Origin of the sequence: Pontibacter anaerobius, from assembly GCF_026241195.1 — a bacterium.
GTDB lineage: Bacteria > Bacteroidota > Bacteroidia > Cytophagales > Hymenobacteraceae > Pontibacter > Pontibacter anaerobius.
This window is the reverse complement of the sequence record NZ_JAPFQO010000013.1, coordinates 1-57,671: the sequence shown is the minus strand read 5'-3', so window position 1 is coordinate 57,671 and position 57,671 is coordinate 1. Positions and strand designations below refer to the sequence as shown.

Annotated in this window: 51 protein-coding genes (1 of these 51 running past the window's edge); 24 read left to right on the top strand and 27 right to left on the bottom strand. The window is 49.4% G+C overall.

The features are described from left to right. The 3 genes from OO017_RS17890 to coaD form a co-directional block, all read left to right on the top strand. A protein-coding gene (locus OO017_RS17890; RefSeq protein WP_266054068.1) for an NUDIX domain-containing protein crosses the window boundary here: on the top strand, positions 1-426 show its 3' portion. 60 nt of this gene lie to the left of the window's left edge; the window shows 426 of its 486 coding nt (coding positions 61-486); the start codon falls outside the window, past its left edge; its stop codon occupies positions 424-426. Between the two features lie 90 nt (positions 427-516). Then, a complete protein-coding gene (locus OO017_RS17885) occupies positions 517-1,404 on the top strand; it encodes a DUF3822 family protein (protein WP_266054067.1) in 888 nt (295 codons plus the stop codon). Positions 1,405-1,465: 61 nt separating this feature from the next. Further along, entirely contained in the window at positions 1,466-1,942 is a 477-nt protein-coding gene (coaD, locus tag OO017_RS17880) for a pantetheine-phosphate adenylyltransferase (RefSeq protein WP_266054066.1), read from the top strand. Here coaD and OO017_RS17875 read toward each other — a convergent pair. Continuing rightward, on the bottom strand, positions 1,899-2,579 hold the full coding sequence (locus OO017_RS17875; RefSeq protein ID WP_266054065.1) for an NUDIX hydrolase: 681 nt from the start codon (positions 2,577-2,579) through the stop codon (positions 1,899-1,901). The two genes, coaD and OO017_RS17875, sit on opposite strands and share 44 nt — an antisense overlap. A 109-nt stretch (positions 2,580-2,688) precedes the next feature. Between OO017_RS17875 and pyrE the strand changes: the two genes are divergently transcribed. Further along, the gene (gene pyrE / locus OO017_RS17870; RefSeq protein ID WP_266054064.1) at positions 2,689-3,327 is read left to right on the top strand and encodes an orotate phosphoribosyltransferase; all 639 of its coding nucleotides are present in this window, start codon (positions 2,689-2,691) and stop codon (positions 3,325-3,327) included. A gap of 72 nt (positions 3,328-3,399) precedes the next feature. Here the strand turns inward: pyrE and OO017_RS17865 are convergent, their stop codons facing one another. From OO017_RS17865 to lepA, 5 genes are all read right to left on the bottom strand, one after another. After that, entirely contained in the window at positions 3,400-5,331 is a 1,932-nt protein-coding gene (locus tag OO017_RS17865; RefSeq protein ID WP_266054063.1) for an OmpA family protein, read from the bottom strand. A 7-nt stretch (positions 5,332-5,338) separates the two neighbouring features. Continuing rightward, a complete protein-coding gene (locus OO017_RS17860) occupies positions 5,339-5,920 on the bottom strand; it encodes a 7-carboxy-7-deazaguanine synthase QueE (RefSeq protein WP_266054144.1) in 582 nt (193 codons plus the stop codon). A gap of 342 nt (positions 5,921-6,262) precedes the next feature. Then, positions 6,263-7,144 (bottom strand): bifunctional 5,10-methylenetetrahydrofolate dehydrogenase/5,10-methenyltetrahydrofolate cyclohydrolase, encoded by an 882-nt coding sequence (locus OO017_RS17855; protein WP_266054062.1) that lies wholly within the window; start codon positions 7,142-7,144, stop codon positions 6,263-6,265. Positions 7,145-7,181: 37 nt separating this feature from the next. Beyond that, positions 7,182-7,694: a class IV adenylate cyclase gene (locus tag OO017_RS17850; protein WP_266054061.1), complete on the bottom strand. Its 513-nt coding sequence runs from the start codon at positions 7,692-7,694 to the stop codon at positions 7,182-7,184. A gap of 81 nt (positions 7,695-7,775) precedes the next feature. Next, positions 7,776-9,560, bottom strand: a complete 1,785-nt coding sequence (lepA, locus tag OO017_RS17845) for a translation elongation factor 4 (RefSeq protein WP_266054060.1) — start codon at positions 9,558-9,560, stop codon at positions 7,776-7,778. A gap of 265 nt (positions 9,561-9,825) precedes the next feature. Between lepA and OO017_RS17840 the strand changes: the two genes are divergently transcribed. Together OO017_RS17840 and OO017_RS17835 are read left to right on the top strand one after the other, a co-directional pair. After that, positions 9,826-13,212: a methylmalonyl-CoA mutase family protein gene (locus OO017_RS17840; protein WP_266054059.1), complete on the top strand. Its 3,387-nt coding sequence runs from the start codon at positions 9,826-9,828 to the stop codon at positions 13,210-13,212. A gap of 147 nt (positions 13,213-13,359) precedes the next feature. After that, the gene (locus OO017_RS17835; protein WP_266054058.1) at positions 13,360-13,509 is read left to right on the top strand and encodes a hypothetical protein; all 150 of its coding nucleotides are present in this window, start codon (positions 13,360-13,362) and stop codon (positions 13,507-13,509) included. A gap of 110 nt (positions 13,510-13,619) precedes the next feature. Here OO017_RS17835 and OO017_RS17830 read toward each other — a convergent pair whose 3' ends face one another. Then, positions 13,620-15,179, bottom strand: coding sequence for an FMN-binding glutamate synthase family protein (locus tag OO017_RS17830; RefSeq protein WP_266054057.1), 1,560 nt, complete (start codon positions 15,177-15,179; stop codon positions 13,620-13,622). 545 nt (positions 15,180-15,724) lie between these two features. Between OO017_RS17830 and OO017_RS17825 the strand changes: the two genes are divergently transcribed. Continuing rightward, positions 15,725-15,856, top strand: a complete 132-nt coding sequence (locus tag OO017_RS17825; RefSeq protein WP_266054056.1) for a hypothetical protein — start codon at positions 15,725-15,727, stop codon at positions 15,854-15,856. 222 nt (positions 15,857-16,078) lie between these two features. Next, entirely contained in the window at positions 16,079-16,678 is a 600-nt protein-coding gene (bamJ, locus tag OO017_RS17820) for a BamJ family beta-barrel-assembly machinery protein (RefSeq protein ID WP_266054055.1), read from the top strand. Between the two features lie 80 nt (positions 16,679-16,758). On the opposite strand, the gene OO017_RS17815 is transcribed toward bamJ, so the two are convergent. Continuing rightward, positions 16,759-17,241, bottom strand: a complete 483-nt coding sequence (locus OO017_RS17815) for a hypothetical protein (protein WP_266054054.1) — start codon at positions 17,239-17,241, stop codon at positions 16,759-16,761. Positions 17,242-17,555: 314 nt separating this feature from the next. On the opposite strand from OO017_RS17815, the gene OO017_RS17810 reads away from it, so the two are divergent. Next, positions 17,556-18,980, top strand: a complete 1,425-nt coding sequence (locus OO017_RS17810; protein WP_266054053.1) for a Glu/Leu/Phe/Val family dehydrogenase — start codon at positions 17,556-17,558, stop codon at positions 18,978-18,980. Positions 18,981-19,013: 33 nt separating this feature from the next. Here the strand turns inward: OO017_RS17810 and OO017_RS17805 are convergent, their stop codons facing one another. Next, positions 19,014-19,460, bottom strand: coding sequence for a hypothetical protein (locus OO017_RS17805; protein WP_266054052.1), 447 nt, complete (start codon positions 19,458-19,460; stop codon positions 19,014-19,016). Positions 19,461-19,659: 199 nt separating this feature from the next. Here OO017_RS17805 and OO017_RS17800 point away from each other — a divergent pair, with 199 nt between their 5' ends. Further along, on the top strand, positions 19,660-20,388 hold the full coding sequence (locus OO017_RS17800) for an SIMPL domain-containing protein (RefSeq protein ID WP_266054051.1): 729 nt from the start codon (positions 19,660-19,662) through the stop codon (positions 20,386-20,388). Between the two features lie 131 nt (positions 20,389-20,519). Here the strand turns inward: OO017_RS17800 and OO017_RS17795 are convergent, their stop codons facing one another. Together OO017_RS17795 and OO017_RS17790 are read right to left on the bottom strand one after the other, a co-directional pair. Beyond that, entirely contained in the window at positions 20,520-22,328 is a 1,809-nt protein-coding gene (locus OO017_RS17795) for a M61 family metallopeptidase (protein WP_266054050.1), read from the bottom strand. A 99-nt stretch (positions 22,329-22,427) separates the two neighbouring features. Continuing rightward, positions 22,428-22,823: a hypothetical protein gene (locus tag OO017_RS17790; RefSeq protein ID WP_266054049.1), complete on the bottom strand. Its 396-nt coding sequence runs from the start codon at positions 22,821-22,823 to the stop codon at positions 22,428-22,430. A gap of 294 nt (positions 22,824-23,117) precedes the next feature. Here OO017_RS17790 and OO017_RS17785 point away from each other — a divergent pair, with 294 nt between their 5' ends. The 3 genes from OO017_RS17785 (at position 23,118) to OO017_RS17775 (ending at position 25,217) form a co-directional block, all read left to right on the top strand. Further along, complete coding sequence (locus OO017_RS17785) at positions 23,118-23,696, top strand: C40 family peptidase (protein WP_266054048.1); 579 nt, start codon at positions 23,118-23,120, stop codon at positions 23,694-23,696. 82 nt (positions 23,697-23,778) lie between these two features. After that, on the top strand, positions 23,779-24,153 hold the full coding sequence (locus OO017_RS17780) for a hypothetical protein (RefSeq protein ID WP_266054047.1): 375 nt from the start codon (positions 23,779-23,781) through the stop codon (positions 24,151-24,153). Positions 24,154-24,785: 632 nt separating this feature from the next. Beyond that, a complete protein-coding gene (locus OO017_RS17775) occupies positions 24,786-25,217 on the top strand; it encodes a DUF2147 domain-containing protein (protein ID WP_266054046.1) in 432 nt (143 codons plus the stop codon). 127 nt (positions 25,218-25,344) lie between these two features. On the opposite strand, the gene OO017_RS17770 is transcribed toward OO017_RS17775, so the two are convergent. Continuing rightward, positions 25,345-25,812, bottom strand: a complete 468-nt coding sequence (locus OO017_RS17770; RefSeq protein WP_266054045.1) for a hypothetical protein — start codon at positions 25,810-25,812, stop codon at positions 25,345-25,347. Between the two features lie 196 nt (positions 25,813-26,008). Here OO017_RS17770 and OO017_RS17765 point away from each other — a divergent pair, with 196 nt between their 5' ends. Both OO017_RS17765 and OO017_RS17760 read left to right on the top strand, forming a co-directional pair. Next, the gene (locus OO017_RS17765; RefSeq protein ID WP_266054044.1) at positions 26,009-26,599 is read left to right on the top strand and encodes a hypothetical protein; all 591 of its coding nucleotides are present in this window, start codon (positions 26,009-26,011) and stop codon (positions 26,597-26,599) included. A gap of 127 nt (positions 26,600-26,726) precedes the next feature. Next, a complete protein-coding gene (locus OO017_RS17760) occupies positions 26,727-29,279 on the top strand; it encodes a T9SS type B sorting domain-containing protein (protein ID WP_266054043.1) in 2,553 nt (850 codons plus the stop codon). A 111-nt stretch (positions 29,280-29,390) separates the two neighbouring features. On the opposite strand, the gene OO017_RS17755 is transcribed toward OO017_RS17760, so the two are convergent. Continuing rightward, positions 29,391-29,951, bottom strand: coding sequence for a cytochrome c oxidase subunit 3 (locus OO017_RS17755; RefSeq protein ID WP_266054042.1), 561 nt, complete (start codon positions 29,949-29,951; stop codon positions 29,391-29,393). A gap of 336 nt (positions 29,952-30,287) precedes the next feature. Between OO017_RS17755 and OO017_RS17750 the strand changes: the two genes are divergently transcribed. The 4 genes from OO017_RS17750 (at position 30,288) to OO017_RS17735 (ending at position 34,833) form a co-directional block, all read left to right on the top strand. Beyond that, positions 30,288-30,869, top strand: coding sequence for a hypothetical protein (locus OO017_RS17750; protein ID WP_266054041.1), 582 nt, complete (start codon positions 30,288-30,290; stop codon positions 30,867-30,869). A gap of 203 nt (positions 30,870-31,072) precedes the next feature. Continuing rightward, positions 31,073-31,567, top strand: coding sequence for a DUF4920 domain-containing protein (locus OO017_RS17745; RefSeq protein ID WP_266054040.1), 495 nt, complete (start codon positions 31,073-31,075; stop codon positions 31,565-31,567). Positions 31,568-31,766: 199 nt separating this feature from the next. Further along, positions 31,767-33,623, top strand: a complete 1,857-nt coding sequence (locus OO017_RS17740) for a glycoside hydrolase family 13 protein (RefSeq protein WP_266054039.1) — start codon at positions 31,767-31,769, stop codon at positions 33,621-33,623. 124 nt (positions 33,624-33,747) lie between these two features. Next, on the top strand, positions 33,748-34,833 hold the full coding sequence (locus OO017_RS17735) for a mechanosensitive ion channel family protein (protein WP_266054038.1): 1,086 nt from the start codon (positions 33,748-33,750) through the stop codon (positions 34,831-34,833). A gap of 76 nt (positions 34,834-34,909) precedes the next feature. On the opposite strand, the gene OO017_RS17730 is transcribed toward OO017_RS17735, so the two are convergent. After that, the gene (locus OO017_RS17730) at positions 34,910-37,339 is read right to left on the bottom strand and encodes an outer membrane beta-barrel family protein (protein ID WP_266054037.1); all 2,430 of its coding nucleotides are present in this window, start codon (positions 37,337-37,339) and stop codon (positions 34,910-34,912) included. 348 nt (positions 37,340-37,687) lie between these two features. Here OO017_RS17730 and OO017_RS17725 point away from each other — a divergent pair, with 348 nt between their 5' ends. Together OO017_RS17725 and OO017_RS17720 are read left to right on the top strand one after the other, a co-directional pair. Then, complete coding sequence (locus OO017_RS17725; RefSeq protein WP_266054036.1) at positions 37,688-38,743, top strand: sensor histidine kinase; 1,056 nt, start codon at positions 37,688-37,690, stop codon at positions 38,741-38,743. Beyond that, positions 38,724-39,482 (top strand): LytR/AlgR family response regulator transcription factor, encoded by a 759-nt coding sequence (locus OO017_RS17720; RefSeq protein WP_266054035.1) that lies wholly within the window; start codon positions 38,724-38,726, stop codon positions 39,480-39,482. Before OO017_RS17725 ends, OO017_RS17720 begins: the two co-directional genes overlap by 20 nt. A gap of 364 nt (positions 39,483-39,846) precedes the next feature. Here the strand turns inward: OO017_RS17720 and arsB are convergent, their stop codons facing one another. The 6 genes from arsB to OO017_RS17690 form a co-directional block, all read right to left on the bottom strand. Continuing rightward, complete coding sequence (gene arsB, locus OO017_RS17715) at positions 39,847-40,932, bottom strand: ACR3 family arsenite efflux transporter (RefSeq protein ID WP_266054034.1); 1,086 nt, start codon at positions 40,930-40,932, stop codon at positions 39,847-39,849. Positions 40,933-40,986: 54 nt separating this feature from the next. Further along, positions 40,987-41,757: a metallophosphoesterase family protein gene (locus OO017_RS17710; RefSeq protein WP_266054033.1), complete on the bottom strand. Its 771-nt coding sequence runs from the start codon at positions 41,755-41,757 to the stop codon at positions 40,987-40,989. A gap of 88 nt (positions 41,758-41,845) precedes the next feature. Next, a complete protein-coding gene (locus tag OO017_RS17705) occupies positions 41,846-42,379 on the bottom strand; it encodes an ArsI/CadI family heavy metal resistance metalloenzyme (protein WP_266054032.1) in 534 nt (177 codons plus the stop codon). Positions 42,380-42,412: 33 nt separating this feature from the next. Beyond that, the gene (locus OO017_RS17700) at positions 42,413-42,790 is read right to left on the bottom strand and encodes an ArsR/SmtB family transcription factor (protein ID WP_439651326.1); all 378 of its coding nucleotides are present in this window, start codon (positions 42,788-42,790) and stop codon (positions 42,413-42,415) included. 247 nt (positions 42,791-43,037) lie between these two features. Then, a complete protein-coding gene (locus OO017_RS17695) occupies positions 43,038-43,601 on the bottom strand; it encodes a hypothetical protein (RefSeq protein ID WP_266054031.1) in 564 nt (187 codons plus the stop codon). Between the two features lie 76 nt (positions 43,602-43,677). Next, entirely contained in the window at positions 43,678-44,373 is a 696-nt protein-coding gene (locus tag OO017_RS17690; RefSeq protein ID WP_266054030.1) for a hypothetical protein, read from the bottom strand. 135 nt (positions 44,374-44,508) lie between these two features. Between OO017_RS17690 and OO017_RS17685 the strand changes: the two genes are divergently transcribed. Further along, on the top strand, positions 44,509-45,249 hold the full coding sequence (locus OO017_RS17685) for a hypothetical protein (RefSeq protein WP_266054029.1): 741 nt from the start codon (positions 44,509-44,511) through the stop codon (positions 45,247-45,249). A gap of 69 nt (positions 45,250-45,318) precedes the next feature. Next, on the top strand, positions 45,319-45,555 hold the full coding sequence (locus OO017_RS17680; protein WP_266054028.1) for a hypothetical protein: 237 nt from the start codon (positions 45,319-45,321) through the stop codon (positions 45,553-45,555). A gap of 130 nt (positions 45,556-45,685) precedes the next feature. Here the strand turns inward: OO017_RS17680 and OO017_RS17675 are convergent, their stop codons facing one another. Together OO017_RS17675 and OO017_RS17670 are read right to left on the bottom strand one after the other, a co-directional pair. Next, positions 45,686-45,931, bottom strand: a complete 246-nt coding sequence (locus OO017_RS17675) for a hypothetical protein (protein ID WP_266054027.1) — start codon at positions 45,929-45,931, stop codon at positions 45,686-45,688. 348 nt (positions 45,932-46,279) lie between these two features. Then, positions 46,280-52,129 (bottom strand): carboxypeptidase-like regulatory domain-containing protein, encoded by a 5,850-nt coding sequence (locus OO017_RS17670; protein ID WP_266054026.1) that lies wholly within the window; start codon positions 52,127-52,129, stop codon positions 46,280-46,282. A gap of 229 nt (positions 52,130-52,358) precedes the next feature. Here OO017_RS17670 and OO017_RS17665 point away from each other — a divergent pair, with 229 nt between their 5' ends. Next, positions 52,359-52,976 (top strand): TetR/AcrR family transcriptional regulator, encoded by a 618-nt coding sequence (locus OO017_RS17665; protein ID WP_266054025.1) that lies wholly within the window; start codon positions 52,359-52,361, stop codon positions 52,974-52,976. Positions 52,977-53,066: 90 nt separating this feature from the next. Here the strand turns inward: OO017_RS17665 and OO017_RS17660 are convergent, their stop codons facing one another. The 5 genes from OO017_RS17660 to OO017_RS17640 form a co-directional block, all read right to left on the bottom strand. Further along, positions 53,067-54,224, bottom strand: coding sequence for an iron-containing alcohol dehydrogenase (locus tag OO017_RS17660; RefSeq protein ID WP_266054024.1), 1,158 nt, complete (start codon positions 54,222-54,224; stop codon positions 53,067-53,069). A 98-nt stretch (positions 54,225-54,322) separates the two neighbouring features. Beyond that, positions 54,323-55,336 carry an NADP-dependent oxidoreductase gene (locus OO017_RS17655; RefSeq protein WP_266054023.1) on the bottom strand — a complete coding sequence of 338 codons (1,014 nt, stop codon included), beginning with the start codon at positions 55,334-55,336 and terminating at the stop codon, positions 54,323-54,325. A gap of 173 nt (positions 55,337-55,509) precedes the next feature. Beyond that, positions 55,510-56,229, bottom strand: a complete 720-nt coding sequence (bshB1, locus tag OO017_RS17650) for a bacillithiol biosynthesis deacetylase BshB1 (protein WP_266054022.1) — start codon at positions 56,227-56,229, stop codon at positions 55,510-55,512. Between the two features lie 12 nt (positions 56,230-56,241). Next, complete coding sequence (locus OO017_RS17645; protein ID WP_266054021.1) at positions 56,242-57,378, bottom strand: peptidoglycan DD-metalloendopeptidase family protein; 1,137 nt, start codon at positions 57,376-57,378, stop codon at positions 56,242-56,244. A 56-nt stretch (positions 57,379-57,434) separates the two neighbouring features. Then, positions 57,435-57,671, bottom strand: a 237-nt coding sequence (locus OO017_RS17640) for an FAD-dependent oxidoreductase (protein WP_266054020.1), incomplete at its 5' end; no start/stop codon positions are given.

Sequence of the window (57,671 nt, the reverse complement as noted above, 5' to 3'; positions counted from 1 at the left end):
GGCATCTGTATTCAGAATTCTAAATTGCTTTTAGTCCGCCACGGCAAAACCATCGGAAACAGCGCTTTCTGGGCTCCGCCCGGCGGCGGCATACAATACGGCGAAAGTATACAGGACTCTCTGAGGCGCGAGTTTGAAGAAGAAACCGGCCTGCAGGTAGAGGTAACCAGGTTCCTGTTCGTGAATGAGTTTCTGGAGGAGCCGCTTCATGCTGTGGAGTTCTTCTTTGAGGTAAAAGTAGTAGGCGGAAGTATGGCTACTGGGTCAGACTCTGAGGCTGCAGGCGGAAACCAACTGATTGAGCACCTTGAGTGGCTGACCGCAAGAGAGATACAAAGTATACCGTTTGCAGACAAGCACCGCTCGCTACAGCTGCTGCTGTCGCTGGACGACCTGCTAGGGCTGCCGCATAATTTTATACCTTAGCCCCGGCCCCGCTGCCTTTTGCCATAATTTTTTTATACTTGCAGTAGGGCTGCTATGCCCGCTAACGCTTACACCCGACGACAGTATACCTTGAACACCATCAACACACATTACAGGCTATCTCATAAAATACAGGATGAGACTTTTTCGCTTGCGCAGGCGGGGCAGTGCAATTTATACATTGCGCTAAGCCAGAAGGCCATACGCCTGGCAGTGGCAAGCACAGAACGTAATAAGTTTGTGGTGCTCGAGGATTATGAACTGATCACGGTTTTCTCGCCCATGCAGGTGGCCGAGCAGCTTCGCCTGATTGCGCAGGAAAATGAACTGCTGCAGCAGCAACACTGGAATATGGTGCGGGTATCGGTAAGCAACCAGCACTTTACACTGGTGCCTGAAACACTTTACGACCCCGCCCACCGGCAGGATTACCTGCGCCTGCACTCTGACCTGAACCCTACGCAGGACGAGGTGCTGTGCTACCGGCACAGCGGCCTGGAGGCCATGAATATTTTTGCGATGGACGGTGCGCTGTACCAGTCGCTGCAGGAGCTGTTCCCCGAGAGGTCACTACAGGTGGTGCATCTTACCAGTTCACTAATCCGAAGCATATTGCACCAAACGCCACGCACAAACCTGCGCAGTATGTACGCCTTTGTGGAGCGTAACTACGTGACCTTGCTCGTTACAGGGCCGGGCGGGTTGGAGTTCTGCAACATCTTCCATTATGTAAGTGAGGAGGACTTTATCTACTATATCATCTTCATCATGCAGGAGCAGAAAATGAGCCCGGAGCAGGAAACACTTACCGTTTGGGGCGATATCACCCACGACTCCTCCCTGTTCAATATCCTGCAGAAGTACATCCGCCAGATCAGGTTAGGGAAAAAGCCTGCTGATGTGGAGTATAGCTATAAATTCCATGATATGTTTGAGCACCGCTACTTTGAGCTCTACAGCCTGCACCTTTGCGAGTGATAAACGCTGATGCTGCACTAAGTATGATTTTATAACCCAACCACACCTCTAAAGCTAACCCATGAAAAGAATAGCCCTCTTCCCAGGCTCTTTTGACCCTTTTACAAACGGGCATTACGATGTGGTAATGCGCGGCTCCAAGCTGTTTGATGAAGTGATTGTTGGAATTGGCAACAACAGCAGCAAGCAGCGCTATATTCCAGTTGCCCGGATGTTTGAGGTGATGACACGGCTGTTTAAGGATCAGCCAAATATCAAAGTGCAAGTTTTTACCGGGCTTACAGCCGAGTTTGCACGTGAGGTGGGGGCCCAGTTTTTGTTGCGTGGGCTTAGGAACACAACCGATTTCGAATACGAAAACACTATCGCTCAAGCCAACAAGCACGTAAACCACGACTTGGAGAGTGTTTTCCTGATCACGTCACCGCACCTTGCCGCCATCAGCTCCTCCATCATCAGAGAGATTCACCGGTTTGGCGGCAACGTGGATGAGTTTATACCTTTCCAGTTTTCAGAGATTGCAGATAGTGTCGGATAACGAACGCAATAGAAGTATAGGCATTCGGTAGCACCTCCTGCACTTCTTCCGGGGTCATCCAACGCACTTCTTCTATGAATTCCTCCGCTTGCGGCTTCATCAAGCTGTCATCAGTGCAGTTCATGACATACCAGCTGGTTTTCTTCAGTATCTTCTTGCCTTTGAATGCATAGGAGTGCCAGGTTTTGGGAAGCTTCTCCACTACCTCCACCTGGATGTTGCACTCCTCCTCTACCTCGCGCATAGCGCCTTCGCGCACTTTCTCCTTTTTCTCCAGCTTCCCTTTCGGCAGGTCCCATACCCCCAGGCGGTAAATCATCAGTATCTTACCATCCTTCAGCACCAGGCCTCCTGCAGCCCTCACAATTTTGAACTGGTCTTTGAGGTGCTCGATAATTTTTTTCTTTTTATCAGCCACAAGGGTCAGCGACTTCAGCTTCTTCAGCTTTTTCACCTCCATCAGGCGCACCAGCCGGTCAATCAGTGGCGGGTCCGCCTCCTTAATGAGTACATCGCCCACAAGGTCTTTAGAGGTAAAGTGCTCAGAGGCTTTCAGAATGAGGTCATACTCATGCTTATACACCTTGTCGGTGGCTTTCTTAAGGATTAGCGGAATGTCGTTAATAAAAACGTTCATGCGGTTTGGGTGCTCCAGTGGAAGCGTAATTTATACAAAACAAAAAATAAATCGGCTCAATCAAAATACGCAGCCTTAAAAAGGAAGATTATTTATGTAAATTCGGGACATGGATTCTACGACAACAGCACATCAGGTGGCCTCATACCTGCTCGAGACAGAGGCCGTTAAGTTAAGACCGGAGCAGCCATTTAAATGGAGCAGCGGCTGGAACTCCCCTATTTACTGCGATAACCGCGTAACGTTATCTTTTCCGCACATCCGCAGCTATATTAAGCAGCAGCTGGCGGAATTAGTACAGCAGCAATACCCGGAGGTAGAGGCCATTGCTGGCGTAGCTACGGCAGGTATAGCCCAGGGTGCCCTTGTGGCTGACTTACTCGAAATGCCTTTTTTGTACGTTCGCCCCGAGCCAAAGAAACACGGCATGGGTAACCAGATTGAAGGAAGACTGCTGGCGGGCCAGAAAGTGGTGATGATAGAAGACCTGATCTCGACCGGGGGAAGCTCGCTGAAAGCCGCAGAGGCCGTGAAAGCAGCCGGTGCCGAAGTGGTGGGCATGGCCGCCATCTTTACCTATGGCTTTGCCGTGGCAGAGGAGAATTTTCAGCAAGCAGGTATTCCGCTGCACTGCCTGAGCAACTATAACGCATTGGTAGAGGCTGCTGCAAAACAAGGTTACATTCAGGAGTCTGCCATGGATACGCTGGCTGAGTGGCGCCAATCGCCGCAGACCTGGGGCGCTTAGGTAATGAATATTTGGTAATGAGTAATGAGTGAATAATAATTACTCATTACTCATTAAAGCACACGCGACTCATTAAAGCACACGCATCTCAATGCGGCGGTTCAGTTGCCTGTTCTCGTCAGAGGTATTAGGTTTAACCGGCTTTGTTTCGCCGAACCCCTTGTAGCGGATGCGCTCCTTGCCGATACCGTTGCCGGCCAGGTAATCTACCACTGATTTGGCGCGGCGCTCAGACAGTATTTGGTTTGCCTTATCCGAACCCACGTCATCGGTATGGCCGGAAATTTCAATTTTAACCTGCGGGTTTTGCTGGATGAAAGCAATCAGTTTATCCAGTTCCGTCTTCGATTTTTTCTCCAGGTTATACTTGCCCGTATCAAAGAACAAGTTGTTCAGCACCATAGCCGCCCCTGACTTGATCGGGTCGAGGTATACATCAAGTGCCACCGGCGATAGCGCTTTGGACGAAGTGTAATCGAAGCTACGGCTGTTCATCAGGTATTTAGGGGCGGATACGTACAGCGCATACTGCTTCCCCTGGGTCAGCACCACGGTATATTCCCCGGATACTTTATCGGAACTCACCTGCTGCACCAGCGAGTCAGCCTCTACGTCGTAGAGCTGCACCTGTGCGGCCAGTGGCTTTTTAGTATCGGCATCGAACACGCGGCCCTGCGCATAGGTGCTGGTTACGCGGCTTCGCCATTCGGCAGGCACATCAAACTTGAACAGCTGTATACCAGGTGCACCTGCGTCTGTGCTTACCTGCCGGGAGTAATACCCTATTTCACTGTCCGGCGTGATAAAAAGCGATCCTTCGTCGGCATAAGTATTCAGGGGGTAACCCAGGTTCTGCGGTTCGGCCCATTTGCCATTCTCGTTACGGTTCGCCTTAAACACATCCAGGCCGCCCATGCCAATGTGGCCATCGCTCACAAAGTATAATGTAGAGCCACTCATGTGGATGGAGGGTGCCATGTCGCGGCCGGTAGAGTTAATTTCTTTGCCCAGATTTGCCGGTTTAATCCAGGTGCCGTCGTCGTTGCGGTGGGTTACCCAGATATCCTCCTTGCCTACACCGCCCCCGCGTGTGGAGGTAAAGTATAACGTACGGCCATCGGCAGATAGGCTTGGCTGAGAATCCCAGGCTTTGGAATTAACGGTTTTGCCCATGTTCTGGGGTTTGCTCCACTCGCTGCCTGTTTTGAAGGAGATGTAAAGGTCGCAGTCGCCCTGCGTATCGGGGCGGTTGCAGGAGGTAAACACTAGTGTTTTGCCATCCCCTGAGATGGTGGCTGCCCCTTCGTTGGCCGGAGAGTTAATGTTTTCAGAGATAGAGGTAGGCGCTTGCCAGCTGCCATCCCTGAACTGGCTCACATAGATGTTCTCATCATGATCAGGTCGGCCGCTCTCGCGTGCGGTGTAGATAAAATAACGCTGGTCGGCGGTGGTATAAGGGAAATACTGCAGGCCGAAACGATTAAGTGAATGGGGTAGCTGCTCGGGGTTAAACTGAATTGGCTTCTTCATGGCCTCCTGCGCAAATGCAGCGGTCTTGATTTGCTTCCTTGCCCAATCCACCTGTTTGGTATTGTTGGATCCAGTTTTCAGAAACGTTTCGTACCACTCGGTTGCAGCTTGGTAATTGCCTTTATCAAAATACAACTCAGCCAGCTCAAAGTAGTTATTGGCTTGTCCTTTTGAGAATGGCAGGAGTTTAAGTCCCTTTTCTAAATTCTCGAAAGCGGCTGCCTTGTTGCCCATCATCTTGTGCAGATTAGCAGCGCGCAGGTAAGCTTCGGCAAAGTTCGGATCTTTTTCGATTGCCTCTTGTAAGGTCTGCAACGCCCGGTCGAAATCCCTTGCACGCGCGTAGCTATCCGCTTTTTCGTATAAACGCTCTGCCTTTGCCGAGGTAGTGCTGAGCTTATGGTTTTGAGCCAGTGTGGCTGAGGCAGAGCCCAGTATCAAAAGGGAGGCAATTAGCAGCTGTTTATACTTCATGAGGTTTTTATGGAATATCCATGTACTTGTGCGTCTGCAGTGACACACGCCATTTCGGATTGCTTTTCACGTACTCAACGATAAGCGGCGTCATTTCATTGGCTTTGCCCCACTCCGGCTGCAGGTATAATTTGCAGTGTTCCCCTACTCTGGCGGCGTGCTCTTCGGCCCACTTAAAATCGGACTTGTTAAAGATAATCACTTTTAGCTCATGGGCAAAAGGATAGACAGACGGGTCGGGCTGCTTAAACTTTTTAGGAGAAAGGCAAATCCAGTCCCAGCTGCCGCTCACGGGGTAAGCGCCGGAAGTTTCGATATAGGTTTTGATACCTCGCGTCTGCAACTGCTCCGTTAACGGCTGCAGGTTGTAAAGCAGTGGCTCGCCACCGGTAATGACCACAGCCTTGCCCGGGTAGGCAGCGGCAGTCTCTACAATGTCTTCTACAGGCGTGAGCGGGTGCGCCTCTGCGTCCCAACTCTCCTTCACATCACACCAGTGGCACCCTACATCGCAACCGCCCAGGCGGATAAAGTATGCAGCCGTTCCTGTGTTGCCACCCTCACCTTGAATCGTATAAAACGCCTCCATCAGCGGCAGTTTACTGCCATCTTTTGGTACCTGGTGTATGGAGGCAGTCTTTTTAACTTTTAATTCTTCCAATGCTTTCTCTCCTCAGGCTATACTTTATACTTTACGCACAGCCGTTTATACTTACGTTGCTGCCATCCTGAAGTAAAAGTATACTTCTGGCAGAACTCACAAAGTTACTAAAAAAGGAGCAGGATTTACAGGATTAAAAGACATGCAGGATTTTGCACTCTATTGTTTGAAAAGATGCTGGCAGATATATATCGAGTCCATACGTATCAAATCCAGAGATTTCAAATTAAAAAATACCCCCTCCTGTTGTCAGAAGGGGGCAGAGGGAGATTATCCGTATACTTCTTTCTTGGCTGCTTTCAGGGTGTTGGCCATCAGCATAGAGATGGTTAGGGGACCTACGCCACCCGGTACCGGCGTGATGTAGCTGCACTTCTCGGCCACGTTGTCAAAATCCACGTCGCCACGCAACCTGAAACCTGACTTACGGCTTGCGTCGGGTACGCGGGTCGTGCCCACGTCAATTACTACGGCACCTTCTTTCACCATGTCGGCCTTGATAAGACCTGGCTGCCCAACAGCCACAATAATAATATCAGCAAGGCGGGTAAAGTATGGCAGATCTACCGTATTGCGGTGGCAGAGTGTTACTGTCGCGTTACCCGGATAGCCGCTTTTAGCCATCAGAATACTCATCGGTGTGCCTACTATGTTGCTGCGGCCTATCACTACGCAGTGCTTGCCGTTTGTCTCAATCTCGTAGCGCTGAAGCAACTGCAGAATGCCTGCAGGCGTGGCAGGAAGATAAGCTGGCAGACCGGCCACCATGCGCCCCACATTAGTCGGGTGGAAACCGTCCACATCTTTTTTAGGATCAATGGCCTCAATAACTTTCTCGGTATCGATGTGCTTTGGCAGCGGCAACTGCACGATAAACCCGTCGATTTCCTCATCCTCGTTCAGTTCCTTGATCTTTTGCAGTAGCTCCTCTTCTGTAACAGTGTCTTCGTAACGAATGAGGGAAGAGCCGAAGCCAATGCGCTCACAGGCCAGCACTTTGTTGTTCACGTAGGTCACAGAACCGCCATCGTTACCCACCAATATGGCAGCCAGGTGCGGCACCTTTCCTCCTTTAGCTTTAATGTCAGTTACCTCCGCAGCAATTTCGTTCTGGATGGCTTCGGATGTTTTTTTACCGTCGAGCAGGGTCATTTTAAAAAAGTTATGATGGTTGATTGAAGAATTTAGATTAGTTAAACAGGTCGATGTAAGATTCTCGCACTAAATCTTTGTCGGCTATCTGCAGTTGATCTTTAAAGTACTCACATTGCTGCTTAAGGTAATCCACCCCAAAGGAGCCGTCCAGGTCAATCGCCTCAATTTCTATGAGATGGCCTAAACCTTCCACCTTGTCCAGGTGAAATTTCACGTTATCGAGAAAGTATAGCTTACGCAGCTTCCTGATCTCAGCTACTTTCTGCAGGCCAGCACAAACGTCACTCACAGTGGCAACACTGGGATTTTTAAGGTACAGCAGCACCTCGGTCTTAAAACTCTTTTCTGTTGGCAGATACAACCTGTTATAATGTATGAGCCTGTTTTCAATATTGCCTTGCCTATGCTTCAGCCTGCCGTGCTCTGTGTGATAGTAAACATCCGTCTGCACATCTAGGCCATGAAAGTCTGCCTGCAGCTCATGCAGTATACTTTCGGTTTCGGCTGGATTGGCACAAAAGGCTTTTATGGTAATGTCGGCGTACAAAATTCAGAGTGTGCGTTTAGACAAAGTATTAGCAAAGCAAAAGCCCCGACGCGCAGGGGCACGTCGGGGCTTGTTTATAGGTTAGTCGAGCTTAAGCACGGCTAAGAAGGCTTCTTGCGGAATTTCCACATTGCCTACCTGGCGCATGCGTTTCTTACCTTTCTTCTGTTTCTCAAGGAGCTTACGCTTTCGCGATATGTCACCGCCGTAGCATTTGGCTAGTACGTTCTTTCGCATGGCCTTTACCGTTTCGCGGGCGATGATCTTCTGCCCGATGGCAGCCTGAATGGCGATTTCGAACATCTGGCGCGGCAGCAGCTCACGCAATTTTTCGCAGAGGCGCTTGCCCCAGTCGTAAGCCTTATCGCGGTGCACGATGGCACTAAGGGCATCCACTTTCTCACCGTTCAACATGATATCCAGCTTCACCATGTTCGAAGCGCGGAAACCGATCAGCTCATAGTCCAGGGAGGCGTAACCCCGTGAAATGGTCTTCAGCTTGTCAAAGAAGTCAAACACGATCTCAGCCAACGGCATCTCAAAAGTCATCTCTACCCGGTCGCTGGTCAGGTATGTCTGGTTCTTAAGGATACCGCGCTTGTCCATGCACAGGGTAATGATCGGCCCCACGTAATCAGACTTGGAGATGATCTGCGCTTTGATGAACGGCTCTTCAATATGGTCGATATAGTTCGGCTCCGGCATCTCTGACGGCGCATTCACCTTTACCATCTGGTCTTTGGTGGTATAAGCATGGAACTGCACCGACGGCACCGTAGTGATCACCGTCATGTCGAACTCACGCTCCAAACGCTCTTGCACGATCTCCATGTGCAGCATGCCCAAAAAGCCGCAACGGAAACCGAAGCCAAGAGCGGCAGAAGTTTCCGGCTCCCAAACAAGCGAGGCATCGTTCAGCTGCAGCTTCTCCATCGAGGCACGCAGTTCTTCGTACTCGCTGGTCTCCACCGGGTAAATTCCGGCAAATACCATCGGCTTCACATCCTCAAACCCCTGGATACCCTTGGCCGGACGATCTACATGGGTAATAGTATCACCAACCTTTACCTCTTTGGCGTTCTTGATACCCGAGATAAGGTAGCCCACGTTGCCGGCGCCCATTTCCTGGCGTGGCTCCTGGTTCAGTTTCAGCACCCCAATCTCGTCGGCCTCATAGGTTTTTCCGGTGTTGATGAACTTCACCTTCTCCCCTTTTTTGAGTGTGCCGTTAAAGATTCGGAAGTATACTTCGATGCCTCTGTAGGAGTTAAAAACGGAGTCAAAGATTAGGGCTTGTAATGGAGCGGCCGGATCACCCTTCGGAGCAGGGATTCGGTCACAAATAGCGTTCAGGATCTCTTCTATACCGATGCCAGCCTTGCCAGACGCATGAATAATATCCTCTCTATCGCAGCCGATCAGCTCAATGATCTGGTCCGAAACCTCCTCCGGCATGGAGTGCGGCAGGTCGATCTTGTTCAGCACCGGAATGATCTCCAGGTCGTTGCCGATGGCCAGGTATAAGTTGGAGATGGTTTGCGCCTCTATACCCTGGGAGGAGTCCACGATCAACAAAGCGCCCTCGCAGGCGGCGATGGAGCGGGAAACCTCGTAGGAGAAGTCCACGTGGCCTGGCGTATCGATCAGGTTCAGCACATACTCTTCTCCCTTATAATGGTAATTCATCTGGATGGCGTGGCTCTTAATGGTAATGCCGCGCTCGCGCTCCAGGTCCATATTGTCTAGCAGCTGGTTTTGCATTTCTCGCTCTGCCACTGTGGAGGTATACTCCAACAGGCGGTCGGCCAAGGTGCTTTTACCATGGTCGATGTGGGCGATGATGCAGAAATTACGGATGTTCTTCATAAATATCTATACGAAGAACAAAGTTAAGAAGAAAGTGCGTTTGTTGCTGTGTTTGCGCCAAAATCATTTTATTTCTATGGTGTCTTCTGCAATTAGTGGCAATAAGCATCATGAGGAACAGAGCAACATATCAGCATTGCTGGTTGAATAAAAGCCCGCAAATGCTATCGAACAGGTCTCCCCTGTTCATCCACGTATCCTTAAAATATTAGTCCAAAAATGCCTATATTCGCATCAAATCTGGAAAAAACTAGTTTAATCAAGTATGCAACTTACTAAAGTAGAGCCTTATAAGCCTGTCAACCATATCCGTATCGTTACAGCTGCTTCGCTCTTCGACGGCCACGACGCATCGATCAACATCATGCGACGTATTATTCAGGCATCAGGAGCTGAGGTAATTCACCTGGGACACAACCGTTCGGTGCAGGAGATCGTGGATTGCGCCATACAGGAAGACGCACAGGCCATTGCCATTACCTCTTACCAGGGCGGGCACCTGGAGTACTTCAAATACATGTATGACCTGCTGAACGAGCGCGGCTGCGGCCATATCCGCATTTTTGGCGGCGGCGGCGGGGTTATACTTCCAACTGAGATCGAGGAACTGCACGAGTACGGCATTGCCCGCATTTACTCCCCTGACGACGGCCGCGCCATGGGTTTGCAGGGTATGATCAACGACATGCTGGAGAAATGCGATTTCCCGACAGGCAAAGACCTGAATGGCGAAGCAAAGCACCTGCGTGACAAAGACCCGAAAGCAATTGCGCGCTTGATTTCTGCGGCAGAAAACTTCCCGGAAGAAGCGCGTGGTATACTTAACGAAGTAAAAGAGCAGGCGAAAGAAATAAAAACACCTGTTTTAGGTATAACAGGTACAGGTGGTGCCGGTAAATCATCTTTGGTGGATGAACTGGTTCGCCGCTTTCTGCTGGATTTCCCGGAAAAGAAAATAGCTATCATCTCCGTAGACCCATCAAAGCGTAAGACTGGTGGTGCATTGTTAGGTGATAGAATCCGTATGAACTCGATCTCTAACGAAAGAGTATACATGCGCTCGCTGGCAACCCGCCAGAGCAACCTGGCCCTGAGCAAGTATGTGCAGGATGCAGTAGACATTGTAAAGGCTGCCGATTTCGACCTTATTATATTGGAGACTTCTGGTATCGGTCAGTCTGACACAGAGATCATTGAGCATTCAGACATGAGTTTGTACGTGATGACGCCGGAGTACGGTGCCGCCACACAGCTCGAGAAAATCGACATGCTTGATTTTGCTGATGTAATTGCTCTTAACAAGTTTGATAAGCGTGGTGCACTGGATGCCCTGCGCGATGTGAAGAAGCAGTACAAGCGCAACCACCAGCTTTGGGACGTGAACGACGAAGAGATTCCGGTATTCGGAACAATTGCTTCGCAATTCAACGACCCGGGTATGAACCAGTTGTACCGCGCTATTATGGGTAAAATCTCTGAGAAGACAGGTGTGGAGTTCAACTCTAACCTACAGACTTCAAAGGAGATGTCAGAGAAAGTATACATTATCCCTCCTGCACGTACGCGTTACCTTTCCGAGATTTCCGAGACCATCCGCAACTATGACAAATGGACTAAGGACCAGGCTGAAGTAGCGCAGAAACTATACGGCATCAAGAAGTCCATCGAGGCGGTGCAAAGTATAGAAGTGGAAGACAAGGACCGTTTGGTGAAGCAACTGGAGGCAGCTTATGCCGAAGTGGAGCTGAACCTGGACGGCCAGAACAAGAAGATCCTGGAGAACTGGAAAGAGAAAGTACAGGCTTATAAGAATGAGTTCTACGTCTTCAAAGTACGTGACAAGGAAATCAAAATAAAAACACATACCGAATCGCTTTCGCACTTGCAGATACCGAAGGTGGCTACACCAAAGTATGAGGCGTGGGGTGATTTGCTGAAATGGAATTTGCAGGAGAACGTACCGGGTGAGTTTCCTTATACAGCAGGTGTGTTCCCGTTCAAGCGCGAAGGTGAAGACCCAACCCGTATGTTTGCCGGTGAGGGTGGTCCGGAGCGTACTAACCGCCGTTTCCACTACGTAAGCTTAGGAATGCCTGCCAAGCGCTTGTCTACAGCTTTTGATTCGGTTACACTTTACGGCGAAGACCCGGATTACAGACCGGATATTTATGGTAAAATTGGTAACTCCGGTGTGAGTATCTGCTGCCTGGATGATGCCAAGAAACTATACTCCGGTTTTAACCTGGCTGACCCAATGACATCGGTATCGATGACTATAAACGGTCCGGCAGCTATACTTACTGGCTTCTTCATGAACGCCGCCATCGATCAGCAGTGCGAGCTTTATATTAAAGAAAATGGCCTGGAAGATGAAGTAAATGCGAAGATCGAAGCCATCTACAAAGAGAAAGGTGTTGAGCGTCCGAGATACCAGGGTGAGTTGCCAAAAGGTAATGACGGCTTAGGCTTGATGTTGCTGGGCGTTACCGGCGATCAGGTATTGCCTGCAGAAGTATACGAGCCGATTAAAACACGTACGCTGGCAGCAGTTCGCGGCACGGTACAGGCCGATATCCTGAAAGAAGACCAGGCACAGAATACCTGTATCTTCTCTACAGAATTCTCGCTTCGTTTGATGGGTGATGTGCAGGCGTACTTCATCAATAAGAACGTGCGTAACTTCTACTCGGTGTCTATCTCGGGGTATCACATTGCTGAGGCTGGTGCGAACCCGATCTCGCAGCTGGCATTTACCCTGGCAAACGGCTTTACCTTTGTGGAGTATTACGTGAGCCGCGGCATGGACATTAACAAGTTTGCTCCTAACCTGAGCTTCTTCTTCTCCAACGGTATCGATCCGGAGTATGCGGTTATTGGCCGTGTGGCACGTAGAATCTGGGCAAAGGCGATGAAGCACAAGTATGGCGCTGATGCCCGTTCGCAGATGCTGAAATACCACATTCAGACATCAGGTCGTTCGCTGCACGCGCAGGAGATTGACTTCAACGATATCCGTACCACGCTACAGGCACTGTACGCGATCTACGACAACTGTAACTCGCTGCACACAAACGCTTACGACGAGGCCATCACTACGCCTACAGAAGCGTCTGTACGTCGTGCCATGGCAATTCAGCTGATCATCAACCGTGAGCTGGGTCTGGCGAAAAATGAAAACCCGCTACAAGGCTCATTCATCATCGAAGAGCTGACAGACCTGGTTGAGGAAGCTGTCCTGGTAGAGTTTGATAGAATTACAGAGCGTGGCGGTGTATTGGGTGCCATGGAAACCATGTACCAGCGAGGTAAGATCCAAGAGGAAAGTTTATACTACGAAACACTGAAGCATACCGGCGAGTACCCAATTATTGGCGTAAATACTTTCCTATCTTCTCAGGGTTCACCAACGGTTATACCAACAGAGGTTATCCGCGCAACAGAGGAAGAAAAGCAGTATCAGATTAAAATGGTGCATGCCCTGCAGGAACGTAATGCCGATAGATCGGCCGAAATGCTGAAACGCATACAGCAGGTGGCGACTCAAAACGGTAACATCTTTGAAGAAATGATGGAAACCGTGAAGTTCTGCTCGCTGGGCCAGATCACCAACGCCCTGTTCGAGGTTGGCGGACAGTACCGCAGAAACATGTAAATCATACTTCCAAAGTATAAAGTATTAAGCCGGGCCAATTGGTCCGGCTTTTCTTTTTAGTGTAGCCCGCAATATATTTCTCCTGTACCGGCACCCACGCAGTTTATACTTCGTAAACTCAGGTATCACAACTTATGCTTTATACTTATGAAACGAACAAACAAATTACCGCTGTTATACATGTTAGGCACAATGGCATTGGTTGGAGCAGCAACATGCTTGTTTGTATACCACTGCTTCGATGAAGCGGATTTTGAACTTGATACCTATGATGAGCACAGCGAGGATTACCTGTAAGGCTGTTTGTGTACTTCAATAAAATGAAAGAGCCCGCTGCGCAGAATTGCAGCGGGCTCTTTCTTCATAAGGGTTTATGGACTTCTGTCAGGTAAACCAAGTTTTCATTATCAATTAAGCACATAATTTCTGCTGATGTCGCTAGGAACCGTGTTTCTGGTAGAGAAATACAATTCTTTAAAGCTCATATTCCGGCCCTGCTCCACGCGTCTGAAAATTTTGTCTGCCGTTATACTTTGCAGGCTATCAAAACCGCAGGCCTCCATTACCTCGATTGTCGACTTTATGGTGTTACCATGGAAATTAGCCACACGCACGCGCTTATCCGCCACATCCAGGCCTTGGTATAGGTTTTTGTCCTGCGTGGCAATACCTACAGGGCAGCGGCCCGAGTCGCACTGCAGCGCCTGGATACAGCCCAACGCGAACATCATACCGCGCGCACTGTAACAGATGTCGGCACCTAATGATACCGCTTTGATGATATCAACGCCAGTAATGATCTTTCCGGCCGCTATAAGTTTTACCTCATTCCGCAGGCCATACTTACGAAGCGTGTTCTGGGCGAATGCGAGGGCGTCATAAAGCGGCATGCCCAGGCTATCGGTGAATTCGAGCGGGGCTGCACCCGTTCCGCCTTCTGCCCCGTCTATGGTTATAAAATCAGGATAGATCCGGTTATGCATCATTTCCTGACACAGGCGTTCGAACTCCTGCTTGTTACCAATACATAGTTTTATACCTATTGGCTTGCCATCAGAAAGCACCCGCAGCTTCTCGATGAACAGCAGCATGGTAAACTGGTCGTTAAAGGCAGCGTGCGAAGGCGGTGAAGCTACAGTGGTATAAGGCTCCACTTTTCGGATCGCGGCAATCTCCGGCGTGTTTTTGGCAGCCGGAAGGATGCCTCCGTGCCCTGGCTTGGCTCCCTGCGAGAGCTTGATCTCCACCATCTTGATGTGTGGGTGCGCTACCTGCTGCCGAAACAGCTCCTCGGAGAAGTTGCCGTTCTTATCTCGGCACCCGAAGTAGCCCGTACCGATCTGCCAGATCAGGTCTCCGCCGCCCTCAATGTGAAAGGGACTGACGCCACCCTCACCAGTGTTATGAGCAAAGCCACCTAACTTAGCTCCCGCACTTAAGGCGGTTACCGCGGTTTTGCTTAAAGAACCATAGCTCATAGCAGAAATGTTGTAGATGCTGGCGCTGTAAGGCTGCTTGCAACGGCTGCTGCCGACGGTTACGCGCAGGTCTTCCTCTTTCACATGCACTGGGAACATGGTGTGGGCAATCCACTCGTACCCCACCTCCAGGCTGTTGCTGTGCATACCGAAGGGCACCGTCTGACGCACGTTTTTGGCGCGCTGGTACACAATGGAGCGCTGGCGACGGCTGAAAGGTTTGCCGTCGGTGTCAGATTCGAAGAAATACTGCCGGAACTCCGGGCGTATACTCTCGAAGAAGTAACGTAGGTACCCCACCAACGGGTAATTGCGTAGGAGCGTGTGTTTTCCCTGACGGATATTGTAAAGGTATAGCAGGTGCACCGGCACGAGCAGCAACAGCAACCAGAGCATCTGCCTGTCGAAAACGGATAAAAAAAGCGTAACAAGGTAAGCACTTGCAAAGGCGTACGAGAACGTGCGCCTGACGCTGATATTAGTAGCCATAAACAAAAAGATTGTAAAACTGACGTTTTTAAACTTTAGAAACTCGCCGGGGTGTAGGTTCCAGAATTACCAGGCAAAGAGACACCGGCAACCCTGGGCAGATTAGCTAAAGTCCTTAGGGGTGGTGTAGAAATTAAGACAATAACCGTTAAGCTTATCGCACAACGACATATGGTGCGAAGCCGCCACCATACCTGAACGCACCGCGCAAGTATAAAAAGGGCTGATGTGGAGTCTCTGTGGATGCATGATCTGCTTTCTGCCGCAAAGTTATGTGAATATTTTCGATAAAAGCCAGCTAAATCCGAACAGATATTTCCCCTCTGCTTTCTATAGTCCTTTCGAGCACAAATCCATACTTGGGAGAGCAGCTATTTTACTTGAGTAACCGCTCTAAAAATACCTGTAACGAATGCAGTCTGCCTCCATCCGATAGGTATTACAAAAGCATAACAGCTTGGTAACACCCTGGTTAAATTATATGGTAACCTTAGCAGTCGAAACGCGTTTTAAAACCAAGTTTAACCCTTTACCTTCGTAACACTATGAGACAGTTCGCATCTATTTCATCCGTGCTCCTGCTAAGCACTTCTGTGGCGCTTGTTCTAAGAAACTGGCTATCCCCGGAAGATATACACATTGACCTGGAAGATGAGGAGTACCATCTTTACCTATAAGCAAGTTCCACCAATATAAAGGGGGCTATTCCTTGCAAGGAGTAGCCTTATTTATACTTAGCCGCCACTTAAACTGCCCTATACCCTCCCTGCAAGCACTCGCTATTGGACGCCCAGGAGCATACTTTGGCTTCGGGCTGAAAAATGGTAACTTTGTACGGCTTGCTTGCAGGCCTGTAACTATCATACTAAACCGCACCCATGGGTGCACAACCACACACTATGGATTTAAAAGAGAAAATCAGCTACATCATTGGCCGCGACATGGCTACTAACCTGAAAAAACAAGGCATTGAGGTGGAAGCCGAGTCTTTTATGAAAGGCTTGAAAGATGTACAGGCTGGTAATGCCTCTTCCCTGTCGCAGCAGGAGGTGCAGGAAGCCATGATGGCACTGCAGCAGGAGGTGGCGCAGAAGCAAAGTTCTGCCGGATCAGTAAACAAAGAGGCTGGTGAGCAGTTTCTTGCTGAAAATAAAAACAAAGAGGGTGTACAGACATTGCCTAGCGGCCTGCAGTACATCGAGCTGAAAGAAGGTACCGGCAAGTCTCCGTCTGCTACAGATACCGTAACCACGCATTACCACGGCACTCTGATTGATGGCACTACCTTTGACTCATCTTATGAGCGCGGCCAGCCAGCAACTTTCCCGGTAAACGGCGTAATTGCCGGATGGACAGAGGCGCTGCAGAAAATGAAGGAAGGTGCTAAGTGGAGACTATTCATCCCATCTGAACTGGCCTACGGAGCACAGGGAGCCGGCGACGTGATCGGCCCGCACTCTACGCTTATCTTTGATGTAGAGCTGCTGCAGGTGAAGTAGTTGCCCCTGAAGCATAAAGTATAAAAGCCCGGCCTGTAGCTACAGGCCGGGCTTTTATACTTTATGCCACTTAATAATCCTTACTTTGTGCCTGTCTTGATCAGGTGCATCTCGTTGAGCCAGCGCTGTGCCTCCTCCGGGTACATAAAGTGCTGCATGATCAGGAAATTGCTATCCTGCATCAGCTCATCGCCGCTCAGCTCGCTTACCAGGTCATGCATCAGAAAAACGGGCAGAACCACCGCGATAAAAACATCATCATTCACGATACTAAGGACTTCCGGAAAAACGTGTTCAAATACCCACCGCTGGTCCTCCCGCCTGATGGTACCGCGCTTTTGGAGATCAAGCTGCCACTTTACCGGCTTTAGTCTCCGGACGAGCTCAATTATCCGCGTGTAGCCGATTTTTAACTCCTCAGAACTCACCGCTCCCTCCCAATAAATAAATAAAGTATCTGCCTGAGCGGCATACCGTACACGCAACTTATCTGTTTTCAGCAAGTCCTGTACTTCTCCAGCCGGATTTTCTGCCATCATATCAGCACCAACAATTCTTTCCATAGGTAAATCTTTATCTCTTAAGGCATCAGTTATCATGGAGGCCTGAATTATATAATCCCCCTATATTCAACCTCTTAGAATGCATTGTTATAAATATAGCATGGTAAAATAGCTTATTTTAAAGCTAAAAAACAATATATTAAAATTAATTTAATATTTAATATAACATTTATTTTGAATGTTCTTCCCTCAACCTCCTTATAACCAGTCTACAACTGATTGTTATATGGAGCCATAAAGGGCTAAACAGAACAAATACGCGTATACGCCGTTCATAAATCATCAAACCATCATCCCTATAAAAGAACACTTGTATGGCAAATACACCTAACGAAGGCAAAAAATTCTTAGACAGTGTCCATCAGTATTTCGACCACGCCGCCAGTTTCTCCAAGCTAAGCCCGGGCATTCTAGCACAAATCAAAGCAACAAACAGTGTGTACAAAGTATCGTTTCCGGTAGAGATAGACGGAAAGGTTGAGGTGATCGAGGGAATCCGGGTGCAGCACAGCCACCACAAGCTCCCATCCAAGGGCGGTATTCGCTTTAGTATGCAGGTAGATGAGGACGAGGTAAAAGCCCTGGCTACTTTAATGACGTTTAAGTGTGCCGTGGTGGATGTGCCGTTTGGCGGTGCGAAAGGCGGTGTAAAGATAAATCCCCGAACAAGTTCGGAGAAAACACTTGAAAAAGTAACGCGCCGTTATGCTGCCGAGCTTATAAAGAAGAACCTCATTGGCCCGGGCATGGATGTGCCTGCCCCGGATTACGGTACAGGCAGCCGCGAAATGGCCTGGATTGCCGACACGTACCAGGCGCTAAAGTATGGCGAGACCAACGCCTTGGGTTGCGTAACCGGTAAACCTGTAGGCCAGGGAGGCATCAGGGGCCGAGCGGAAGCAACCGGACTCGGGATATACTTTGGTTTACGGGAGCTATTGGCCGATTCGGACATGATGAAAGGAAGAGGACTGAACGGCAACACCATGGAAGGGAAACGCATAATTGTGCAGGGCCTTGGCAATGTGGGCTACCATGCCGCATACTTCTGCCAGCAGGACGGCGCTATCATTACAGGCATTGCCGAACGGGAAGGTGGTATTTACAACGAAAACGGCATAGATGTAAAAGAAGCTTTCAAACACCGTAGCGAAAACGGTTCTATACTTAATTTCAAGGACTGCAGGAACTACCAAAACTCGGAGGAGATGCTGGAACTGGAGTGCGATATTCTCCTGCCAGCCGCACTGGAAAACGTAATCCACAGCGGTAACGCTGGCAGAATTAAGGCCAAGATCATCGCTGAGGGGGCAAACGGCCCGGTAACCCGGGAGGCAGAGGACATCATGCTCAAGAACGACATCGTTATTCTGCCCGACCTATACCTGAATGCCGGCGGTGTAACCGTTTCATACTTTGAGTGGCTTAAGAACCTTTCCAATGTTCGGTTCGGGCGTATGGGTAAACGTGCCGAGGAAGCTAGTTACCGCCGACTTGTAAACGCCATCGAGACAAGTTCCGGTAAAAGCATGACCTCTCAGGAGCGCGCTTTCCTGACGCAGGGTTCAGATGAGATCAGCCTGGTTAGATCCGGTCTGGAAGATACGATGATAAATGCTTACCATGAGATAAGGGATGTGATGGTGCAGAAAAACACACCGGGTTTACGTTCGGCTGCATTCCTGACGGCAATTGAGAAGATTGGGGTAAGTTACGAGTTGCTGGGTATTTTCCCTTGATAGGAACCTTGGTAAAGAGAAGTATAAAAGAGGTCAGTTTGTCGGCGATATTAAAGCCACATCCTGGCCTTTTTTCAAATCTAAAAGCCATTGCAGCGCCTCCTGCTGCTTTGTAAAATAATTGAAGTGTATAAAGTGCTGCTGCGGAAGGGTAACCGACGCCTGGTAGTTTGTAACTATCGCTTTGAAATGGGAATTGGAGAAAACGATGGCCGCATAAATTTCATCTTTAATGCAGTCATACACCTTTGGGTAATACTCCTGGTTCAGCCAGCTTTCCTGCTCCCTGTCCAGCGGCCCGATCTGCGATTGGTCGGTGCAGAAATAATAGGTTTGCTGATGCTCACATACAAACTGCAGTGCGTGCAGGTAGGTATCCATGAACAGATCCATATCAGGCTTCCTTAGCCACTGTATCAGCAACAGCCTTTCCTGTTTCTGATAAGTTACAAGGGCGCTCGGAGTTTCGAATATCACCATAGTAAGAGCAATCTTAGCGCATAGTTAGAACGAAATATACATAGCTATAAATTAATAAACAAGCACTTACCGTCCTACTTTACCAGCGGTTTTTCTTCCCTCGGCTGATATTAAAGTATAAAATAGTTTTCCTAAAGCAGAATTGTTGTACAATTCTTTCAGCTTATAGCAAATTTATCACCTGGATCGTATAAGGAGTATGACTCGGAACAGCCTCCTCTACCCCACCATCGTACTTGGTATAAGCCTGATTATCTCTGCCCTCCTGTTATCACAGGTCTTCAGGTTCAGGGACCAGGCCAACCAAACCATTAATGTTACCGGCTCTGCCAAACGTGAGATATCCTCAGACCTCGGTATACTTCGCAGCAACATACAGGCTGAAGCAGGTACTGCCGAAGAAGCGTATCAGCGGCTGCTGGAGCAACGCCCTACGGTGCTCCAGTACCTGAAAGGAAAAGGCTTCGCGGAGGCTGACATTGAACTGAACACGATCAACCTGAACCCTATTTATGAAGTAACCAGTCAGGGCTACAGCACTAACCGCATTATACAGTACAACGCGAACCAACTGGTGCAGGTAACCTCACAGGATGTGCAGAAGATCAAGGCGGTGTCGCTGGACATGACTTCGCTCGTAAGCAAGGGTATTAATATCATGGTGATGCCGCCGGAATACTACTTTACCAAACTGGCAGACCTGAAAATTGAGATACAGGCTGATGCGGCCAAAGACGCGCTGCACCGTGCCCAGAAAATTGCCGAAGCCACCGGCAGCGACCTGGGCGCCATCACCAATGCCCGCATGGGCGTTATCCAAATCACCCCAGTCAACTCCAATATGATCTCCGACTACGGCATTAACGATGCGACCTCCATTGAGAAAGAGATTACGGCAGTGGTCAGCGCGTCTTTCAGGCTGGATTAAAGTATAAAGTATAGGCAACTACTTCGGAAAGCATCCTACCTCCTGCTTCTGCACATTACTTAAATGAGGCTTATAAACAGAGAAGGCCAGAGCGTTAACTCCGGCCTTCTCTGTTTATGTGCAGTTTACACTTAGCTATTGCTAATGCTAAGCCATTTGTTGTAAATCTTCTGCTGTACTTGCGTAGGGTTGTCTACACGGATAAACTGGTACCGTACGCTGTTATCCGGTAGCATTTTCACGTTCAACGTCTGTAGTTTGCCGTCACGGGAAATAAGTACCTCGGCTGTGTCACCTGTGTTCATTCCTGCAATCTGGCTCTCCAGGTTGTCACCGGCACGGTAGCCATTGATGGCTATAATCTCGTCGTTAACGTTCAGGCCACCTTTCCAGGCACTGCTGCCGCGGCTTACACTACGCACCACCAGTTTGCCGCCTGATGTATAGGTAGAGGCTCCCCAGTTTATAGATTTGCTGCCTTCGTTTGTGTTTACCAACTGCAGGCCAGCAGCATCAAAAAAGGTATTATAGTCAGGAGACATCGTGCCGTTCACATAGTTCTGGAAGAAAGCATCCATCTTACGGCCTGAAATTTTCTCAATCGCCTCCTTAAACTCAGCCTCTTTAAAGCCTCTGTTCAGCTTTTTATAGTAGCGGTTGTACATATAGCGCATTACATCATCCAGGCTCTTCTCACCTTTGGTAGCCTCCATAATCTCCATGTTCAGCAGGTGGCCCAGCACTCCGCCCTTAGTGTAGTAAGATACCTCGGCATTGTTAGAGTTCTCGTTGCGGCGGTAATACTTAATCCATGCGTCAAAGCTTGACTCTGCAACCGGCTGTACTTTATTGCCGGGTGTGTTCTCAACTGAGTTGATGCTTCCGGCCACTACGCCCAGGTACCTGTCGGGAGAATTGAATCCTGCGCGACGAACCAGCAAGTCATCATAATAGCTGGTGATACCCTCAGATACCCACAGCAGGCGCGTATAGTTCTCAGTGTTGTAGTCGAATGGGCCAAGCGGTTCCGGGCGCAGGCGCTTCACGTTCCAAAGGTGGAAGTACTCGTGCGCCACCAGGCTCAGAAATCCACGGTAGCCAGCTTCTGATGCATAGTTCCAGCGGGAAGTTTGCAGGGTGGTGGAGTTCAGGTGCTCCAGTCCGCCACCGCCGCGCTCCAGGTTGTGCACTATAAACACATAACGGTCCACTGGCAGCTCGCCCATCAACGCAACGCCTTCTTCTATCACCTTCGTCATATCAGCCATCAGCTGCTTTGGCTCATAGTTGCCGCCGCCATACATAGCCAGCTCATGCGGTACGCCAGCTGCCGTAAACTCATACACTTCGTGTGTACCTATCTCCAGCGGAGAATCGGCCAGAATGTCGTAGTTCGGGAAAGTATAGGTGAAATTGCCGGTGCTTTTCAGGCCAGTAGATACTTTATCCCAGCCACTAAAAGGCTTAACAACCAGCGTTCCATTCTGATTCTGGTACCCTTCCGGATACATGAACATGCTGGTGCCATTCACATAACCGTGCGAGGCATCCAAAAAGCTAGTGCGTACGCTCATCTCATAGGCGTACACATCATACTTAGCCCGCACCACGCTGGCCTTGTTGCTGTACACGCGCCAGGTGTTCTTATCAATTTTCTCGCTTCTGAGGGATTTTCCGCTTCCGTCGGTTGCCTCGAAGCTCTCCACGTTTTTAGCGAACTCGCGTACCAGGTAAGAGCCCGGTGCCCACACAGGCATGGTAAAATCGATATGAGATTTGCGGGCTCCGCTCAGCTCTGCCTCTACTTCAAAATAATGGGTGTGCGGTTCCGGCATAGAAAGGGTATAGCGAAGCTCTGCCGCCAGGGCCGCTGCCGCATTACCTAAACTCAGGAATAAGACAATTAAGAGTGATAATTTAAATCGGTTGTGTTTGAGCATGTTTATATAAGGGATGTTTAATGATTGCTTTGGCATTTTACAACAAATACCGTGCTTTTCAAAATCCCTGTACAAACAGCGGTTATAACCGAGGCTAAATTAAGCAGCGTGTGCAGATTGTCCGTCGAGCCAATTTAATGCATCTGGCAGCGCGCAGAAGTTTTTAATGATAATCACTTCGTTGTAGCTCTGAAGTCCGAATTTGCCAGCTTCAAACAACAAAGCCTTGTAGCATTTCTCAGACAGTACCATCGCGATGTGGTTTCCGGTACCGAGCTTTGACATCATGCTAGGGAAGAAATAACGCTGCAACCAAACTTCCTCATCCTCCTCCAACTCTCCTATTTCACGCAAGTCTAATAGCCACTGTTTTATCTCGTGCTGCTCGGCACAATCGAGCGCCTCTATTAGTCCTTCCCTAAACTCCTTGGAGCTCAGTTTATCCAGGCATACCATGTAAAGCCGTTTCTGTGGCTCATAGCATGTGATTTCCAAAGAGCTTGCTTTATAAAGTTTCATTCGGCCAAAGGTAAGCTAGTGCTGCAAAGGTATCATTTTAACATTTATTATTACTATTATTATACCACACCTACATCCATTTCGGACATTATACTTTGTGAATGATACTTTTTTGCCTCTCAAGGCTGAAAAGATGCTGGTAGAACTTTTGGCTTAATACTAAATGTTATTGGTACCTAGGCTATTAGCTTAGGCATATAAGAAGAAGCAGGAAGTATAAACTGGCACGAAGTTTTCTTTATTACTCCTGTAAACCCAAACCTATACGCTATGAAAAAGACTTTGCTTGTAATGATTTCCCCGCTTGTGTTGCTAGTGTTGCTGCTGCTCTTTATGCCACAGCACTTTGCACACCCTGGTACGTCAGACTCAGAAAACGCTATTGAAGTGCCCACTCGTGTGCCGCGCGAAAGTAATGCCGGTGTAACGTCAGAAGCCGCAACTGCTGCAAAAGTGGCTGTTAGTGATGAGCTTGAAATGATAGACTATGCGCTCTCGCTAGTGGGTACCCCCTATGTGTGGGCCGGCGAAACGCCCAAAGGTTTTGACTGCTCAGGCTTTATCACCCACGTGTATGATAAGTATGATGTGCAACTGCCTCACTCCTCCCGCATGCAGGCCGAGGAAGGCGAATATGTATCGCGCCACGAAGCACGCCCAGGCGACCTGTTGATTTTTACGGGTACAAATTCGCAGGTACGTGAGCCGGGCCATGTAGGCATCGTTATCTCACAGCCAGGCGATACCATTGAGTTTGTGCACTCCTCTTCCAATGGTGGTGTTAAAATTAGCCAGGTTGAGGGCAGCGGCTACGACCAACGCTTCCTGCAGGTGCGCCGCGTGCTATAGGGCAAGTATAACACTTTTCCTTTTTAACGTACACACAACCATAGCAGGGCCACGGAGGCCCTTTCGGGTAAAATTCTCAGCTATGGTACATCCTTACATCATAAACACACTCAACGCGCTGGTGCTGCTTATTGCCGGGCTCATTCTATACTTTACCAATCCGGCAAAGCCCCCAACCGCACTGGTAGCACCTTTTTTCGGAGTTTTGCTGCTGGCATGCACGTACCACCTGCGCAAGCATAATCGCTTTGTGTTTAACACGGTATCGGCCCTTACCCTGTTGGCGGGGCTTCTGATGATCTGGCAGATAGATCCGGACGGATTTGAATGGAACCTGCACTATATTCTATTGCTTTTCATGGCGTTCAGCTGTTTTGTGGCCGTTGCCTTTTATGTGGGTACTTTTGTGCAGGAGCGGCGTATGCGCAATAACAGAATCTACAAAGAAGACCTTTAATGGCACATCACTAACACAGGTGTAAAAAAAGAAACACCTGATGTAGCCCGTCAAAGTACATCAGGTGTTTCAGAATCCTTCAATTTCTCAGTAAGCGGCGTCCTGTTTTTCAGTTTGCCATCTTTTAAGAAGACCAAAGGTAAATCGCTATCTGCGTAAGCAGTAGCCAGTACTGCTTACTAAGCCAGCTCACCTTTTACGTGAACATTATTACCTTGGCTTACTAAGACGACCGATGGATTAGACATAGCACCTCCTTTCTCTTTAGTCCGACATAAACCTTAAGCCGTCACTGCGTTAGTATAACCCAGCTTTAAACTTAAAGGCCGTGGCACCCGCCACTCACTTTTGTATAAAGATAAAAAAACGGTTAAAAGTTCACAATGTTTCCGGCTTTATAGGGATACTTTCCAACCGGTTCATTCCTTTTTATCCCCCGTTTTTGGCCACATTCACACAACCTCCTGACATTAAGAAACCTATACTTTAACATACATTACACCATTGCGCCGGCACCAAAAAATATTCAATGAAATTTATTATAATTGAGGCTCGAATTTTGAATAGAGCAGAAATGTAGATTAAAAAAAATTCATAAATTACGTTGCAAACAAACAACTAACCTAATTCCAATGAAAAAGCACCTTTTAACCTTAGTAATGCTCATGCTCTTTACCTCCGGTGCCTGGGCCCAGAAACTGTCGCCGCTCGGGGTTTGGACCAACGAAGAAGGCAAAGCCCAGTTCGAGATTTATAAGTGCGGAGACAAACTATGCGGAAAAATCGTGTCGCTGAAAGAGCCGCTTCGTAACGGAAAACCTAAGATGGATGACAACAACCCGGAAAAGAAACTGCGCAGCAGGCCGCTTATAGGCATGCGCTTTATGGACGGCTTTGAGTATGATGGCGACAACAAGTGGGATGACGGCACCATCTATGATCCGGAAAGTGGCAAAACCTATTCCTGTTACATGAAAATGACCGGCAACAACAAGATGGAGGTGAAAGGCTACATAGGTATTTCACTGATTGGCCGCACTCAGTATTGGACACGCGTGAACTAAGGTTCGGCAGGTATAAACACAAAAGGGTTAGCCATACAGCTAACCCTTTTTTATTAACCCTTTACCAGCCTATTAACTCATTTTAAGCCTTTGGGGTTTTTAATGTTTAAGTAAAAAGTATAAACTTCTAAAATACTTGCAAAATCTTATAGCTTTTGTCTCTAAATACGAAAGTTTCACCGGCTGTTTTCCCCATCATGGCCTTACACAGCGGCGACATACCTGAAATCGCGAAGTATGATTCACCGTCCAGCTTTATCTCTCCCAGGCTCACCCCTATAAAATAGTTCTGCAAGTCTGTATGCACCACTGCCCCCAACGATACATCGTGGTTTGTTTTAGTGGCGTTAATGCGGCGCAGCACACTTTGGGTTGTAATAAGCTCGTCTAATTGGCGGGCATACATGTCACGCTGTATGTGGCAGTTCTCCCTGTAAGACTCAAATTTATCTTCCATGGCTCCCTGGTGGTCATTCGCGCTCTCCTGGGCCTCATCCATTGCATCTTTGGCTGCCTTTATCTGCGCATTCAGCAGCTTGTTACTCTCCTGTAGCAAGCGCTTTTTTGTCTCGAGTTCTTGTGTAAGTATTTCCATTGGGTTTTCAGGGTTTGCCGCAGCAATGATCACAGCCGAGGCTTTTGTCGGCTTAAAGCATACTTTGGCTTTTGATGGTTAATTTAAACTTTTAATCTTAAAAACTCTTCTAGATAATACCGCCCGGGCAGGCAAAGCCAGAGGTATAGCTTTAAAACTATTTTGAGCGATACATGTTAATCAGTTAAATATTCAGATGCCATTTAACGATTTTTTCAAGCGAATGTTGGGCTTTAGAAAGAAATTGCCCACATGTAGCGCCCTAAAGCGCTCACCCAAGTTCCTGGCCGCCTACCAGCGCTGGGTTAGCAAGCAGGTGTACCTCAACTGGACTGGCCCGTTTTTCAGGGCTTATCATTACCAAAAGGCAGGAATGCCCTGCAATTACCGGGTTCAGCTGCTGCAGGAGGAGCATTTTAAGGGCGCTGTTTTCTTTTATGACCCCTCCATTGGCCCTGAAAATTTTAGCTTTTTTTTCGAACTGCTTAAAGAGCGCGTCCTGCAGCAGGGCTACACATTGCATAGCGGCAACAAACTACAGGTGCGGCACGAGCGCTATACCGAGCAGATAGAGAAACTGCTGTTAACACCTCCCGCCTCCGATGTGCCTGGCTCCAGCCTCTGCAACCAACTCTTCGGTAACGTCATACTCGATTACATTAAAGTTAACAAGCATCCTGGGTTTATACGTTTTGCAGCCAACACTTACCACGATGCCCACTTCTCAAAGCCACTTCCGTTTGAGGAACTGCTAGAAAACACCCTACAGCCTGAAGAGAAGACTTGAAAATAAATCATTTGCAGCAACAACAGCAACCACGGTAGTATAGTATAATCTTCTTAGTGAACGTGTTTAATATCCACAGATTAAGTTATATTTAAGACAGATTTACATAAACTCTCTGGTAATGCCTATGCTGCAACGTTTACTCCTTCTGATCTTCCTGATGTGCACGAGTATTTACTCTGCCCGCGCCACGCATATTGTGGGTGGAGAGTTTGAAATGCAGCACATCAGCGGGTACAATTATAAGCTGACCCTTAACTTATACTTTGATGTCGTTAATGGAAGTACTGGTGCCAAAGATCCCTATATATCTGTCAACATCTTCAGCAAGGCAACTAACAGAAACATTGGGCGGGCTACCCTTAATCTGTCAAACACAACGGCGGTACCCTATACCAATATAGATTGCACCGTAGGGGAGCTCCGTACCGACAAAAGGATCTATAGCTCTAACATCTACCTGGATCCTAACATCTACAATGATCCGGCAGGATACTATATAACCTGGGAGCGCTGCTGCCGCAACCGTACCATTAACAACATTGTAAGGCCGGAGGATGCCGCCCAGGTATTTTACATGGAGTTTCCGCCGGTGGTGAAAAGCGGGCAGTTTTTTCAGAACTCCTCTCCCATTCTATTTCCTCCGCTAAGTGACTATGCCTGCGTTGGCGAGCTTTTCTATTTTGAGTTTAACGGTACCGACCCTGACGGCGACTCACTGGTGTATGACATGGTTACCCCGATGAACGGCTTTACCAGCTCAAACATGCCGGCGTACTATAATCTGAATTACTACCCTCCGGTATACTTGATGGAGCCGCTGCCAGCACCGTACCCGCTGATACAGTGGCTGCCGGGCTACAATACCAGTAGTCAGATACAAGGCTCACCGCCCATCAATATAGAGAAGCAAACCGGCTTGCTAACCATGAGGCCGGCACAGAAAGGTCTTTTTGTATTTGGCATACGGGTGCAGGAGTACCGAAATGGAATGAAGATTGGCGAAGTGCGCCGTGATTTCCAGGTGCTGGTGCTTGATTGCCCCAGAAACCAGACGCCGAAAGTTGTGGCGCAGGTAAAAGGGAAGAAAAATCTATACGAAGAGGGACAGGTTCTGCGCATTAACTCCTCCGACACAGAGCGCTGCCTGGATGTGCTTTTTACAGACCCGGACATGAGCGAGTTTGTAGAGCTGCGGGCCCGCCCGGTAAACTTCTCTGCCGGCACCTATACTTTTACCGGAACCACTAAAGGCCGTATCAATCAAGGCGCTACACAGGATACCCTGAGCGCCACCATTTGCTTTGACGAGTGCTTCGATACGGAGGGCAAAGTATACATGATGGACTTTATTGTGAAGGACGATGGCTGCAGCCTGCCGCGCCAGGACACGGTCCGGGTCAGCTTTGTGGTAGAACCCCTACCCGATGCGCCACCTGCGGTCTCGCTGTCCACTAACAAACGCGTGTTTGAAGTACGGGAAGGTGACCAACTCAGCTTCGATGTGCTGGGCCTTGACCCAGACGAGGATGTTGTCTTTTTATCGGCCCAAGGCCGGGATTTTGACATTGGTACGGAGCAGATAAAATTTGAGAATAAAAGCGCTGCCGGAGAGGTCAGCTCCCCTTTTACCTGGGACATAACCTGCGAAACCCTGAAAAAAGAAAGCTACACGTTAGACTTCGTAGTCCGGAGTACGGTATGCAACAAAGAAGTTACCCGAACGGAAAGTATAGAAATACGGCCTATATCCAACAACAATGAACCTACCCTTAGCTCCGATCAGGAAGTAACCACGATAGAACTGGAAGTAGGAAAACCCTTTACCGCCAATATCTTCGGTCGTGATGCAGACCAGGACATGCTTACGCTAAAAGCCAGTGGGGAAGGCTACGCTTTGGAGCAGTATGGCATGCAGTTCACCAGCACGAATGGAGCAGGCGCAGCAGATGGCCTCTTTACCTGGACCCCAACCTGCGAGGCATTCCAAGGTAAGAACCTGCGTGTAAAGTATACTTTGGTGGAGGATGCCTGTGACTCCAGCCCGGACAAGGAACTGACGCTGGAGTTTGTGCTGAAGGCCCCGAACAACGCCCCCACACTTACCTCAGACCAGACGACGTATACCTTTGATCTGAAACTGAACGATGCCTTTGAGGCCAACTTTGACGGACTAGACCTAGACCTGGACAACCTGATCATGAGCGCTGAGGGAGATGGTTTTAACCTGGCAGATTACGGCATGCAGTTTACAGCCGCTAACGGTGCTGGAGAGGCAAAAGGCAAATTCACGTGGATTGCCAGCTGCCCCGCTACAGAAAGGGAGTCAGTCCGCGTAAACTTTACACTTCAGGAGGACGCCTGCGATCCTAAGCCACAACGCCTGACACTGGAGTTCAGGGTGGAGGCGCCGAAGGTAGCAGATTACGTTCCCGCGAACATCTTTACGCCAAACGGCGATGGAAAGAACGACTACTTCCACATTCCGGGACTACCGCCTGAGTTCTGCACCGCCACCTTCACAAGCATACGCGTGTTTAACCGCTGGGGCCGTGAAGTATATCGCAGCAATGACAGCAGCTTTCAATGGGATGGCAAGGACGTAAACGACGGCGTGTACTTCTACGTGATAGACTATGGCACCACCTCTTACAGGGGCAGCGTAACCATTGTGAGGTAGCGAAGCCAAGACATAAAAGACGCCCGCTAAAGTTTATCAAACTCTAGCGGGCGTCTTTATTTATACATATATTAGCTAAGACATAAACACCTTACATTAACACTTTAAACACTAAGCTATAAAGAGTAACACCAGGTACAGACCCAGCCATAAGAAATCGAGAAAGTGCCAGTAGCTGTTCAACATGGATAGCTGCAGGCTCCTGAAAGGATCCCGGATAAAGACAAGGCTGCGTACGGCATCGCTGTTAACGTAAATGGTCTTGAATACCATAAAAGACAGGAAAATAATGCCTCCTGATAAGTGCAGAATATGTAAGGCAGAGATCAGGTACAGGTAAGTGCCGGAAGATTTTCCGCTAAAGTACACGCCGGTTTGGGTCATTTCGTTCCAGCCAATAAGTTGCGCCCCAATAAACAAAAGGCCAAGCCCGAGTGTAGCGCCCAGGTAACGCGCCATTTTTTTAAGTTTCTCCTGCTTATAAAATCGGGGTACTTTAGAGATGGTGTAACTACTGAAGAGAAGAAGGATCGTGCTGATGCTAAAGAACTTTGGCAACTCAAACTGCCCTTGCGGGAAGCCGCCGGTACGGGCAAAAGCAACCACCAGCACAAAAAACAACACCCCAATACCCACCATACTCAGGTACAGCAACATCCTGATTGGATGCATTCTCTCAATCCTTGTAAAGGCAGACCGCTGTTTAGGGTTAACTTGGTTCTTTTTATCCTGGTTCATCCTCTGCTCCGTTATCCTATGCTCTTAAAGCTGGCGTTGTTGTATTTACATGCTACACCTGTTTACGCTAGTATTTTATACTTTTACACCCTTGTTATAGTTTTGCAAAAACACTGTTTATTTCGTTTAAACACTCCTCATCCCTATAAACCAGATCAGAAACTTTTTGTTGCACTGCTTTCTGCCGTAAAAGTATAGTAACACCCAATCACCTTTGCCAAATCATTTGCGTTAGAAGAAGTAACAGCTTACCTCCTTTAACACTGATCTATGCAGATAAAATTGTACTTACTCTACCTACTATTGCTGTTTCCGCTGCTTTTCCCAGCATCTGATGCTACAGCACAAAGAAACCGGGAGCCTTACACCGGCAACAACAGGGTGTTGCTAGCGCTTGATGGCTACGCTGGGCGGTATCAGTTTATATCGGAGCAGGTGCTGGTACGGTATAACAAAGACCTGCAGCAACTGGAGTGTGTTGTTCCCGTCGAAACCCTGGTACCGCTACACGACTCTATCCCACAGAACATGGCTTACGAGGTACTTTTCGGAGCTGTGTACCCACAACTGTACATCACGCTGGCAGCACCCGTGCAGCAGATAAACGCCGGCAGCCTGAGCCCCGAAACCAGAAGGCTCTCAGCCGCAGTACGGATACAGGATGTGACGGACGACACCGTGGTGCCCGTCAGCTTTGTACCTGAAAACAATTCCTTTCACTTCTCCACTACCTTTGACTTGAACCTTGAGAACTTTCAGGCCTCTATTCCCGTGGCGTACGTTCCGCTGCTCACCGGCCGCTTGCTCATAACCGTTGACCGTGCCCACTGGATTGATTTGAAAAGACGGTAGCAAAACGCAGGCCACACAAAAACCAACATAATTATCTGTTTATCAATAAATTAAAGTACATTTATCGTTTTTATACTTTAAGCATAGATCCGCGTTATATGTTCAGTTATTCACAGGATAGTTGCCTTATCTAATCTGTAAATGCAGTTGTTTGTGTGCCTCAATTTGCTACATTTGTTAAGCTATCACCTGATAACCCTCCTATGAAAAAAATCTTTTATTCCGTCGTAATGGCGGCAGCTTTGTATGGCTGCAACCAAAGCCAGCAGGCAGCAGAAACAACCCCTGATACAGTAGCATCAGCTAAAGGCACTTCTTTTGGTGCTTCCTTCGCTGAAGAAAATGTTATGGCTGGTAACCAATTAGCAGCCGCAGCGGCAGGCAAGGATTCCGTACAGGCAACTGTGTCTGCAGTTATCGTGGAAAGTTGCCAGTCTAAAGGTTGCTGGATGGATGTAAAACTTGCGGAAAGCAGCTCTATGAAAGTAACCTTCCGCGACTATGGCTTTTTCGTGCCGACCGAAAACCTGGCCGGCCGCGAGGTAATTTTTACTGGCACTGCGAAACGCGAAGTAGTCTCTGTGGAGGATCAGCGCCACTACGCAAAGGATGCGGGTAAAACCGAGACCGAGATAGCCGCTATTACCGAACCTAAGGAAGAGCTTCGCTTTGTTGCAGATGGCGTTATCCTGAAGTAACCACTACACAGTAAATAAAACAAGCTTCTGTTAAAGGATGCCTGTTTTTAATTTTATACAGCTGAAGCTAAAGCGTTAAGGGAGACAAAGTATAAAAGTATAGGCGCGGGAGGGATAAAATCATACTTTCATAGCTATTTAAGTATACTGGGGCGTTGCTCCTGACTTACATTTCTAACCCTAATTAAAGCAATTGCATATGCAACGGAAAAAGCTACTTATACTTTCCTTTTTTCTCGCCACGCTGCACCTGGCAGCTTTTGCCCAGCAGCCGAAACTGCGGGTAGAACCTGCCTTCTGGTGGGCAGGCATGAAAGACCCAAGCCTGCAACTCATGCTGCACGGCGACAACATCGGCAATCTGAAACCGGTGCTCAGCCAGACAGGCGCAGAAGTTAAAGATGTAATCAAGGTAAAAAACCCTAATTACCTGTTCATCAACCTAAACCTTTCTAATGCAAAACCGGGAAAGTTTACCCTTCAGTTAAAAAACGGCAACAAAACGGTTCACCGCTATACTTACGAACTAAAGCAGCGGGAAGCAGGTGCGGCTAACCGGGAGGGCTTTAATAGCACTGATGTGATCTACCTGATCACCCCGGACCGCTTTGCGAACGGCGACCCTAAAAACGATACCGTAAAAGGTATGGCCGATAAGCTGAACCGCTCCGATAAAACCGGACGCCATGGCGGTGATATAGCAGGTATCATACAGCACCTGGACTACATCGAGGATATGGGATTTACGGCGCTGTGGGTAAACCCGGTGCTAGAAAACGCGCAGGCCCGAACCTCATACCACGGGTACTCCACCACCGACTACTATAAGGTTGACCCACGATTCGGAAGTAACGAACAGTATGTGGCGCTATCTGCACAAGCTAAGCAGCGTGGCATTAAGCTGGTAATGGACATGATCATGAACCACATCGGCTCGGAGCATTGGTGGATGGATGATTTGCCGACTGAAGATTGGCTCAACTTCCAGGGAGATTTTAAAACTACAAACCATCGTCGCGAAGCCCTACAGGACCCATACGCCTCAGCGTACGACCGCCGTTTGCATACCGATGGCTGGTTTGTGGAGTCTATGCCAGACCTGAACCAGAACAATAAGCTACTGGCTACCTACCTGATACAGAACACGCTTTGGTGGATTGAGTACGCTGACCTGGGTGGAATCAGAATGGACACCTACTCCTACCCTGACCCGGCTTTTATGAGCGAGTGGACACGCCGTGTGATGGAGGAATACCCGAACTTTAACATAGTGGGCGAAGAATGGTCTTTGAACCCGGCTATTGTGGCCTACTGGCAACGCGGAAAAAAGAACCCGAACGGTTATACTTCTTACCTACCCAGCATGATGGACTTCCCGATACAGGGCGCCCTCACAACCGCTCTCCGCGATGATGAAAGTGGCTGGGACACCGGCTGGCTGCACCTCTACAATGTGTTGGCCACTGATTTCCTTTATGCCGACCCGCAGAACCTGGTGGTATTCCCCGACAATCATGACATGGACCGTATTTATACCCAACTTAACCAGGACGCAGCGCTCACCAAACTGGCTTTAGCCTACATCCTGACCACGCGCGGTATACCACAAATATACTATGGCACCGAAATACTGATGCACAACGAGGAAAAAGATGATCATGGCATTATCCGCACGGATTTTCCGGGGGGATGGGCCGGCGATAAAACCAATGCTTTTACCGGCAAAGGACTTACGAAAGAGCAACTGGAGATGCAGCAGTTTACCAAAAAGCTACTGAACTGGCGCAAAAACGCCAAGGCGGTACAGGAGGGTGAGCTGACGCACTATGCCCCTTATAAAGGGGTATATGTATACTTCCGCCAAAAAGATAATGAGAAGGTGATGGTAATCCTGAATAAAAACGAAAAACCTTACGAGCTGGAACTGGGTAAATTCGCTCCCGAGTTAAATGGCGTAAAACAAGGCACCGATGTCATCACCGGCAGAACTTACGATTTGGGTCAAGGCAAAATCACATTGCCGAACAAGGCACCGCTGGTGCTGGAGCTAAAATAAGCACCTACTAAAACAATTCGAAACGGCGCCCTGTTTGCAAACGGGGCGCCGTTTTTTTATACTTGTCCTTATCCTTCATCAGCTATACAACTATGCTTTAGCTACAAACCTTTCTTTATACCTCATGACAGAGCTTCTGCAAAGAGTATACTTCCACAACACAGTACAGACTTATCTGATTGCGCTGGGCTTCGTGCTGCTTGGCTTCGTACTGATTCGTTTCTTCAAAAGCAGGATCCTAACCCGCATAGCACAGTTAACGCAGAAAACGAAATCAAACTTTGACAACCACCTGGTTGAAAGCATTGACCGCTTCGGCATACCCGTGCTCTACTTTGCCGTACTCTACGCCGGGCTGGACTACCTGACCCTGCCCGCCAGGGCAAACAAAATTATATTGCTGGCCACCATGGTTGTGATCACGTACCTGGCTATCCGGATCGTGGCCTCCACAGTACTCCTGCTGCTGCGTTCCTACATCAGTAAGCAGGAGAATGGCGAGGAGAAGGTAAAGCAGCTTGGTGGCGTTATACTTGTCATCAACATCATCATCTGGGGATTTGGTATCCTGACCCTTCTCGATAACCTCGGCTACGATGTAACCACCGTTATCGCGGGCCTGGGCATCGGTGGTATCGCCATTGCCCTGGCCGCGCAAAACATACTTGGAGACCTTTTCAACTACTTCGTCATCTTTTTCGACCGGCCTTTCGAGATCGGGGACTTTATTATTATCGATGACAAGATGGGTGTGGTGGACAAGATCGGCGTGAAAACCACCCGCGTGAAAAGCCTTTCGGGGGAGCAGCTGGTGTTCGCCAACTCCGACCTGACCAACTCGCGCATCCACAACTACAAGCAGATGCAGCAGCGTCGTGTGGTGTTTAAGCTTGGGGTGATCTACCAAACCACGTACGAGCAGCTGGAGGCCATACCTGTGTTGCTTCGCAAGATCGTGGAGGAGCAGGAGCCCGTGCGCTTCGACCGGGCACATTTTGCCTCCTACGGCGACTCCAGCCTTGATTTTGAGGTGGTATACTATGTGCTATCCTCCGACTACAACAAATACATGGATGTGCAGCAGCGTATCAACCTGCGCATCTTTAAGGAGTTTCAACAGAGAGGGATTGAGTTTGCGTATCCTACGCGTACGCTTTTTATGGTAAATGAGGGCAAAGAGGAACAAGAGCAGCCCGCCAAGCCATTCTAGCCACTGCCAAAACAAACAGTGAGGGGCACACCTGATGCAGGTGTGCCCCTCACTGTTTTAGGTGCTTAGCAACAGTTTAGTTGCCTCCTGCCCTGTTCACCTCCTCCAGGTCAACATTGCGCTTGCTGGCCCTGAACTCCGCTCCTTTGCTGAAGCGATAGCGCAGGTTTACCCTGAAGCTTTGTGAGCCGGTATACTGGCTCGATGTGATTGTGTTTCCATTGATGTTAGTGCCGCCTTCAACCCTGCGCGTCTTAAAGATATCCGTCACGCTCAGGCTCAGATCCAGCCTATCCTCCATAAACGAGCGCTTCAGGCCTGCATCCACCCCCCAGTTGGCCTTGATATGGTACAAGCCATAGGCCATCGGCCCTTGGTAGGCAGCATTCAGCTCCAGGCGCACATCCTTTGGCAGCTGGATGTTGTGGTTAGACTGTGCAGAGAACGAGAGCTGTTGGTTCTCTAAAGACTGGTCGTTTAATTCCTTGATAAAGCCCTGGTACGCCAGTGTGGCGTTATTGTTTATCTGCCATCTTCCGGAAACCTGTACAGGGGCTACCAACGTTGCATGGAAGCTCTTCAGGTCCTCCACATTCTGCTGCTGGAAAACCGTGGTTTTATCGGCAGAGTTCTGCATCGGTATCTCTGCTATAAAGTCCTTTGTTACAGCGTAGCCAAGCACCAGGTTATAGTTTTGCTTGAGCACCTGCGTCACCGAGAAGGAGTTCGTGTACTGCGGCTTCAGGTAAGGATTACCGGTTACCCAGGAGTATGGATCAATATAGAAAATGAAAGGATTGAGCGCATCGTAGCGTGGTCTGTTGATGCGGCGGCTAAAGCTGTAGCTGACCTGGTAGTTTTCGCTGACGTTGTGCTGAATAAAGAGACTCGGGAAAAGGTTCAGGTATGTCCTGTCGGTCTTCTGGTCCAGCGTAACGGAGTTACCCTCTGCCACTGTCTGCTCGGCACGAAGGCCTCCTTTTACTCTCAGGAACTTACCCAGCTGTGTAGAAAAAGAAGCATAGGCAGCATAGATGTTCTCTTTATAAGTAAAGTGGTTGCTTCTGCCAGTATCGATCACCTTTCTTCCGTCAGAGTCCTTATAAAAGCGCAGTTCATTGTCTGATTTCACGTGGCTGGCTTTGGCACCAAGCTCCAGTTTCCCTGCCTTGCCTAGCTGTTTTGCAAAATCGACTTTGCCGGAATAGATGTCGTAACTAGTGGGGTTTTCGGTTAGCAGGCGCTCTTCTAGGAGCGGTGAGTTGTTCCCCAGGCTATCCAGGCGGTTTTGGAAAGTCGCGTCGTTGTCACTGTTCAGGCGCACATAGTCCAGGTCAGCCGAAAGCAACGTCCCTACCGTGTCCAGCTTGCCGAGGTAGTGCAGGTTCAGGGTGCTGTTGGCGTTTGCCGATGTGGCCATGTTAAGGGCATCAACTAGCACATCGTTGGCAGGTTTTCCATCCTGCAGGTTTGCTTTCGTCACTATCCTGTCGTCGGTACTGTAGAGAGAAAGATCTCCCAGAACACCCACACTGTGCCGGTTGTCCAGGTCATAGTCAGCCCCGATGCGAAGACTGGGCGTAAAGCGCCTGGCCTCTTCCCTTATGTGCTGGTTCAGGCGGCTACTCTCCTGGCCACTGAAAGTGCGCTGCATCTCGTTCAGGCGGAAGCGGGTGCGTTCTGCCACATCCAGCGAAGCAAAACTACTTAAGGCGTTTTGCTTATAGTTGATATCAGCACCCGCAGTATAGCCGTGCAGCTCGTTGTATTGGTAGCCGCCATGGACGCTACCGTTTAACCCGGCTGTTTCGTTCTTTTTAAGGTTGATGTTGATGATTCCGGAGGCGCCCTCTGCGTCATACTTTGCAGCCGGGTTTGAGATTATCTCCAGGTCTTTGATGTTTTCGGCAGACATACTCTGCATCATGTTCTGCAGCTCTTTGCCGCCCAGGTACGAAAGCTTCCCGTTGAGCATCACCTGTACTCCCGCTTTGCCGTTCAGCTTAATGTTTCCATCCTGGTCTACCCATACCCCCGGGGACTTAGCGAGTACTTCGAAAGCAGTGCTGCCTCCTGCCAAAGCTGTGTTCTCCACGGTCACCACAGTTTTATCGGCAAGTGCTACAACGGTTGGGCGCATGGCCTGTATGGTTACCTCTCCCAGCAACTGAGCGTCTTCCTGCAGTGTGAGCCTGCCAAAGTCTTTGCCTGAACCTGAAGCGTTTATCTCGAAAGCCTCCGTTTCTGTAGTCCGGTAGCCCAGCATGGTCAGCTTCAGTTTATACTTGCCAGCCACCGGGCTTTGAATCACAAAGCCACCTTCCATGTCGGCGATGGTACCTGTTACAACAGCGTTATCTGCGGCCTTCAGTACAGCCACGTTTACAAACCCGAGCGGTTGCCCCTGTTCATCCAGCACTTTTCCGGTTAAGGTGCCGCTTTGCTGCGCCTGCACTGTGAGGCTGAGTAACAGCAGCATAATTGAAGTGAGTAGAAGAGATTTCATAGTTATCAATTTTTAAGTTTTGGATTTAAGGTCTGCGGTAATCGCCGCCGACAGAACAAAGATGCAAAAGCCCTGTAGCGCGTGAAACCAGGTTCTGATGAAGTGGGATATGTATGGGTTGAAATGGGATATGCCCTGACTGAAAAGGAAAGCCATGTAGGAGAAACAGGCTTTTAGCGGATAGAATGGCGTTTCGGCGCCTGCAACAAGAGCAAAGGAAGCTACTGCTTCTGCTGCAAGTATAAAGGCTGCCCTTGCTTTTTGGCTGCAAATAACCTTCCTTAGTTCCTAATTACAGTATCCTGCTCGTTTAAGGCCAGGAACGCCCTATTAAATCGCCACATGAGCATGCAACAGCAACTAAACCTTATCCTTAAAAGGATTGGCATTGCGGCCCTAACAACAGTGCTGTTCTTTTACATGATGGTGTTCATTCACACCGGATCGATCTGGATTTTCCAGAAAAGCTTCCTGACTGAACTCTCCCTCATCATATTGTTTTTGCTGGCCCTTTTCTGGGCTCTTGACTATATTTCCCAATTTTTCGGCAAGGGCTATGGGGCACGTATAAATGCATGGCTTAAACCCTTTGTCGAGGGTGCTACGGTTATACTGGTGGCCAATGCCTTGAACGCTGTTTTTATACTTATACCCTACTTAACTTTTGTAGAGGGCTTCGTTATGGATCCCATGCGTGTCAGGCTCGGCTTTGTCGTGAGTACGATCGCCTCTTTGTTCTTCTATTATTTCGTAGAACGCGAGAGGAGCAAAAAGCAATTACAGGAGCAGCTCCTAAGATCGGAGCAGTTACAGAAAGAGAGCTTCAAGGCACAACTCGAGTCGCTAAAGAGCCAGGTGAACCCGCACTTTCTATTCAACAGCCTCAACGTGCTGGGTTCCCTTATCTATAAAGACCCGGACCAGGCAGCACAGTTCCTCGGTCAACTCTCGGAAGTATACCGTTCCCTTCTCGACAATGGGCAGAAAACACTGGTGCCCCTGCGCACCGAACTCGAACTGGCCAACGCATATATTTACCTGATGAAGACGCGCTTTGGAGATAAAGTGGTGTTTGAGGTGGAGGTGCCTCAGGAGAGCCTGCCGTACGAAGTACCTCCCTCTGCTGTTCAGATGCTCCTGGAGAACGCTATCAAGCATAACGGCTCCACCTCTCAGAAGCCGCTCCGCATCCGGGTTTATACTTCGGATATCACGCTGGTGGTAGAAAATAACCTTCAGCCGCGAAGGGAGGATGTGAAATCCACAAAAACGGGGCTGGAGAACATCAGAAAACGCTATGCATTGCTGACTGACCGGCAGCTGGAAATATCGCAGACCGGCTCTGAATTTATTGTGAAACTACCCTTGCTGGAGGTCGAAAAGTATGAAAATAGCTATTATTGAAGATGAAGAGCTGGCCGCTGAGGCCTTGGCTGCCATTATCAGGCGGCTACGTCCGGAGGCGGAGATCATCCAAACCTTGCCCTCCGTGGAAGAGGCTATTTGCTGGCTCACGCTGCATGCCTCGCCCGATGTGATCTTCTGCGATATCCATCTCTCCGATGGTATCAGCTTTGAGATATTCAGGCAGGTAAGCGTTAAGTGCCCGGTCATCTTCACCACTGCCTACAACCAGTACGCCATCGAGGCATTCCAGGTAAACAGCATCGATTACCTGCTAAAGCCCCTTAAACCGACTGATGTTGCCAAGGCCCTTAAAAAGTACGAGGACATGCAGCAGCAGTTTATCGTGCAGCAGCTTAACGGCCTGCAGCAACTGGTTCACCAGCCGGCGCGCCATGCCACCCGGGCACGCTTTCTGGTTAAAATAGGGCAATCCATAAAAGCCATTCCTGTGGAAGAGGCAGCCTACTTTATGGCAGAGGAAGGCGTGGTATTCCTGGTGACCTTTGGCGGCAAGCGCCACATCATTAACTATACGCTGGACCAACTGGAAGAACAGCTAGACCTGTCCGATTTTTTCAGGGCCAACCGGCACCTAATAGTACACATAAACGCGGTGCAGGAGGTAAAGCCATACTTCAAAGGTCGGCTGGCACTGGAGTTGCACCCAGCCCTGGAGGGCGACCAGACCGTGAGTAGCAGCCGCGCTGCCGATTTCAAGCAGTGGCTGGACCTGTAGCCTCACGAGGTGCACAGCCACGGCATTTTTTAAAACCCTCCTCTTCAAGAAGGCAAATTACGCATCAAGCACTGAGTTGGAAACAAAGCTTTCACGTGATCATACTCTGGGAGATTGACTCCAGTGCCCTGCCTCGGCATTAGGCGGCTTTACCATTGCAGCCTATACTCTGTTTAGGAAAGAATATAGCTAGGTAAACAGCACAGACAATTCTTCCCATGTTAGGTGGCACAGGTTTATAGGAGGTCTGCCTAAGTTCTAGCTTCTTTTCCAGATCGACCCTAAGAGCCCACGCCACTTGTTCCACAACAGCTGGCACATTAGGAGGCACAGAAGCAGGCCTTTATTTGCTGTCCCACACTTCTCAGCGGGAAACTGCTTCTTTTCCCTTCTTAGAAATATAAAATCGCTTCCGCAGCCACTGCGCCACGTTTACCAGCAAAATGAGCGCCGGCACCTCCACTAACGGCCCGACCACCCCGGCAAAGGCCTGCCCGGAATTGATACCAAACACCCCGATGGCCACGGCAATAGCCAGTTCAAAGTTGTTTCCTGCGGCTGTAAACGATATCGCGGCGTTCTGCGAGTAATCCGCCCCCACGGCTTTACCGGCAAAGAAACTCACCAGGAACATCACCGCAAAGTAGATCATCAGCGGCAGGGCCAGCAGCAGCACATCGAAAGGTATACTTACAATGGTATTGCCTTTCAGGCTGAACATCACCACAATGGTAAATAACAACGCGATAAGTGTAATGGGACTGATAGCCGGGATGAACTTCTGCTGGTACCACTCCTCTCCTTTCATCCTTTTGAGCACCACCCTGGAGAGCAGGCCGGCAGCAAACGGAACGCCCAGGTAAATGGCCACACTCTCGGCCACCTCGCCCATGCTTATACTGACCACTTCGCCCTTAATACCAAAGTATGGCGGCAGCACCGTGATGAACAGATAGGCAAACACGCTGTAGAACAGCACCTGGAATATACTGTTAAAGGCCACCAGCCCGGCAGCATACTCCCGGTCGCCCTCGGCCAGCTCGTTCCATACAATTACCATGGCAATGCAACGGGCAAGTCCAATCATGATCAGGCCCACCATATATTCTGGGTAGTCGCGGAGGAACAGGATGGCCAGCAGGAACATGAGCACCGGCCCCACCAGCCAGTTCAGCACCAGCGAAACCGACAGAACCCTGAAGTTGCGGAACACCTTGCCCAGCTGCTCGTACCGCACCTTAGCCAGCGGCGGGTACATCATCAGGATCAGGCCCAGCGCAATAGGCACATTGGTGGTACCACTCTGGAAAGAGTTGATAAAGCCCTCCATGCCCGGCACGAAGTACCCCAACGCCACACCCAAGCCCATCGCCAGAAAGATCCAGAGGGTAAGGTAGCGATCCAGGAAGGAAAGGCGCTTACGTTTATAAGTAGGGTTGCAGGTAGTCATATTATCTATAGGTATACTTTAAGTGATGAAGTATAAATAGCTATGCTTTATACTTTAATAAGCCTTGCGCAGCATATCGGCAAAATCGTTAGGCAGCGGGCTCTCTTCCACGGCACGGGCAGCCTGCTCCACATCGTAAGGCACACGCACGAACTCCACTTTTATACTTTCAGCCACGGCGGCAGTACTGTTCTCATCCAGTTCCAGCAGCACGTAGCAGGCACGCGGGTCGCCGTCCTTTGGTTTGCCTACCGAGCCCAGGTTAATGGCGTGTTTATACTTCTGCTCCTGCTCCGACACCAACTGCCGGTGATACGGCTTATGCGTATGGCCAAAAAGCATAATGTCGGCCCCGGACTCTTCCATCAGCCGCACCATGCTGCTTTCAGGGCGGTCCTCGAACAGGTACTCGTTTATCTTGCGCGGGCTGCCATGCACCATCAAAATCCGCAGCCTCTCCTCTTCCTTCGGCTGAAACTCCACCCAAATATGGCGCGGCAACTCCCGCAGGTACTTACGATTATCGCTGCTGATGATCTCATTGGTGAAGTTGATAGACTGGTTGCCTCGGGCTTTATCCTCCTCGGTTTTGTAGGCGCAGCCGCAGTCGCTGCTGTTCATCCCTACGCCCTCGTCGTAGTTACCGGCTATGGTCGGGATACGGTGCTGGCGGATGAGTTCCACCACTTCGTTGGCCCACACGTTATACCCTATCAGGTCGCCGAGGCAGTACACCATATCGGGTTGTTTCTCATGCAGGTCCTGCAGCACGGCCTCAAAGGCTGGCAGGTTGGCGTGGATGTCACTAAAGAAGGCAATTTTCATGTTTTAGTATTGGTTTAGCTATAGCGATAAAAGCATCAGCAAGTATGCTAGTTATACTTGCTGATGCTTTACTATTTATACTTTATACTTAGCAGCAGCCACCGCCGGGTGTACAAGCCTCGCCCTCAAAATCAGATATAAAGCTGATGTCCGTAAGCTGCACCTTTGGCTTCTCCTCTTTGGCTGGCGGCATGCAGCAGGCGCTGGCATCGGTACTCTCGTAATGCGGATCGTTGAACTCAGCATCCTCATGGAAGTAGTATACCTCCCACTGTACGCCATCCGGGTCCTCCACCCAAAACTTGTCCTGCACGGCATAGCAGCAGGCTGTTCCGATCTCCTCCTTCGATACGAGGCTGTGGGCTTTAGCCACCTCCAGGCGCTGCTCCAGCTCCTGCTGCGTTTCTACCTGAAAGCCCAGGTGACCGAAGTTCTGCTGCACCCGCTCTGGGTTCTCTACAAACGAGATGATCAGCGACGGAGTATCCAGTATATACTTGGCGTAGTTCGGTTTTACTTTGGCCGGCTCCTGGCCGAAGAAGGAAGTATAAAATTCAGTGGTTTTGCTGATATCGGACACGTAAAGGCTCACGTGCATCCGAGGGAAAATGGAAGTGCTCATGGGTTTATACTTTATTCGGTTGAATATTTATGTTTAACAGCTGCAGCTATCGTCGCAGCAGGTACTCTTAATCGCTGCCAGCATAGTTTCCAATAAGAGTCTGGCTCTGTCGTACTGCTCCTGGTCGATGCAGTAGCACACCGTGAGGCCATCTATCTCCCCTTTTATCAAGCCCGCACTCTTCAGCTCCTGCAAGTGCTGTGACACGGTGGTGCGGCTAAGCGGCAACGCGTTCGAGATGTCGCCGGAGATGCAGCTCTTGGTCTCGGCCAGGTGCTGAAGTATGGCAATGCGCGCCGGGTGCGACAACACCTTGGCGATACGGGCTACCTCCTGCTGCTCCTGGCCAAACTGTATGGCTTTGGTATAGGTCATGTGATATTCATGAAGTATGACGTAAACATACGTCATTGTTTACACTATGTCAACTATCGCTCAGAAGATTTTGTTCAAAAATATCTGTTAGAAAATGGAGGAGTAAGTATGACTGTTAAATCAATGCAATATTTGCAGGTGAGTTGCATTTGCAAATGAGGCAGCAAGCGAAGGAAATGGGCATAAAAAAAGCCGCAGCTCCTGCCGCGGCCTTTTCTCAGATGGAAATTTAATACAATGTACAGCTTCTTATACGGAATGGTTACAAAAAAGTGTGTTAGGCTTATCTGTTATACCCTCCCATATAGCCATAGTTTCCCCTGTTGGTGCGGTCGTGCCGGCCATAGTGGTCATCTCCGAAATCTCGGAACTCGTCTGCGTTTCCGTACGAGCTATCGTGGCGGTAACCATGGTTGCCACGGCTGTCGAAGTCGCGGTAGCGGTCGCCTTCTTCCGGGTTATCATAATTGGGGTTATAGCCGCTGTTGTAGCGGTAATGTCGGGGTTGCCTGCTGTATGGCCCCTCGGCATATGGAAAGCGCTCCACATCATTTAAGTCGTTGTCGGCTCCGCGAGGCAGACCGTAGTCCGCTGACCTTGGCTGGTCGGTATAGTTAGAGATGTCATACATCTCGTTGTAATAATCTTCCCGGTTCCCGGCCCGTCCTCCCCTGCTGCCGTACTCACGGCTGTGCTGTAGACGGTAATGCTCTCCTGGTTCATTGCGTGTATCACCCAGATGGGCGTGTTCTCGCCCGTGAAAGCGCCAATGGCGGTGGTTATCGTGGCCCTCCTGCCTGTAGTTCCTGCTGAAGTCGCCGTAATGCATGTCTCTTTCGTCTCTCATGGTTGTCTTTAAGTATAGGTGGCACCGGCCTTACCGGTGCCACCGTGGTTATACAATCTTATACTTGTTCCAGCCTTTAGCGACGGTCGCGGTTGCGCATGTATCGCTCGTAGTTCTCATCGCTCTGGCCCTGCCAGTTATCCATGTCGCTGTAATATTGGCCTTCCCCATAGTGTCGCTCACCACGGGCGTAGTTCCTTCCGGCAAAGCCACCGCGGTAGTCGTTGTCGTAGTTCGGGTTGCCCTGCTCATTTCTGCGGAAAGATTCGAAATCGCCACGGGAGTTTCGGGTCCAGTTGCCCCTGCTCTCGCCCCGGCGCACATCATGCCCAAAACGCTCATCACCCATACCATACCGGTAAGCTGACTGCCCGCTGCGGCGCAAGTCGTCGTAGTTTCTGTCGGAATAGTCAGCCCGCGCTTCGTAATGGCGACCGGAATTGTACTCGTCCCTAGGCACATAGCTCATGCCATAAGGATTATCACTGCCGCGATTGCCTCTGGTATAATCCGGCCCGCTGTAGTGGGCTCCTCCTGACTGGAAACGACCCTGCGGCGACATTTGGCTCTGGTCAGCATTGGTGTTAAAGCTGCGTGTATCGCCGTACTGACTGTCGGAAGCATCGCCGTAACCACGGTTAAAATGTGTATCTACCGTATAGTTGCCGCGGTCGGAGTTCTGCCCATGATGATGGCCGTGCAGCCAATGTGCTTCCCTGTCCTCGCGGTAGTCTTCTCGTCTTCTATAATCATCTCTTCTTTCGTCTTCCATAGTTTAGAAATTTAAATGGATTGATTTACTCTACCTGTTATTACGGGACAGCCCCGCCCAAGGGTTAAGGCAGTGTTAAACCCCAAGGCCCCGCATCCGTTAAAATGTATACATCAAAAACAAACCTTATTAACTATGGAAGGAAACTATTGGAATCGAAATAGAGAAGATCAAAACAGGGACAGAAATGAACCAGGCAGGTATCCTGAAAGGCAATCTCGCCCTAACGAGGACACTTACCGCGGTGCTTACCGTTTCGATGTAGACAGTAACCACCACAACGTGTCTACCTGGGACTGGCATTCCGGGCCATCGCAACGCCAACATCAGGGCGATAACTACAACCAGAACTATAACCGCGATTATAATCGAAATTATAACCGGGATTATAACCGAAACTATAACGAGGCGGACCGTAACCGCGGCTACGACCATGATAACTATAACATGGACAGCCGCTACCGCGACCAGGGCGATAAGCACTACCGCAGCGGTAACTACGCCGACTGGAACGACAAGGGCCACTTCAGAAATGATGATCATACCTACCAGCAGGGTCGCCGAAGACATGGCAAAGTGCATGACCGGATGACGGACAATGACCCTTACGGAGCCGGAAACTTTAGCGCAGACTATGGTCCCGACCATTATGGACAGGGCGGCGGAGAGAATTACGGCAACGAGGCAGGTTCTCTAAGCTTTGGGTACGATGGTACCAGCAACTACGACCCTGACTGGAATACGAAATATGATCCGCTGAGCGGCCATCGCCGAAGCTATCACGGTTATTACACCAGCCGGCATCCAGAGCAAAACGAGTCTCGGGACAAAAACAACGCGGACCGTTATGGGTATGGCGGGAATGAACGCTATTAGTATTTAATAAAAAGAAGCTGTATTAAGGATATTTTCCTTCGCTATTATTTAAATTAAAAGAATAACACGATGAACAAGAACGATAAGAATAAAGACAAACTAAAGAACGAGGATCTTGACAAAACCCTGAACAAGGGCAACAAGGTACCAAACATTAACCCAACCGGACAGAGCAAAACCATCAGCAACGAGGAAGCCATGAAAGGTAAAGTTGGCGGGGCCCCATCGCAAAAGAGCGGTAGCCGGGGCAGCGCTGACGTTCAGGATGGCGGTACAGATATTGGCAGCAGTGCCGGAAGTCACTAAATAAACTATTAATTAAGCAAAGAAGGCTATCTCTTACAGGATAGCCTTCTTTATACTTCTGAAACAACAAAAGCCACTGGTTAAGGTGGCTTTTGCTGTTTCAGAAGTATACTAGTAAAATAAAATCAGTCTATTGCAGTTCCTCCTGCTCCATGTATTCCCACATGGCATCTTCGCTGGCACCACTCTTGTAAGCATAGATCAGCATGGTAGTATACACGCCAACCAACAGGAAGCTTAGTGGAATAGAGAAAACAAACGATACAATCAGGGTTTTAATCGGATCCGGTTTCGATCTCATTTTGGTAGAGGCATACCAGAAGAACAACAAGTTAAAAATACCGGAAAAAACGATTAGGTTGATGATGTCTAGCATTGGCTAATAGTTAGATTGCCTGTTGATGCTGAGAGATACAACTTCACATGAAATGTGTACTTTATCAGCATTGTTTTTAATTTGTTTACTAACTGTCGTCGGTTGTTTTTTGTTTTCCCGGTAAGCTTTTACCGGAACTGCTTGATGCAATTTAGAAGACTCCCTTTAAAAATACAAGTTTAGAAGAAATAAAATTTACAGAAACATAATAATTGCAAATAAATAGTCTGCACTATATATCAAGCTTTTAATGTATACCTGCCAGCGCTATTACACCCGCCAATTAAGACATTGGATGACATATTAATGCAAAAAATGGCCTAAGCTTTTCTGATTTGATGAATCAAGTTACTTGATCCACACCTCTTTTAGTTCATCCCTGCCATAAAAAGTAGGAAAATACATTAGCTCTGCCTTAGCCGGGTTCAGTGTGTACCTGCCACTGAACCGGGGCTGCAACATAATGCTGAATGTATAACTGCCTTTTTTCAGGCTGCTGCAGAAAATAGCTGTTTTATGGCGGAAGTATTCGCGGTGCACCTCATTCGGGCCGTTCTGCATTTTCTCTCCGTAAGAGCAACCCGCTGGTATGGGCACCTCAATCATTACAAAATCGGCATCGCCCCTGGCTGTAACCTCCACTACCAGCTCAACTGGCTTTCCGGCTTCCAGCACGGCTGCGCTTCCCATTCCTTTAAAGTGTGTTTTTACCACAAAATCCTTTTTCACCGCCTGCGGGTTTCGCACCCACGTTGTTTGGTAAGCTGTAAAGTATAAAGGCTGCGTACCCTGCTTCTTAATCTGCAGCGGCTTATCCGCATTAAATGTAGAATCGAATGGGAAGGAGTTTATATTTGCCTGCAGCGCCCCACTGAGCTCAAGCTTTGTTTCCTGTAGCATTTTGCCGCCGCGCAGCAGGTCGGGCAGCAGCGTCTCTAGCACCTTGGCCGACTCATACGTGTTGCGCCAGTGACCACTGCGCCTTTCGTTCAGCAGCCACGCCTGCACTTGAATCAACTCTTGCTCATGCCCACCTGCTGCTCTCAGTATCTGGTATGCCAGCAGCGTGTTGCTGATGCTGTTGTTGAAGAGGCTATACTTCTGCTCCCCCCAATAAACTCCTCCCAGCATGGTGTGCTGTTTATACTTCTGGAGGGTATCCAGTTGCACGGGCAGGCTTAGCTGTTGCCGCAGCCGGGTCAGTCTGAACTGGTTCTCCAGCGAAAGCTTGGGCAGTTTCTCCAACGCTGCAATGTAGCGCGGGTACTCCACCTTTGCTTCCAGTGAATAAAGCATCTCCAGGGCACGTAACTTGTCCTGCCCTCCTGGCCGCTCCAGCCGGTATACCAGATCATCCACCAGTTGCTGCTGTTTATAGTTGGTTGTATAACCTGCCGACTTAGCAGCTAACAATGCCTCGTTTACGTGGTGGCTGATCCAGAGGTAGGGTTGGCCACTCTCCCACCAACTCCACTGTCCGCTTTCCAACTGGGTCTTTTCCAGGTGCTTGATTAATTTTTTAACATCCCGCTCATGCCTGAACTCCTCACTAAGCAACTGCCTGATGCGTTGCTCCAGTAACAAAGCCTTCAACTTTGAGGCGGCCTGCTCGCTGCACCAGTATTCATACTTGTGCAGGTAGTCTATCTCATCAAGCATTACTTGTAACAGGCTGCCTTCCACGTGCAGGTTAACCGGGCCTTTATCAAGATCAAAATCCAATGTGAAAGTCGTGTCGCGGGGGAGTTGCAGGAACAATCCGTTTGTCTCGGCCACGCCCCTAGGGTATACTTTTACATGGCGTCGCTCCCCGTCTTCGAACCCGTTTGGTTGCTGCAGTGCATAAAGCACCTCCACAGAATCAGGGGCAACTATAGGTGCGGTTATTGTCAGCGTATCAGTTAATGAACGGCTTAAAGTCAGTTCCTGTGTCCTGGTAACCTCTCCGCCTACCTCAAAACGGGTGCGGATGCGGGTGGAGTCAGGTAGATAGTTGAGCGCTTTGCCCACCACCTGTGCTTTGTCTCCCTCCACCAGAAATCGAGGAAGGCTTAATGTGCCCATTACCGCCTTAAAGGATCGGATGCTGCTGCGCAACATGCCACTCCGTTTCTTGTAGTCCATGCCCAGCACCTGCGTGTTCCAACTCGTCACATCCCCCGGAAAGACAACCTCAAACGTAGCCTTACCGGCCTTGTCTGTTACCAGGCGCGGTTGCCAAAAAGCGTAGTCAGAGAAATTGCTCCGGATACCGCTGCCTGCCGCCTGTTCTCCGGTGGCTTCTCCAAAAGCCATACCTCCGCCCCCTCTTTTGGTAGTAATGATGATTACACCTGCTACCCCTGCCGCGCCGTATAATGCCGTTGCCTCCTGCCCGCTAAGAGTGGTAATCTTCAGAATATCCTTCGGGTTAAGATCGGATTTCTTCCCACTAAAGGGCACCCCATCCACGATCAGCAGCGGCTCTGCACCTGCCACAGCGGAAACACCGCGTACCCTGATGTTCCCGCCAATAACTACACCTGCTGCTATACCTGCTAAATGATTGCTAAATTCTGGCTTTTCTTCTTCTACCACAACAGGAGTATACCTGCTGTTTTTTCTAACAGCAGCGTACCCCGTAACAACCACCTCCTCTAACTGCTTCATGTCTCCTTCCAGCACCACATCTATCCGGCTGTTACCGCGCACCGCCACCTCCTGTGTGTTATACCCGATAAACCTGATCGTAAGCATTCCATCCGAAGGGACAAATAACTTGTAGCCGCCGTTTGCGTCTGTGGCTGTGCCCACCATAGTTCCTTTCACAACCACTGTTACCCCCGGGATCGGGTTGCCTTCCTTATCCGTTATCCGCCCATAAATAGCGTGGCTGAAACTGCCTTGATTGTAAGTGGGTGTTGCCGGGGCTACTGCCGAGACTTCTTTTGGTTCAGGGTGCACAATTTTAGCTTTGCTTACCTGCCGTTCCAACTCCTCCTGAATTTGCCTGCCAAACTTGTCTCTCTCCTTTACCTCTGCCTTGGAAAAGTGCAGCCACGTTTGCCCGTTTGGCTTTACCTGCACCTGCCTGCGCAGGTACTGTCCCTCCCTGAACAACAGCACCAACTCATACTTGCCAGCCTCTACTTTGTTCAGTTGCTGCGTAAACCCACTGTGGATGCGAGCCTGTGCCATACCTCCGGCAGCTGCATAAAGTATAACATGCTCAGGTTGCGCATACACTGCCGTGTCTAACTGCCACATGATAAGCCCAGGGGCCTCATCCGGGTGGTGATGGGTATTCTTATCATAAACCCGGCTCAGGTAGTACTGGCGCAGTTGTTCTTCATGCTGCTGCTGTAAGTCGGCTTCGTTTACTGCCTCGTCAAACAAACGGATCTGCTCTTGTGGTAATGGGGCTTTATTGAGCCATACTCGGTCTGGCAGAACCTTGGCTTCCCGCATCTTCAAGAGTTCCGGCTCAAATGTGAGCAAGTAGTCGGGTTCTGGCGTGAAAGTGGTAGTGATACTGCCAAGGCGATTGAACTTCATTCTGTCCGGTAAAAACGGGCCGGCCAAAATCCTACCCTCATTGTATCCACTATACGGTACCTGTCTTCTGTTTTGCCAGGCATACTGCGGTAGCACCTGCACCACCTGCCCCTGCTTCAGGTAAGTGATGTCCTTATTGAAGTTTCGCTCCACCTGAAACAAATAGCGATTAAGCATGTCACGCTCCTGGTTCTGCAGCGCTTGCGTGCGTGGTGTAGATGCCCCTGTAAGGATATCCAGATCTATACTTAGTGTAAGCTTGTGCTGCGGCTTAAAGTATACTTTCTCCAGGGTGATTAGCTGTTCGGCTGTACGCAGCTTAATCGTATGGTAACCTGAATCGGCAGGAAAGGCATAGTTGGGCAGTACATCCGTGCCGGAGAAGTACACGGGCACCTCATCCACAAAAATGACATGCACCGGCTGCACTCTGCCCGAGTCTACTACAAAGGGCGCAAACTGGGTTACGCTGTCGCGGCTGAGGGAGTACTCCTGAAACAGGCCTCGCTCAGGATACAGGAAGTCATAGTAGGCCAGGCTGTCCAGGCCCATTCGCTGGCTCCAGCGTTCCCAGTCCAGTGGTTTGGCGCTGCCGCCATGCAACCCGGAAAGCCTGAGCTCCTTTAGTTTTTTGCGGCCTTTATACTTGTCGAAGCTAGTCAGGTTAGGCAGGTTGTTTTCTTTGAATTTGGAAGTGATGGCGTAGGCGGTAAGATCGACCTTCGGAACAGGCTTACCAGCATAATCCGTTACGGCCAACGTCATACTTGCTTTCTGTCCCGGAAACACCACCTTAGGCGCCTGTAGGTCTAGATTAAGGCGCTGCTTGAGCAATGGTTCGTTCTGCTCCTGGTCTTTCGCTTCGCCGGCCCACACATACTGCAGCGTCACAAAGTATGGCGCATCACCTTTCAGGGGTAGGCTGCTGCTCCAGGCTCTTTCCTGCCCCTGCCCCCGCGCTACCAACCGGTTTTTACGGTACAAAAAATACCAATAGGGCAGCTTACGTGGGTTCTGGATAGCTAGGTATAAACTATCAGTATCACGGTTGGTCAGCAGACTGAGTTGGTCGTCTTGCTGGTGCAGGTCTAGTTTCTGTTTAAGTCCTTGCCATTGCAGCAGGTAGTGGCTTATGTAGGGGTCCAAAGGCAACAGCGCAGGCAACCGGACTTCCTGCTCCTGCAGTGCTTTACCGTTATTATCAAAGCCGGTAAGTATGGCGTTGGCTTTCGCCAGCATCGTATCTCCTTCCAGGTACTCTAACCGCAGGCTGTCCTGCTGCAGCTTTAGCTCCAACCGGCCCTGCCTGTGCAGGTACTCGCCGCGTACCTCTTTAGCCACCCGCTCGTTGCTGCTGTTCAGAAATACTACCTCTACCCGGTAGACAAGACTGACCTCCGGGAAAATGTGCTGCGGCAATTCAACCACTGTCTCTCCCTCCGCATCCAGCGGTTGCCGGTGCACCCACAGTGTATCCGGCACGAATACCTCAGGCTTTTCAGCCTGCAACACCTGCCCTGCCAGCACCACTAGCTCCATTCGGGCGTCCAGCAGGTTCAGGCCATTCGCATCCGCACCCCGCAGGTATACTTTATTTAGTTGGCCCTGGTATAGTTTCTCTTTCTCCAGCCTAGCCGCATACGTTGTTTCCTTCAGCTCATAGTCCTCATACTTGAAGTGTTGCGACATAAGGGTTTTGCCATACTTCCTGGGTTTGGTAAAGCTCATGTACTGGTGCCTATCCAATTCCAGGTTCAGGCTATCGTGCAACACCAACTCCCCGGTGTAGGCACCTGGGCGGTAAGGGTTCAGTTTTTGCAGGGTTTTATACTTCCCATTCACCTGCATCTCCAACCATACCTGCCTGCGGTAAGGGTGTCCGTTCTTTTTCAGAATAAAGGCTTTGTACTTAACGGTATCACCGGGCTGGTAAATTGGTTTGGTGGTAGCCACGTAGCCCTTGTACTTTACGCTCTCGCTCTGCTGATAAGTGTCATCGAAAACGGAGACCAGACTCCTGATCCAACCGCTTGGGCCATACTTTATACTTTGCACCACATCCCGCACAGGCTTCCAGAGATAATAGATTGGCCTGGTATAGATAAGTCGCCGAAAAGAGAAAGGGTACCGGTAGCCATTATCCTGATGGGAAATAGCCTCAAAGCTGGTATGGCCCTGATAAAGAATTTCTAACAGTCCACCTTCCTTCTGCTTTGCAAGCCTGTAAGTTTGCGTTTCAGCATCGAAAGGCACTTGTTTCCCCGAAAGCCATACTTGCGCCCCGGTAATTGCCTGACCCAGCGTATCGTGAAGTAGCACGTTTAGGTCAGCCTGGTTCTGCAACAATTTTATACCGTATGGCCGCACTTGATGGATCTCATACACCAGGTCGGAGCCAGAAGCGTACGCAAATAGGAAATGACCTTGCCCCAACTGTTTCTGATACGTGGTTTGAACTGCAAAAGAATCCACCAAAGTATGGAAAAAGCTTTCCTGCACTACTTTGGGGCCCTTCTCAAGGTATAGCCGGGCCTCCTCCGTTGAGATGCTATAAATATAGGTGTAGGGGCTGCGCTGCAGACTCTTCGATAGTTTTGCCTGCGCTATGGCGGGGCTGGAAAGTATAAGGCAGCAGAAAATTGAAATGCAAAGTTTGTACGTCATAGTCAGATGTTAGCATCTAAAGATACACATTCTGCTATATTTATGGCCCGAACGCACAGTTCTTTAACGGCAGGATGTGTTAAGCAACTGCAGGAACACGAAGTCCTCAACTAATCATTAAATCCTCCTTTAAGTTATAAGTTAATCTATATATTTGTGGGGTTGCCCACCATCAACAGCCTTTAAGTAGATGAGCAGGCACCCCTTAAAAGAATTAAGACCTCTAACGATGGAAACTCCGGACAACCCTCGGGACAGGATAATAGCCGAGGCAAAAGACCTGTTCTTTACCCACGGCTACAGTAAGGTGCTGATGGCAGACCTGGCAAAGCGGCTGGGTATGAGCAAAAAAACGCTCTACCAGTACTTTTCCGGGAAGGAGGAACTGCTTAACGTAATTATCCGGAAGCATGCGCAGGATATACAGCAGGAAGTGGAAAGTACCCTGGCGGATAACAGCCTGCCTTTCCCGGATAAAACAAGGCGCATCTTTGGTTTTGTGGGCACCAAGCTGCACGATATAAACCCGGAGTTTGTCTTAGATATCAAGAAAAACGCTCCTTCGGCCTGGCAGCTTTTGCAAAAGCACAAAGCAGACGCTGCCTTTCTGCGCTTTAACGCACTGTTGAACGAAGGGTATAAAAAGGGGTATATTCGGGAAAATGTAAACCGAACGATGGCGGTACTGCTCTACGCCAGTGCCCTGGAAACTATCCTGAACCCAGATTTTACAGAGCAGGTGCCGCAGGGGCTGATGCAGGAGCTACCTAAAACGCCAAGGGAGGTTTTTGATGGGTTAGTGAAGATCATTTTCAAAGGCATCCTCCGAGAGGATAAGGAGGTTTAGCAGGAGACAGTTAGTAAGCTCACTATAAGTATAAAAAAAGGCGCTGCAATGGTAACTGCAGCGCCTTTTTTTATACTTATAGTGTTATACTTACAGGCTCAGAGTGAGAATCTCTTTCACGTCCCTGATTTGAATATCGGCGCGCTCACCAAGATCCTTTACACCACGCTCCTCAAAGCGGGCGATAATGGTAGCAATAGTTTCTTCACCTACTTCGTAATCTGAGAGCCTGGTTTTAATGTCAAGCGACTCAAAGAAAGCAATGGTTGCCTGTATGGTTGCCTCCAGACGCTCGTCCTCCGTGCCATCCGTTACTCCCCACACACGCTCACCATACTGCAAAAGCTTCTCTTTCTTTGTTTCGCTCTTGTAGCGCAGCAGCGCCGGGAACACAATAGCCAGGGTGCGGGCGTGGTCAATACCGTGCAATGCCGTCAGTTCGTGCGCAATGTAGTGGGTGGCCCAGTCTGTCGGTACCCCTACCCTGATAACGCCGTTCAGCGCCATGGTAGCTGCCCACATAAAGTTAGCCATGGTATCATAGTCTTTTGGATTCTTCACAGCCTTCGGCCCCTCCTCTTTCAGCGTCAGCAGGATAGACTCGGCAAAGTGATCCTGCAGCGGCGCGTTAACCGGGTATGTAAGGTACTGCTCCAGCACGTGCGAAAAAGCATCCACAACACCGTTACTGATCTGCCGCAATGGTAGTGTAAAAGTCGTTTCCGGATCGAGCACGGAGAACTTAGGGAAGGTAAACGGACTTCCGAAAGCCAGCTTTTCTTTTGTAGAGACACGGTTTATAACTGCGCCTGAGTTCATCTCAGAGCCTGTGGCAGGCAGTGTTAGTACGGCGCCGAAAGGAGCAGCCTTTGTAACGGGTTCGCGTTTGGCCATAATACTCCACGGATCCTCGCCTTCATACTCCATAGCCGCCACGATGAACTTGGTACCGTCAATAACAGAGCCGCCGCCCACAGCCAGGAAGAAATCAATGTTCTGGCGCTTGGCAATGTCTACCGCCTGCATCAGCGTCTCGTAATGCGGGTTAGGTTCGATGTTGCCAAACTCCGTCACGTCAAACTCTTTGAGTGCTTCCATCACCTGGTCATAAACGCCGTTCTTTTTAATGCTACCGCCGCCATACGTCATCATTACGCGGGCACCCGCAGGTATCTCGTTTGCTATGGCGCTAATCTGTCCCTTTCCAAAAAGTATCTTAACAGGGTTATAAAAAGTGAAATTATTCATAGTAGTTTAGTTTTCTTCTTGATTTAACATTTGTTCTAGAAGCCGCTGGCATATTTTTAACTTTAATCGCATATACGGCCGGCTTACAGAAAATTAGGCTATCCTTCACGATCAGCCACTTTAACTAATTGCTTACCTGTATTCTCCCCAGAAAATAGCCCCAGAAAAGCCTGCGGAATATTCTCAAAGCCCTCTGATATGGTTTCCTGGTACTGTAGCTTGCCCTCCTTCAGCCAGGTTACCAAGTCTTTTGCCGCAGTATTGAAATTTTGGGCAAAGTCACTTACAATGAATCCCTTCATCAGGGCGCTTTTCTTAAGCAGGATAGGCTCCACGCGCATTCCGGTAGGCGCTGAAGTAGCATTGTAGTAGGCGATCTGGCCGCAGATGGCAATACGCGCGAATTTATTTAGCTTGAGGTACACGGCATCAGATATCTCACCGCCTACGTTGTCAAAGTATACATCCACCCCATCCGGACAGGCCTGCGCCATGGCTTCCTTTAGATCACCAACGGTTTTATAGTTGATAGCCTCATCAAAGCCCAGCGCTTCCTTCAGATAAGCAATTTTATCGTCAGAACCGGCCACGCCTACCACACGACAGCCTTTTAGCTTTGCGATCTGGCCTACCACTGTTCCAACTGCACCCGCCGCTCCGGAAACCACCACCGTTTCACCAGGCTTAGGGTCGCCAATGTGAAGCAGCCCGAAGTATGCAGTTAAACCCGGCATGCCTAAAATACCTAAATGGTAGCTAAGTGGGGCAATATCGGGGCTTATCTTGCTGAGGCCGCTTCCGTCGTGCACAATGTACTGCTGCCATGGCAAACGGTCCATCACCACCGTGCCCTTCGGAAACTGGGGGTTCCGGCTATCAATTACCTCTGCCACAATCCCGCCAGTAATAGGCTCACCTACTGTATATGGTGCCACATATGACGCTGCATCGCTCATGCGGCCGCGCATATAAGGGTCTACAGACACGTATAAAGACTTCAGCAGCACATGCCCCTCCTGCAGTGCCGGCACATCCTGCACCTCAAACGCAAAGTTCTCTTGGGTTGGCACCCCATTTGGACGGCTTGCCAACAGTATCGTTTTATTCTTCATTTGGTTTGGCTATAATATCATTTTAAATACACCACAACCAGCCAAGGGGTTATTTTGTTTAACGTTTCTTCTAATAACGTAAAAAGGGAGTACCGCTGTTGATGGCAGCGACACTCCCTTTTATACTTTTGTGTAACTAGCTGCTCTTTTAACGAGGCGTAGTTTTTAAACTTTTATAGTAGGTCGAACATGTTTTTCACCCCGATTTGGCGCTCTTTGGTAAAGCCTTCGCCATAGGTAACTCCAATCGTGTGGCCTAATTCCTTAGCCCTTGCCTCCACAAAACTCAGAAACTCAGGAGAGGAAATATAGGTGTTGGGAGAAGTATCGTCCGGGTTATAGAACTGGGATTTGAAAGCACGGATGGCCTCCATCTTCTTCTCCCAGTAAGGAGTAACATCCACCACAAAGTCCGGCGTAATCGGGCGATCCTGGATGTAGTGGTAAACAGCCTTGGGGCGCCATGCTTCCTGGTCCACACCATCAGCATCCTTCGTTTTAACCATCTTTAACCCTGACTTAAAGCATGATTCCGACACTAACGCAGATCCCCTTCCATGATCCGGGTGGCGGTCATGCAGGGCATTGGCAATCACTATATCAGGTTTATACTTACGCAGCATCTCAATAACCTTTAGCTGGTGCTCGCGGTCATTCAGAAAAAAGCCATCGGCAAAGGCAAGGTTTTCGCGTACAGGTATACCCATAACTTTCGCTGCATCAATAGCTTCTTGCTTACGTGTTTCTGGGGTTCCTCTGGTTCCGAGTTCCCCCTCTGTCAGGTCCACAATGCCTACCTTCAGGCCAGCTTCTACATGGGTTATTAGCGTACCGGCACATCCTAATTCCACATCATCAGGGTGTGAGGCAAAGGCAAGTATGTCTAGTTTCATTCTCTTTAGCTTTTATCTGATTCGCAGGGATCGCCCTACACGTAGGGTAGTACGAGTACTTATGCCATTAAGTCGTGTTAACTGGCTTACTGATACACCGTAGCGCTTGGCAATTTCGGAGAGGGTATCCCCGCTTCTAATTTTATGATAAGCGGCCCGGCGTCCACTGCTACTGCCACTGCTTCTGGATCGGTTGGCATAGTTAAACACCGCCGAGGTGATCTGATAACTTTCGCCTTTCAGTAGGTAATCCGGGAAATCATAGATGTTCTCCGGATCCATAGGGTTGCCCTGGAAACGCACTTCGTAATGCAGGTGCGGACCGGAGCTACGGCCGGTGCTGCCACCTAAACCAATAACCTGCCCAGCCTTCACGAAATCACCAGTTTGGGAAATGGTTTTGCTCATGTGGCCATAGAGGGTTTCGAGGCCGTTGTAATGGCGCACTACGATGTAATTTCCATAACCGCCGCCATCCCATTTGTTAATACGGATCACACCATCAAAGGCCGCGTAGATAGAATCTCCTGTATCCAAGTCTATATCGGTGCCGTAATGCCAGCGCCCGCTCCTTGGGCCAAACCGGCTCGTGATCGGGGTTTTCTCCAGCGGCATCTTATAGGAACGATCGTTGGCAGGATCATAGAGCTTAATGTCTACCGTATCCTTCAACTGACGGCTGTCCATGCGGTATGGATTGATATTACGCGTATCCCAAATCGCATAGTAACCGGCAATCCGGATCCAGGTAGAATCTACCAGCACCTCCTCCGACATCTCCACGATGTGCTGCTCCCCCAGGTCAAGCTCAGAGGTATCCTCACTTACAATGGAAAGCTCTTTCTTCGGGTTAAAATAAATCGACTGGTCAGCGTCAGAATCATCATCCGGAAAATCCTCATACTTGATAAGGATAGTAGTATCCGGTCGTACGTACTCGATCTTCGGTGTCTTTACCTTAAACAGGTCTTTCACCTTGGTCTGAGCCACAGCGCTACCGCCACTGCACAACAGGCAGAGCGATAAGAGTACAAAAAAGAAGGGTGCTTTGTTCTTTGACATTTGCATCAAAAGGTTGGCTGTGCTGCCTTCCCGCAGCACGTCATTCGCTAAATAAAACTGCAGCACAGCCATTTTATTGTGATACACCACACGCTGGATTTATACTTTGAAAAGTGGCGCTGGTGCTATATCCCATCGGTGAATTAGTGCAAACCCTTAGCAGCCAGGTATCGCTCGGCGTCGAGGGCGGCCATACATCCCGAACCAGCTGCCGTGACGGCCTGCCGGTACGTGAAGTCCTGCACGTCGCCGCAGGCGAAGACCCCGTCGATGTTGGTCTTGGCCGTGCCGGGGATGGTGCGGATGTAGCCGTTCTCGTCCAGGTTCAGGTACTCCTTGAAGATACCGGAGTTTGGCTCATGGCCGATGGCCACGAAGAA

Coding starts and splice junctions, on each gene's coding strand:
- OO017_RS17825 (WP_266054056.1), top strand. CDS start 15,725: ATGAGACAGTTCGCATCTATTTCATCCGTGCTCCTGCTAAGCACTTCT.
- coaD (WP_266054066.1), top strand. CDS start 1,466: ATGAAAAGAATAGCCCTCTTCCCAGGCTCTTTTGACCCTTTTACAAAC.
- OO017_RS17750 (WP_266054041.1), top strand. CDS start 30,288: ATGCAGATAAAATTGTACTTACTCTACCTACTATTGCTGTTTCCGCTG.
- OO017_RS17785 (WP_266054048.1), top strand. CDS start 23,118: ATGAAAAAGACTTTGCTTGTAATGATTTCCCCGCTTGTGTTGCTAGTG.
- OO017_RS17800 (WP_266054051.1), top strand. CDS start 19,660: ATGACTCGGAACAGCCTCCTCTACCCCACCATCGTACTTGGTATAAGC.
- OO017_RS17815 (WP_266054054.1), bottom strand. CDS start 17,241: ATGGAAAGAATTGTTGGTGCTGATATGATGGCAGAAAATCCGGCTGGA.
- OO017_RS17720 (WP_266054035.1), top strand. CDS start 38,724: ATGAAAATAGCTATTATTGAAGATGAAGAGCTGGCCGCTGAGGCCTTG.
- OO017_RS17685 (WP_266054029.1), top strand. CDS start 44,509: ATGGAAGGAAACTATTGGAATCGAAATAGAGAAGATCAAAACAGGGAC.
- bamJ (WP_266054055.1), top strand. CDS start 16,079: ATGGATTTAAAAGAGAAAATCAGCTACATCATTGGCCGCGACATGGCT.
- OO017_RS17780 (WP_266054047.1), top strand. CDS start 23,779: ATGGTACATCCTTACATCATAAACACACTCAACGCGCTGGTGCTGCTT.
- OO017_RS17875 (WP_266054065.1), bottom strand. CDS start 2,579: ATGAACGTTTTTATTAACGACATTCCGCTAATCCTTAAGAAAGCCACC.
- OO017_RS17725 (WP_266054036.1), top strand. CDS start 37,688: ATGCAACAGCAACTAAACCTTATCCTTAAAAGGATTGGCATTGCGGCC.
- OO017_RS17665 (WP_266054025.1), top strand. CDS start 52,359: ATGGAAACTCCGGACAACCCTCGGGACAGGATAATAGCCGAGGCAAAA.
- OO017_RS17840 (WP_266054059.1), top strand. CDS start 9,826: ATGCAACTTACTAAAGTAGAGCCTTATAAGCCTGTCAACCATATCCGT.
- OO017_RS17865 (WP_266054063.1), bottom strand. CDS start 5,331: ATGAAGTATAAACAGCTGCTAATTGCCTCCCTTTTGATACTGGGCTCT.
- arsB (WP_266054034.1), bottom strand. CDS start 40,932: ATGACTACCTGCAACCCTACTTATAAACGTAAGCGCCTTTCCTTCCTG.
- OO017_RS17760 (WP_266054043.1), top strand. CDS start 26,727: ATGCTGCAACGTTTACTCCTTCTGATCTTCCTGATGTGCACGAGTATT.
- OO017_RS17775 (WP_266054046.1), top strand. CDS start 24,786: ATGAAAAAGCACCTTTTAACCTTAGTAATGCTCATGCTCTTTACCTCC.
- OO017_RS17735 (WP_266054038.1), top strand. CDS start 33,748: ATGACAGAGCTTCTGCAAAGAGTATACTTCCACAACACAGTACAGACT.
- OO017_RS17730 (WP_266054037.1), bottom strand. CDS start 37,339: ATGAAATCTCTTCTACTCACTTCAATTATGCTGCTGTTACTCAGCCTC.
- OO017_RS17690 (WP_266054030.1), bottom strand. CDS start 44,373: ATGGAAGACGAAAGAAGAGATGATTATAGAAGACGAGAAGACTACCGC.
- OO017_RS17810 (WP_266054053.1), top strand. CDS start 17,556: ATGGCAAATACACCTAACGAAGGCAAAAAATTCTTAGACAGTGTCCAT.
- OO017_RS17795 (WP_266054050.1), bottom strand. CDS start 22,328: ATGCTCAAACACAACCGATTTAAATTATCACTCTTAATTGTCTTATTC.
- OO017_RS17835 (WP_266054058.1), top strand. CDS start 13,360: ATGAAACGAACAAACAAATTACCGCTGTTATACATGTTAGGCACAATG.
- OO017_RS17695 (WP_266054031.1), bottom strand. CDS start 43,601: ATGAGAGACGAAAGAGACATGCATTACGGCGACTTCAGCAGGAACTAC.
- OO017_RS17745 (WP_266054040.1), top strand. CDS start 31,073: ATGAAAAAAATCTTTTATTCCGTCGTAATGGCGGCAGCTTTGTATGGC.
- OO017_RS17805 (WP_266054052.1), bottom strand. CDS start 19,460: ATGGTGATATTCGAAACTCCGAGCGCCCTTGTAACTTATCAGAAACAG.
- OO017_RS17770 (WP_266054045.1), bottom strand. CDS start 25,812: ATGGAAATACTTACACAAGAACTCGAGACAAAAAAGCGCTTGCTACAG.
- OO017_RS17765 (WP_266054044.1), top strand. CDS start 26,009: ATGCCATTTAACGATTTTTTCAAGCGAATGTTGGGCTTTAGAAAGAAA.
- OO017_RS17740 (WP_266054039.1), top strand. CDS start 31,767: ATGCAACGGAAAAAGCTACTTATACTTTCCTTTTTTCTCGCCACGCTG.
- bshB1 (WP_266054022.1), bottom strand. CDS start 56,229: ATGAAACTAGACATACTTGCCTTTGCCTCACACCCTGATGATGTGGAA.
- OO017_RS17700 (WP_439651326.1), bottom strand. CDS start 42,790: ATGACGTATGTTTACGTCATACTTCATGAATATCACATGACCTATACC.
- OO017_RS17860 (WP_266054144.1), bottom strand. CDS start 5,920: ATGGAGGCGTTTTATACGATTCAAGGTGAGGGTGGCAACACAGGAACG.
- OO017_RS17680 (WP_266054028.1), top strand. CDS start 45,319: ATGAACAAGAACGATAAGAATAAAGACAAACTAAAGAACGAGGATCTT.
- lepA (WP_266054060.1), bottom strand. CDS start 9,560: ATGAAGAACATCCGTAATTTCTGCATCATCGCCCACATCGACCATGGT.
- pyrE (WP_266054064.1), top strand. CDS start 2,689: ATGGATTCTACGACAACAGCACATCAGGTGGCCTCATACCTGCTCGAG.
- OO017_RS17755 (WP_266054042.1), bottom strand. CDS start 29,951: ATGCATCCAATCAGGATGTTGCTGTACCTGAGTATGGTGGGTATTGGG.
- OO017_RS17660 (WP_266054024.1), bottom strand. CDS start 54,224: ATGAATAATTTCACTTTTTATAACCCTGTTAAGATACTTTTTGGAAAG.
- OO017_RS17855 (WP_266054062.1), bottom strand. CDS start 7,144: ATGACCCTGCTCGACGGTAAAAAAACATCCGAAGCCATCCAGAACGAA.
- OO017_RS17655 (WP_266054023.1), bottom strand. CDS start 55,336: ATGAAGAATAAAACGATACTGTTGGCAAGCCGTCCAAATGGGGTGCCA.
- OO017_RS17675 (WP_266054027.1), bottom strand. CDS start 45,931: ATGCTAGACATCATCAACCTAATCGTTTTTTCCGGTATTTTTAACTTG.
- OO017_RS17670 (WP_266054026.1), bottom strand. CDS start 52,129: ATGACGTACAAACTTTGCATTTCAATTTTCTGCTGCCTTATACTTTCC.
- OO017_RS17705 (WP_266054032.1), bottom strand. CDS start 42,379: ATGAGCACTTCCATTTTCCCTCGGATGCACGTGAGCCTTTACGTGTCC.
- OO017_RS17830 (WP_266054057.1), bottom strand. CDS start 15,179: ATGGCTACTAATATCAGCGTCAGGCGCACGTTCTCGTACGCCTTTGCA.
- OO017_RS17710 (WP_266054033.1), bottom strand. CDS start 41,757: ATGAAAATTGCCTTCTTTAGTGACATCCACGCCAACCTGCCAGCCTTT.